General features: G+C 53.0%; 43 protein-coding genes and 1 tRNA gene (2 of these 44 cut by a window edge). 25 read left to right on the top strand and 19 right to left on the bottom strand.

Features of this window, described 5'->3' with window-relative positions; genetic code table 11:
- Nucleotides 1–453, bottom strand: partial view of a tetratricopeptide repeat protein gene (locus QA596_08505; protein MDG5767500.1) — the 5' portion only. Its footprint begins 267 nt before the window's first position; 453 of the gene's 720 nt are visible here — the first part of the coding sequence; the start codon lies at nucleotides 451–453; its stop codon lies off the left edge, out of view.
- Between the two features lie 142 nt (nucleotides 454–595).
- Nucleotides 596–1,354: a YebC/PmpR family DNA-binding transcriptional regulator gene (locus tag QA596_08500; protein MDG5767499.1), complete on the bottom strand. Its 759-nt coding sequence runs from the start codon at nucleotides 1,352–1,354 to the stop codon at nucleotides 596–598.
- Between the two features lie 558 nt (nucleotides 1,355–1,912).
- On the opposite strand from QA596_08500, the gene QA596_08495 reads away from it, so the two are divergent.
- From QA596_08495 to bshA, 4 genes are all read left to right on the top strand, one after another.
- Complete coding sequence (locus QA596_08495) at nucleotides 1,913–3,262, top strand: PmoA family protein (protein ID MDG5767498.1); 1,350 nt, start codon at nucleotides 1,913–1,915, stop codon at nucleotides 3,260–3,262.
- A 129-nt stretch (nucleotides 3,263–3,391) separates the two neighbouring features.
- Nucleotides 3,392–4,816 carry a Gfo/Idh/MocA family oxidoreductase gene (locus QA596_08490; GenBank protein ID MDG5767497.1) on the top strand — a complete coding sequence of 475 codons (1,425 nt, stop codon included), beginning with the start codon at nucleotides 3,392–3,394 and terminating at the stop codon, nucleotides 4,814–4,816.
- A 104-nt stretch (nucleotides 4,817–4,920) separates the two neighbouring features.
- A complete protein-coding gene (locus tag QA596_08485) occupies nucleotides 4,921–6,318 on the top strand; it encodes a putative oxidoreductase C-terminal domain-containing protein (protein ID MDG5767496.1) in 1,398 nt (465 codons plus the stop codon).
- Nucleotides 6,319–6,381: 63 nt separating this feature from the next.
- A complete protein-coding gene (gene bshA, locus QA596_08480; protein ID MDG5767495.1) occupies nucleotides 6,382–7,581 on the top strand; it encodes an N-acetyl-alpha-D-glucosaminyl L-malate synthase BshA in 1,200 nt (399 codons plus the stop codon).
- A 125-nt stretch (nucleotides 7,582–7,706) separates the two neighbouring features.
- Here bshA and sucC read toward each other — a convergent pair whose 3' ends face one another.
- Nucleotides 7,707–8,915, bottom strand: coding sequence for an ADP-forming succinate--CoA ligase subunit beta (gene sucC, locus QA596_08475; GenBank protein ID MDG5767494.1), 1,209 nt, complete (start codon nucleotides 8,913–8,915; stop codon nucleotides 7,707–7,709).
- Between the two features lie 291 nt (nucleotides 8,916–9,206).
- Between sucC and QA596_08470 the strand changes: the two genes are divergently transcribed.
- The 3 genes from QA596_08470 (at nucleotide 9,207) to QA596_08460 (ending at nucleotide 12,884) form a co-directional block, all read left to right on the top strand.
- On the top strand, nucleotides 9,207–11,093 hold the full coding sequence (locus QA596_08470) for a PAS domain S-box protein (protein ID MDG5767493.1): 1,887 nt from the start codon (nucleotides 9,207–9,209) through the stop codon (nucleotides 11,091–11,093).
- Nucleotides 11,094–11,338: 245 nt separating this feature from the next.
- Nucleotides 11,339–11,773, top strand: a complete 435-nt coding sequence (locus QA596_08465; GenBank protein ID MDG5767492.1) for a response regulator — start codon at nucleotides 11,339–11,341, stop codon at nucleotides 11,771–11,773.
- A 64-nt stretch (nucleotides 11,774–11,837) separates the two neighbouring features.
- Complete coding sequence (locus tag QA596_08460; GenBank protein ID MDG5767491.1) at nucleotides 11,838–12,884, top strand: histidine kinase dimerization/phosphoacceptor domain -containing protein; 1,047 nt, start codon at nucleotides 11,838–11,840, stop codon at nucleotides 12,882–12,884.
- Between the two features lie 122 nt (nucleotides 12,885–13,006).
- Here QA596_08460 and QA596_08455 read toward each other — a convergent pair whose 3' ends face one another.
- Nucleotides 13,007–13,735 carry an HAD family hydrolase gene (locus QA596_08455; protein MDG5767490.1) on the bottom strand — a complete coding sequence of 243 codons (729 nt, stop codon included), beginning with the start codon at nucleotides 13,733–13,735 and terminating at the stop codon, nucleotides 13,007–13,009.
- A 377-nt stretch (nucleotides 13,736–14,112) separates the two neighbouring features.
- Between QA596_08455 and pyrR the strand changes: the two genes are divergently transcribed.
- From pyrR to QA596_08440, 3 genes are all read left to right on the top strand, one after another.
- Nucleotides 14,113–14,673, top strand: coding sequence for a bifunctional pyr operon transcriptional regulator/uracil phosphoribosyltransferase PyrR (gene pyrR, locus QA596_08450; protein ID MDG5767489.1), 561 nt, complete (start codon nucleotides 14,113–14,115; stop codon nucleotides 14,671–14,673).
- Complete coding sequence (locus tag QA596_08445) at nucleotides 14,670–15,617, top strand: aspartate carbamoyltransferase catalytic subunit (GenBank protein MDG5767488.1); 948 nt, start codon at nucleotides 14,670–14,672, stop codon at nucleotides 15,615–15,617. Before pyrR ends, QA596_08445 begins: the two co-directional genes overlap by 4 nt.
- 184 nt (nucleotides 15,618–15,801) lie before the next feature.
- Complete coding sequence (locus QA596_08440) at nucleotides 15,802–17,889, top strand: hypothetical protein (GenBank protein ID MDG5767487.1); 2,088 nt, start codon at nucleotides 15,802–15,804, stop codon at nucleotides 17,887–17,889.
- A 3-nt stretch (nucleotides 17,890–17,892) separates the two neighbouring features.
- Here QA596_08440 and QA596_08435 read toward each other — a convergent pair whose 3' ends face one another.
- Genes QA596_08435 through QA596_08425 form a run of 3 tightly spaced genes read right to left on the bottom strand, consistent with a single transcriptional unit; the run spans nucleotide 17,893 to nucleotide 21,490 of the window.
- Nucleotides 17,893–19,119 (bottom strand): glycosyltransferase family 4 protein, encoded by a 1,227-nt coding sequence (locus QA596_08435; GenBank protein ID MDG5767486.1) that lies wholly within the window; start codon nucleotides 19,117–19,119, stop codon nucleotides 17,893–17,895.
- A gap of 28 nt (nucleotides 19,120–19,147) precedes the next feature.
- The gene (locus tag QA596_08430) at nucleotides 19,148–20,293 is read right to left on the bottom strand and encodes a hypothetical protein (protein MDG5767485.1); all 1,146 of its coding nucleotides are present in this window, start codon (nucleotides 20,291–20,293) and stop codon (nucleotides 19,148–19,150) included.
- 36 nt (nucleotides 20,294–20,329) lie between these two features.
- On the bottom strand, nucleotides 20,330–21,490 hold the full coding sequence (locus tag QA596_08425; GenBank protein MDG5767484.1) for a glycosyltransferase: 1,161 nt from the start codon (nucleotides 21,488–21,490) through the stop codon (nucleotides 20,330–20,332).
- 420 nt (nucleotides 21,491–21,910) lie between these two features.
- Between QA596_08425 and QA596_08420 the strand changes: the two genes are divergently transcribed.
- Nucleotides 21,911–22,900, top strand: coding sequence for an NAD-dependent epimerase/dehydratase family protein (locus tag QA596_08420; protein MDG5767483.1), 990 nt, complete (start codon nucleotides 21,911–21,913; stop codon nucleotides 22,898–22,900).
- A 204-nt stretch (nucleotides 22,901–23,104) separates the two neighbouring features.
- Complete coding sequence (locus QA596_08415) at nucleotides 23,105–23,869, top strand: FkbM family methyltransferase (protein MDG5767482.1); 765 nt, start codon at nucleotides 23,105–23,107, stop codon at nucleotides 23,867–23,869.
- A 68-nt stretch (nucleotides 23,870–23,937) separates the two neighbouring features.
- Here the strand turns inward: QA596_08415 and QA596_08410 are convergent, their stop codons facing one another.
- The 5 genes from QA596_08410 to QA596_08390 all read right to left on the bottom strand — a co-directional run bounded on the left by QA596_08410 (nucleotide 23,938) and on the right by QA596_08390 (nucleotide 30,741).
- Nucleotides 23,938–25,236, bottom strand: a complete 1,299-nt coding sequence (locus tag QA596_08410) for an oligosaccharide flippase family protein (protein MDG5767481.1) — start codon at nucleotides 25,234–25,236, stop codon at nucleotides 23,938–23,940.
- Between the two features lie 12 nt (nucleotides 25,237–25,248).
- A complete protein-coding gene (locus tag QA596_08405) occupies nucleotides 25,249–26,721 on the bottom strand; it encodes an O-antigen ligase family protein (protein ID MDG5767480.1) in 1,473 nt (490 codons plus the stop codon).
- Between the two features lie 12 nt (nucleotides 26,722–26,733).
- Nucleotides 26,734–27,984 (bottom strand): GNVR domain-containing protein, encoded by a 1,251-nt coding sequence (locus tag QA596_08400; protein ID MDG5767479.1) that lies wholly within the window; start codon nucleotides 27,982–27,984, stop codon nucleotides 26,734–26,736.
- Nucleotides 27,985–28,016: 32 nt separating this feature from the next.
- A complete protein-coding gene (locus tag QA596_08395; GenBank protein MDG5767478.1) occupies nucleotides 28,017–29,765 on the bottom strand; it encodes an SLBB domain-containing protein in 1,749 nt (582 codons plus the stop codon).
- 79 nt (nucleotides 29,766–29,844) lie between these two features.
- Complete coding sequence (locus QA596_08390; GenBank protein MDG5767477.1) at nucleotides 29,845–30,741, bottom strand: DMT family transporter; 897 nt, start codon at nucleotides 30,739–30,741, stop codon at nucleotides 29,845–29,847.
- Between the two features lie 349 nt (nucleotides 30,742–31,090).
- Between QA596_08390 and QA596_08385 the strand changes: the two genes are divergently transcribed.
- The 3 genes from QA596_08385 to QA596_08375 all read left to right on the top strand — a co-directional run bounded on the left by QA596_08385 (nucleotide 31,091) and on the right by QA596_08375 (nucleotide 34,207).
- Nucleotides 31,091–31,498 (top strand): DUF4293 family protein, encoded by a 408-nt coding sequence (locus QA596_08385; GenBank protein MDG5767476.1) that lies wholly within the window; start codon nucleotides 31,091–31,093, stop codon nucleotides 31,496–31,498.
- A gap of 8 nt (nucleotides 31,499–31,506) precedes the next feature.
- Complete coding sequence (locus QA596_08380) at nucleotides 31,507–32,424, top strand: DMT family transporter (GenBank protein ID MDG5767475.1); 918 nt, start codon at nucleotides 31,507–31,509, stop codon at nucleotides 32,422–32,424.
- Between the two features lie 250 nt (nucleotides 32,425–32,674).
- Nucleotides 32,675–34,207 (top strand): transporter substrate-binding domain-containing protein, encoded by a 1,533-nt coding sequence (locus QA596_08375; protein ID MDG5767474.1) that lies wholly within the window; start codon nucleotides 32,675–32,677, stop codon nucleotides 34,205–34,207.
- On the opposite strand, the gene QA596_08370 is transcribed toward QA596_08375, so the two are convergent.
- From QA596_08370 to QA596_08360, 3 genes are read right to left on the bottom strand one after another with little or no spacing between them, the layout of a single operon-like run.
- Nucleotides 34,194–35,906: a PP2C family protein-serine/threonine phosphatase gene (locus tag QA596_08370; GenBank protein MDG5767473.1), complete on the bottom strand. Its 1,713-nt coding sequence runs from the start codon at nucleotides 35,904–35,906 to the stop codon at nucleotides 34,194–34,196. The two genes, QA596_08375 and QA596_08370, sit on opposite strands and share 14 nt — an antisense overlap.
- A gap of 7 nt (nucleotides 35,907–35,913) precedes the next feature.
- Nucleotides 35,914–36,333, bottom strand: coding sequence for an ATP-binding protein (locus QA596_08365; protein ID MDG5767472.1), 420 nt, complete (start codon nucleotides 36,331–36,333; stop codon nucleotides 35,914–35,916).
- A gap of 18 nt (nucleotides 36,334–36,351) precedes the next feature.
- Nucleotides 36,352–36,708, bottom strand: a complete 357-nt coding sequence (locus QA596_08360) for an STAS domain-containing protein (protein ID MDG5767471.1) — start codon at nucleotides 36,706–36,708, stop codon at nucleotides 36,352–36,354.
- Between the two features lie 454 nt (nucleotides 36,709–37,162).
- Between QA596_08360 and QA596_08355 the strand changes: the two genes are divergently transcribed.
- On the top strand, nucleotides 37,163–38,557 hold the full coding sequence (locus QA596_08355) for an erythromycin esterase family protein (protein ID MDG5767470.1): 1,395 nt from the start codon (nucleotides 37,163–37,165) through the stop codon (nucleotides 38,555–38,557).
- Nucleotides 38,558–38,590: 33 nt separating this feature from the next.
- Here QA596_08355 and QA596_08350 read toward each other — a convergent pair whose 3' ends face one another.
- A complete protein-coding gene (locus tag QA596_08350; GenBank protein ID MDG5767469.1) occupies nucleotides 38,591–39,220 on the bottom strand; it encodes a type 1 glutamine amidotransferase in 630 nt (209 codons plus the stop codon).
- 358 nt (nucleotides 39,221–39,578) lie between these two features.
- Here QA596_08350 and QA596_08345 point away from each other — a divergent pair, with 358 nt between their 5' ends.
- The 6 genes from QA596_08345 to QA596_08320 all read left to right on the top strand — a co-directional run bounded on the left by QA596_08345 (nucleotide 39,579) and on the right by QA596_08320 (nucleotide 51,683).
- The gene (locus QA596_08345) at nucleotides 39,579–42,572 is read left to right on the top strand and encodes a PAS domain S-box protein (protein ID MDG5767468.1); all 2,994 of its coding nucleotides are present in this window, start codon (nucleotides 39,579–39,581) and stop codon (nucleotides 42,570–42,572) included.
- Nucleotides 42,573–42,969: 397 nt separating this feature from the next.
- Nucleotides 42,970–45,420, top strand: a complete 2,451-nt coding sequence (locus tag QA596_08340) for a T9SS type A sorting domain-containing protein (protein MDG5767467.1) — start codon at nucleotides 42,970–42,972, stop codon at nucleotides 45,418–45,420.
- A gap of 63 nt (nucleotides 45,421–45,483) precedes the next feature.
- Nucleotides 45,484–46,242, top strand: a complete 759-nt coding sequence (locus QA596_08335; protein ID MDG5767466.1) for a class I SAM-dependent methyltransferase — start codon at nucleotides 45,484–45,486, stop codon at nucleotides 46,240–46,242.
- 414 nt (nucleotides 46,243–46,656) lie between these two features.
- Nucleotides 46,657–48,117, top strand: a complete 1,461-nt coding sequence (locus QA596_08330; GenBank protein MDG5767465.1) for an alpha/beta fold hydrolase — start codon at nucleotides 46,657–46,659, stop codon at nucleotides 48,115–48,117.
- A gap of 45 nt (nucleotides 48,118–48,162) precedes the next feature.
- Nucleotides 48,163–49,233, top strand: a complete 1,071-nt coding sequence (locus tag QA596_08325; GenBank protein ID MDG5767464.1) for a serine hydrolase — start codon at nucleotides 48,163–48,165, stop codon at nucleotides 49,231–49,233.
- Nucleotides 49,234–49,493: 260 nt separating this feature from the next.
- On the top strand, nucleotides 49,494–51,683 hold the full coding sequence (locus QA596_08320) for an FISUMP domain-containing protein (protein ID MDG5767463.1): 2,190 nt from the start codon (nucleotides 49,494–49,496) through the stop codon (nucleotides 51,681–51,683).
- Nucleotides 51,684–51,701: 18 nt separating this feature from the next.
- On the opposite strand, the gene QA596_08315 is transcribed toward QA596_08320, so the two are convergent.
- A tRNA-Arg gene (locus tag QA596_08315) sits at nucleotides 51,702–51,774 on the bottom strand.
- 378 nt (nucleotides 51,775–52,152) lie between these two features.
- On the opposite strand from QA596_08315, the gene QA596_08310 reads away from it, so the two are divergent.
- Together QA596_08310 and QA596_08305 are read left to right on the top strand one after the other, a co-directional pair.
- Entirely contained in the window at nucleotides 52,153–52,512 is a 360-nt protein-coding gene (locus tag QA596_08310) for a hypothetical protein (protein ID MDG5767462.1), read from the top strand.
- Between the two features lie 125 nt (nucleotides 52,513–52,637).
- Entirely contained in the window at nucleotides 52,638–53,012 is a 375-nt protein-coding gene (locus tag QA596_08305; protein MDG5767461.1) for a hypothetical protein, read from the top strand.
- A gap of 121 nt (nucleotides 53,013–53,133) precedes the next feature.
- On the opposite strand, the gene QA596_08300 is transcribed toward QA596_08305, so the two are convergent.
- Nucleotides 53,134–54,153: an alpha/beta hydrolase gene (locus QA596_08300; GenBank protein MDG5767460.1), complete on the bottom strand. Its 1,020-nt coding sequence runs from the start codon at nucleotides 54,151–54,153 to the stop codon at nucleotides 53,134–53,136.
- Between the two features lie 248 nt (nucleotides 54,154–54,401).
- On the opposite strand from QA596_08300, the gene QA596_08295 reads away from it, so the two are divergent.
- A complete protein-coding gene (locus tag QA596_08295; GenBank protein ID MDG5767459.1) occupies nucleotides 54,402–56,777 on the top strand; it encodes a two-component regulator propeller domain-containing protein in 2,376 nt (791 codons plus the stop codon).
- A gap of 73 nt (nucleotides 56,778–56,850) precedes the next feature.
- Here QA596_08295 and QA596_08290 read toward each other — a convergent pair whose 3' ends face one another.
- Nucleotides 56,851–57,671, bottom strand: the 3' portion of a protein-coding gene (locus QA596_08290; GenBank protein MDG5767458.1) for an OmpA family protein. The gene runs 85 nt beyond the window's last position; only the last 821 of its 906 coding nucleotides appear in the window; its start codon lies off the right edge, out of view; the stop codon is at nucleotides 56,851–56,853.

The raw sequence follows: 57,671 nt of genomic DNA, 5'->3' as shown, positions 1-57,671 counted from the left end.
CTGCTGCTCCTCCTCATCCTGCCGGTCGTCGTCATCCTGATCGGGCGGGGTCTCCTGCTGGCGGCGGCGCAGGAGTTCATAATTGTACTTGGCGTCTTCATCGGAAGGATCCAGATCCAGCGCCCTTCGGAACCGGTTCATCGCCTCTTCGGTGTTACCGGCCTGTTCGTGCAGGTATCCCAGATTGTATTCTGCCGGTGCCCGCTCCTCACTGCTGTCGGCGCTGTTTCGGTATTGCTCAAAGACATCCATGGCCGCCTCTGTTTTCCCCTGCCGGGCCAGAGCACTGCCCAGGTTGAATAGCAACCGGGCATCGCCGGGCTGATCCTCAAGCAGCTCCCTGTAGATTGCTTCGGCCTGCTCGTAATGGCCCGCTTCGTAGGCGCGATTTGCCTCCAGGGCGCGGTTGCTGTCGGCCGATCCGGTCACAATCATGGCAAGCAGCACAGCCATGCCGCCTCGCAGTATAGCACGCGACAGGCGGCCGCCTGAAACTGCCGGATATGAACTTTGGGATGCCATCATAGTCAGAATGGGGTGCCGGTTGCACCCGTGTTACAGGATCCGTGCTGTCACCGGGATGAGGGAGAAACGGTCAGAGCTGCTCGGCAACGGCCAGGGTTTCATCATCCATTTTCATGTTGTTAAACACGTTGCTGACGTCGTCGTTGTCTTCCAGAAAACTCATCAATTTGAAATTGGTGAGGGCGGTCGATTCATCCAGTTTTACCTCGGTTTTCGGAATCCATTGGAGATCGGCGTTATTGATGGTATAGCCGGCCTGTTCGAGATGGGTGCGCACTGCGGCGAGATCTTCGCGGAGGGTCGACACTTCCAGCATTTCCGGATTTTCATCGTTGATATCCTCGGCGCCGCCTTCGATGGCTTCCAGCATCAGCTCTTCCTTGTCCACGCCGTCGGCAGGAACGGTGATGATCCCTTTCTGGTCGAACAGATAGGAGACAGATCCGCTGTTTCCAAGATTTCCACCAAAACGGGTGAACGCGTGGCGCACTTCGCCGACCGTACGTGTCGCGTTATCGGTGGTGGCCTCTACAAAATAGGCGACCCCGCCGGGTCCGTACCCCTCGTAAACCACTTCTTCATACGCCTGGCCGCTGCTCAGTTCGCCGGTTCCTTTCTTAATTGCCCGTTCGATGTTGTCTTTGGGCATGTTGTTGGATTTGGCATTGGATATGGCGAGACTCAGGCGGGGGTTACCTGCCGGGTCACCGCCACCGTCACGTGCGGCGATGGTAAGCTCCCGGATGATCCGGCTGAAAATTTTCGAGCGGGCGGCGTCGGCACCGGCTTTCTTGTGCTTGATGTTTGCCCATTTGGAATGTCCTGCCATAATTGAAATGCTGTCTGGTTCAAGGAAATATGTTGCCGGCCGATTGAAGTATCAAGCGGGCGGTGTACGGCACAATATACGATGATCACCCCCATCTCTTCCATTCGGTTCGGATAAAAGTGGAGGAATGCGGCGGATTTCTCCCGGATTTGAAACCGTGTCCGGCCGCATCGTAGAGACCATGTATGAGCGGTATGACAGAAAGCCCGTCAACAGCAGACCGGCTTTCTGTCGCCATTCGAAAAAAAGGCTTTTTTAAATTAATTTCTATTTTATGTTGAAACGTGCGGAATGCCTGGTTGTGTATGGCAGTGTCACGACATGGATGAAGGATGACGGACGACGAGGCCGGACAGGATTTGCAGTGAATGAGGAATCCGGCAGAGTTTGCAATTGATGATCCCGCCGGAACACAGTATTTGTTATCCGGAGTGTGGAGAGGCAACAGGATCTCGGCCTCTTAACAGATGATAACCGCGGTATCCTGATTCCGGACGCAATCACCCTCAGGTATCCGCCCATATAGTTCTCTCCTGTAACAAAAAATATATCTGGCTGATGAAAAGATTCTTTATAAACGGGTTTGGCTGCTTTTTTCCCACACTGATTTTGGTTTTACTTTTGATGCCATCGGGCCACTTGTATGCCCGCACTTCCGCATCCGGGACAGACGGTGGAAGTGATGCCGTAATTCTGGCGGAAATCTCGGTAGCCGCCGGAGAGGCGACCTATTACAATACGCCGGTTACGGCCGTACTTGAGGGAGTATCGCTGAAACTGGCCGATGGCAGGCTTCAGTTGATCGAGGTTACGGGAGGAGAACCGGTCCCGGTTGCCAGTCAGCTTTTTCCCGGAACACCGGACCGGCTGGCGTGGATACTGGAGGGTGAAACCGGTCCCGCTGAAGAACGAGTGTTTCAGCTCTGGTCGGTGAGTGCTGATCGGCCGGAACATGGCCGCGAGCATCCTGCCACGGTGGAGGATGACGGCGAGAATTTGATTGTCAGTATCGGCGGAAAGCCGGTACTGAGCTACCGGCACGCGCATATGGGCACTCCCGATGGAGTGGATGAGATCTTTGGCCGGAGCGGCTACATTCACCCGGTCTGGTCGCCGGGAGGGCAGGTGCTGAGCCGCATTCAGCCGCCGGACCACTATCACCATTACGGAATCTGGAACCCATGGACAAGCACGGAATTTCGGGGGCGCGGGGTCGATTTCTGGAACCTCGGACAGGGTCAGGGTGCCGTTACGTCCCGGCAGGTGCCCGAGCGTCTGAACGGTGCCGTGGCCGCGGGTTTTCGTGCTTTGCACGACCACATCGTGTTTGAGGAGTCCGGGCGCGAAACCGTAGCCTTGAGTGAGCAGTGGGTGGTTACGGCATGGAAAGCCGATTCGGAAAACGAATGGTGGCTCGTCGATTTTGTCTCCATACTTAATCCGGCAACGGAGGATCCGCTCACCATCAGGGAGTACCGGTACCAGGGCTTCAGCCTGCGGGCAACCGAGGCGTGGCATGACGACAATACCACCCTGCTCACTTCCGGGGGATACGACAAAAGCAACGCCAATGCCACCCGGGCCCGCTGGATCGATGTGAATGGAGCTACGGAAGCAGATCAGGGAACCTCCGGCATTCTGTTCATGACTCATCCGGGCAACTTCAACTACCCCGAACAGCTCCGCATCTGGCCGGTCGGCGCCAACCAGGGCGAGGAGAACGTGTTTATCAATTTCAATCCGGCCCAGGATCGCGACTGGGTCCTTGAGCCCGGCAACAGCTATTCTCTCAGGTACCGCATGCTGATCTATGACGGAAGTATCGATGAGGCAACAGCAGACCGGCATTGGCGCAGTTTCGCCCATCCTCCCGAAGTACGAGTGCGAACCGCATCCGCCGATGAGTAATAAATAACCCGAACTGAAAGTGCATATCCTAAGTGCAGGCTCTGTCCAATCTGACGAACGCTTTTATAAAAAACAGAACCCTGCATCTCGCGCAGCAAATCCATCCGCAAACTACACAGCCATAAAATTATGAAGAAAAAGAACGGAATGACCCGGCGTGAATATCTGAAAACCTCACTCATCGGTTCGGCCGGTGTGTTTATGGCCCCGGCGATTGTGCCGTCCACGGTTTTCGGAAAAACGGCACCAAGCAATAACATCCAAGTGGGGCAAATCGGGTTTGGAAGAATCTCCCGGGTTCATAATCTGCCCAGCACCATGAGGCTGCCGGGAGTCCGTGTTGTCGCGGTCTGCGATGTCGATACCCGGCGCATGGAGGATGGCAAGCGATTCATCGAAAACTGGTATGCCGAAAACAAGGGCAGCGAAGAGTACATCGATGTAAAAATGTATCAGTACTACCGCGAGATGCTGGAGCAGTCCGACATTGACGCGGTCATCATCAGCACCCCCGATCACGCCCATTTTCTGCCCTGTATCGAGGCCTCGGTCGCCGGAAAGGATATTTTCATGGAAAAGCCGATGTCGCTGACCGTCGAGGAAGGGCGGCTGATGAGCGATATTCTGCACCGTAACGGCACCGTGTTTCAGCTGGGAAGCCAGCAGCGAAGCCGTGATCCGTGGCCGCATTTCAAGCGGGCTTGCGAGCTGGTGAGAAACGGCAGAATCGGAGCCTTGAAAACCGTTGAGGTCGGTCTGCCGGGTGATCCTCCCGGAGGCAATCCTGCTCCCATGCCGGTGCCCGCAACCCTGGACTACGACGCCTGGCTGGGAACCACCCCCAAAGTGCCCTATACCGTTGACCGGGTTCATCCGCAGGAAGGATACGGCCGGCCGGGCTGGCTGCGAAACGAGCAGTTTTCGGCGGGGATGATCACCGGTTGGGGGACACATCACGTGGACACCGCGCACTGGGGGATGGGTACGGAGCATACCGGTCCGCTCGAAGTGGAGGCGGAAGCCGCGTTTCCGGACGATGATCCCGGCTATGAAGGATTGTGGAATGTGCACGGCGAGTTCAGGGTGGAAGCGAAATATGCCGGCGGAACAACCATGATCATTTCCGGGGATTATGACAATGGCGTGCGTTTTGTTGGGGAGGACGGCTGGATTTTTGTTACGCGCGGCAGCGGGGTCACGGATGATGAGCCGGGTTTGAATGACGAGGACTCGCCGCTAAGAGCCAGCGACACCGCAATTTTGCGCTCCGAAATCGGTCCCGGAGACATCCGCCTGTATGAATCCGAAGAACAGCACGCCAACTGGATCCGTTGTATCCGCACGCGGGAACAGACCGTGGCGCCTCCGGAAGTGGCCCATCGCTCCTGTACCGCCTGCCTGATTTCCCATATCGCCATGAAGCTCCCCCGGAAACTGCGGTGGGATCCTCTCAATGAGCGGTTCAGGAATGATGATGAGGCCAACGCCATGCTGTCCAGGCCGCAACGATATCCCTACAAATTGTCGCAGGTGCCGGGCTTGCTGAAAAAGTGATGTACCGCAAGAACCGCAATGCGACTTCGTCCCGGTCAACGGGTGAACCCCGCCGGCAGATCCCAGTGCCGGATTCAATTGTTACCTAAAGAATATCCATCGCAATGAAACTATTATATAGCCTGATTCCCCTTGTCCTGTTAACGGTATTTGCCTGTGAAGCTGACCGTGACGCCGCCCCCGACCGGCAGTCGGAAGCGCCTGGCATGCAGGAAAACGTAGCATTCATGAACCTTAATCCCGGCCATTTCCATGCCGGGCTGATTCATTTGAACCACTATCCGCAAGTAGATTCGACGGTATATGTATACGCCCCGGAAGGAGAGGAGCTCAACTCCTATCTGAACATGATCCGGCAGTTCAACCAGCGTGATGAGAACCCCACCCGATGGGAGGCCGAAGTCTATACCGGGGAGGATTATCTGCAGAGGATGCTGGAAGAACAGCCGGGAAATGTCATGGTCGTTGCCGGGAATAACGCGCGCAAAATCGAGTATGTGAGTCGTGCCGTGGACAACGGCATTCATGTACTGTCGGACAAGCCGATGATTATCGCCCCGGATCAGTTTCCGCTGCTGCAGAATGCGCTGGAGTCGGCCGACCGGCAGGGAATCGTGCTCAATGACATGATGACCGAGCGCCATGAAATTACCAATATTCTGATGAGAGAGCTTTCGCAGATTCCGGAACTGTTCGGTGAACAGCGGCAGGGCAGCCCGGAAGAGCCGGCCATTAAAAAAGAAAGCGTTCATTTTTTCTACAAGACGGTCGCCGGCGAGACCCTCATCCGGCCGGCCTGGTTTTTTGATGTAAAACAGCAGGGAGAGGCGATTGTGGATGTATCCACCCACCTGGTCGATCAGGTGTTGTGGAAGGCATTTCCGGACGATGCGGTTGACTTCCGGAATCCGGACGACGGGGTGGATGTCGTCCATGCCGAAATCTGGCATACCGATTTGAGCGATGACCAGTTTACGCTTATCACCGGAACGGAGGCGTTTCCGGCGTACCTGATGGATGATGTTGAGGACAATATTCTCAAGGTGGCCTCCAACGGATCTTTTGTATTTGAGGTGCGGGGTGTGTACGCGAAAGTATCCGCCCAGTGGGGTTTTACCAATCCGGATGGCGGCGACACCCATTACTCCGTGATGCGCGGCACCCGGGCCGATCTTGTTATTCGCCAGGATCTGGAACAGGATTTTGTCGCCACGCTGTATGTGGTTCCGGCCGATGAAGCGGACGAAGATTTCGAGAGGGTGTTACAAGAGGCGCTTGGTAGCCTCGGTGATACCTATGAGGGGCTCTCGGCCCGTCATACGGAATTCGGCTGGGAGATCTCCATCCCTGAAGCGTATGTGGAAACCCATGAAGAGCATTTTACAAGGGTAACCCAGCGCTTTTTGGAAGCTCTGGAAATCGGCCGGATTCCCGAATGGGAGCGCGTAAACCTGGAAACCAAATACTTTCTCACGACCCGCGCCTACGAGAAGAGCAGATAAAACGATCCGGGCGGGAAGCATGTTACAAGAGGTGACCGCCAGCCGGATTCCGGCAGGCCGCGGATGTCTCTTTTTGCGTATCTTAAGGCAAAAATCACTACTTCTCGTATTTCCTATTCCATGAATATCGGTATCGTACTATATCCCACCTACGGCGGCAGCGGTGTAGTGGCCACAGAGCTGGGCAAAGGGCTGGCATCACGCGGCCACAACGTCCATTTTATCAGTTACGCCCGCCCGATGAGGCTCGACGAGTTTCATGAAAACATAACGTTTCATGAGGTCACCTTTTCGGCCTATCCGCTGTTTGAGTATCCTCCCTATGACCTTGCGCTGGCAAGCCATCTGGTGGATATTATCACCTATCAGAAGCTGGATCTGCTGCATGTACATTACGCGATTCCGCATGCCACTTCGGCCTATCTGGCGAAACAGATCCTGGGTGAAGCCGGTCAGAAAATTCCGGTGGTGACCACCCTGCACGGTACCGACATTACCATTGTGGGCAGCGACCCGAGCTACACGCCGGTCGTGACCTTCTCCATCAACAAAAGCGACGGGGTAACGGCCGTATCCGATTATCTGAGAGATGAAACCTACAAGCGGTTTGAAATTGAAAAGAAGATCGAAGTCATCCCCAATTTCATCGATCTGGATCGGTTCAGGAAATCGGAACAAAGCCATTTCAAGAAAGCACTGTGTCCGAACGGCGAGAAAGTGCTGGTGCATGTGAGCAATTTTCGGGAAGTGAAGCGGGTCAGCGATACGGTGGAGATTTTTTACCATGTGTTGGAACAGGGAGTGAAGGCGCACCTGCTGCTGGTGGGAGACGGACCTGACCGCCAGAAGGTGGAGACGCGCTGCCGGGAGCTGAAAATCTGCGACAAGGTTCGATTCCTCGGGAAGCAGGAGAAAATTGAGGACATCCTCTCCATTGCCGACCTGTTTCTTATTCCTTCCGGATCGGAGACGTTCGGCCTGGCCGCGCTGGAGGCGATGAGCTGCAGCGTACCGGTGATCAGCTCCAATATCGGAGGGCTGCCGGAACTGAATCTCCATGGGGAGACCGGCTATCTCTGCGACCTTGGTGACACCGAGTCGATGGGCAAGTATGCCGTCTCTATCCTGAGTGATGAAGAGCTCCAGAGCAAATTGTCAGAGAATGCCCGAAAAAGGGCCGAAGTGTTTGAGCAGTCTCTGGTGATCAACCACTACGAGACGTTTTACAAGGAGGTTATGCAGGAGATGGAGGTTCGGGCCTGAAGCAACACGGGCCCTGGAAGCAGTACGAGCTTTGGAAGCAGTACGGAACTCAATCAACACCAATCTCAAGAGGCACGAGTCTCAAAAAAAGCAATTCAGGCAACACGGGCCCGGACGCGTGTGATTTATGCTCCGATGGTTCGGGTCACCTCTTCGGCGGCCTCTTTCAGCAATACCGCGGAGATCACATTCAGTCCGCTTTCGTCGATCAGTGCTTTTCCCTCTTCGGCATTGGTACCCTGAAGGCGAACGATCAACGGGATTGTTTCCAGTTTCCGTGAGATCTCGGGATCTTTGGCCGCTTCGATGATGCCGTTGGCCACACGGTCGCAGCGAACGATACCACCAAAAATATTGATCAGAATCGCCTCCACATTGGGATCTTTGAGAATGATTCGGAAACCGTTGCGAACGGTATCCACATTGGCGCCACCGCCGACGTCGAGGAAATTGGCAGGTTCGCCGCCCGCCAGTTTGATCATATCCATGGTGGCCATGGCGAGTCCGGCCCCGTTCACCATGCATCCGACGTTACCGTCCAGTTTGATGTAGTTGAGGCTGGATGCGGCGGCTTCCAGTTCCAGCGGATCTTCCTCCGATTCGTCGCGCAGCTGAGCGATTTCAGGTTGGCGATAGAGCGCGTTGTCGTCGAAATTGATTTTGGCGTCAAGCGCCACTATGTCGTTGTCGTCGGTGAGTGCCAGCGGGTTGATCTCAATGATGGATGCGTCGGTGGCTTCAAACGCCTTGTAGAGTGCCCCGATAAACTTCACGGCCTTTTTAAACGGTTCTCCGCTCAATCCCAGCGCGAAAGCCAGTCGGCGCGCCTGGTTCGGTTGCAGAGGCAGGCCGGGCTCCACCCATTCCTTGACGATTTTATCCGGTGTTTCGGCGGCAACCTTTTCGATTTCGACTCCCCCTTCCGTTGAGACCATAATCACATTCTGGTTGCGGGTGCGGTCCAGCGTAACACCGACATAATACTCCTTCCGGATGTCCACGCCATCGGTGATATAGAGCCGTTCCACCTTTTTCCCGGCCTCGCCGGTCTGCACGGTAACCAGTGTATCGCCCAGCAGCGATGAAGCCGCATTCTCAACCTCCTCTATCGTCCTGGCCAGAATCACTCCCTTGGCGCCGGAGGATTTCGTCCGCCCCTTCCCGCGGCCACCGGCATGAATCTGCGCCTTGACGATAAAAAGAGTTGCGCCCTTTGCCTTTAGCGTTTCGGCCGCTTCCACAGCTTCATCAATAGTGAATGCGGAAATTCCGTCCGGGACGGCAACCTGATAGGATTTCAGAAGCTCTTTGGCCTGGTATTCGTGGATATTCATGGAGACATTGATTTAGGGGGAAACGTATATAAAACTGATGATGCGGGCTCTAAATTACAAAGATTAGGCACCGATGTCAGAATAATCTGTTTGCTGACAAATCAAGTTGCTACTGATCATTCATTTATGTTCTTTGTACTTACAATAGGTTTAACAGGGTTCGGCGTTCATGCTATTGCGAAAAAACTGCGTTGGCAGAGAGCAGCGTTCGCGGTGCAGCACCCGGTTATCTTGCAATAATTACAATATCTGTGTTCTGCTTGTGCAGGCCGAGCGGGAAACCGGCCATGCATGAAATCATTGAGTTGGGTTATGGATGAGTTGCGCAAATACCACCTGTTTCGTCTCAATCCTCTGAATATTACCCTGATTTATCTGGTGCTGGGGTTTTTGTGGATCGCTTTTTCCGACCGGGTACTGGAGCAGATGGTGGATGACCCGGCGACCCTGACCCGGTTGCAGACCGGCAAGGGATGGTTCTACGTAACCGTAACGGCCGTTCTGCTTTATTTCCTGGTCAATCGCTACAAATTCGGGATTACCCATCTGCGCTCGGCTTATGCGCGCACATTCCGGCAATACAGGGAACTGCTTGAGAATGGAAACCAGATTGTTGTAAGGGTGGATAAGGATACCCAACTGCACTATGTCAACCCGAAGCTGGTAATGGAAATGGGGTACCGGCCCGGGGACGTTCAGACGCTGGATGATATTGAGGCCCTCATTCATGAGAACGATCGACAGCGCTTCGGGGAGATAAGAAAATTTATTGCATCACCGGATGAAAATAGACGCAAGTGGCAGCTGCGCATCCGGCATAGAGAGGAAAAATGGCGATGGTTTTTGATCATTGCCGCCGATGGCAGGGCGCTGGCCAATGTGGAGAGCTGCCTGCTATTCATTCGGGATATCCATGACGAGAACATATTGTATGAACAGCTCAGAGAGGCCAACGAACGTTTTGAACATCTCTTTCAGGAGGCCCCGGTTGGTTATCACTCGCTGGATAACAAGATGATGTTCATTGATGTCAATTCTGCGGAACTGGAAATCCTGGGCTGCAGGCGCGAGGAGGTGATTGGAGTCAAATCTCTGGCCGACTTTCTGGAAGGTGATGATCTCGAAGCGTTTGAAAATCACAAAAAGGAGATTGTTGAAAAGGGGGCCGTTAGAAACCGGTACTATGACATCAGGAGAAAAGACGGAACCGTTCGGTCGGTGATTCTCAACGCGAAAGGTTTTTTTGACGAAAGCGACCGGCTGGTCTACACCATCGGAAATATTCTGGATCTAACCGAAAAGCTCAAGGCCGAAAAGGAGCTTCACGAAGCGTATGATGAGCTTCGCAGCTTGAACGCCACACTGGAGGACAAAGTCAGGGAACGGACCCGCGAACTTGAGGCCGCCAACAAAGAGCTGGAGGCATTCGCCTATTCTGTGTCGCACGACCTCAGAGCGCCCCTGCGCGGTATTGACGGGTTCAGCAAGGCGTTATTAGACCAATACAGTGATACCCTTGATCAAAAAGGGCGGGGATACCTGAAGCGGGTCAGGTCGGCCTCCCGTAAGATGGGGGAACTGATCGATGACCTGCTTGCATTGTCACGGATCTCCAGAACCCCGTTGAACACCGAAGTCGTCGATCTCGCCGAGCTGATCACAGAAATATTTGAAGCGCTTCGGAAGAATAATCCGGAGGCGGATGCCGAGCTTATTCTAAGGTCTCAGGAACAGCAGAATGACAGCGCCAGCGCACACAGTATGGTCGGTGACTCGTCGGATAGCTCGGGCAATGGCAGGCTACACGCGATGGAGGTAGCGGGAGACCGCCGGCTCCTGGAAATCGTTTTTCAGAATTTGATTGATAATGCGTGGAAGTTTTCATCCCGTCGGGAGAAAATCGTCATTGAGGCGGGAGTTGACCGGATAGACGGAGATAAGGTGTTCTATGTCAGGGATCACGGGGCCGGTTTCAACATGAAATATTACGAAAAACTCTTTGATGTATTCCAGAGACTGCATACGCAGCAGGAGTTTCCAGGTACAGGCATCGGCCTGGCCACGGTTCAGCGAATCATCAACCGCCACAGCGGAAGGGTCTGGGCCGAATCGCAGCCGGATAACGGAGCGGTGTTCTATGTGTCGTTTCCGGACGCCAGAGAGGTTACGATGGATTAAAACCCCTTCTGCTGTAAAAAGCAGGGTTTGCGGTTACCAGTGAAATTCCGGGGAATAAAAAACCGACGCTGTGTTCGTGCCAGCGACCGGCCCTGAGTTGGAAAGAACCGGCAGTCGATAAAAACCCTGATTCAAAATTATGGCCTTGTTTTTTTATGAAAATATTCTAATAATCAAAACAGGGTAAGGGTTGTATTTTAATCATCTTTGATCAAGAGCAAATTTCAGCCTGTCAGGCAATCATCATGGAAGTTGATAACCGACATATACTTCTGGTAGAAGACAATCCCGATGACATTGAGCTTACGCTTATGGCATTGGAGCAGAGTAATATCCTGAACGAAGTGGTGGTGGCCGAGGACGGCGAAAAGGCTCTGGAGCTTTTGCTTCCCGATAACGGAGGCGCACCCGACAACGAGCTGCCTGCCGTGGTTTTGCTTGATCTCAACATGCCCAAGGTAGGCGGACTGGAAGTGCTCCGCCGGGTGAGGAAGAACGAGCGCACGCGGAAGTTGCCGGTTGTAATTCTGACCTCCTCGAAAGAAGATCAGGATATCATCAGGGGATATGAACTCGGAGCAAACAGCTACATCCGTAAACCGGTTGATTTTGAGAACTTTGTTGAGGCCGTCAGGCAGCTGGGGTTGTATTGGCTTGTACTTAATGAACCTCCCTCATGATTCCCTGCCTTGCACACTTCAACGGGCCATCTCCATGGTACCCGGAACCCATTTGTGAAATAGTATGTCAGGAACCCAGCCGATAAAAGTCCTTCTGGTGGAGGACAACGAAGACGACGCCGCCCTGATCCGCCTGGAGCTGGAAAAAGCGGGGTATGATGTGCACATGGTGCGGGTGGAGACCTCCGATAGCCTTATTGAGGCGCTTGACCGGGAGCAATGGGATGTTTTGATCAGTGACTACAACCTGCCCGGATTCGACGGAATGACAGCGCTTGAGTTGGTCAGAAGCCGGGATAACGACATCCCTTTTATACTGGTTTCAGGTACGGTCGGAGAGGAGTTTGCCGTGGAAGCGGTGATTGCCGGGGCGAACGACTACGTGATGAAAGACAATCTCAAACGTGTCCCGGTGGCCGTGCGACGGGAAGTCAGAAACAAGCGCCTGCGTGACCAGAAACGCGAAGCGGACGATAAAGTCCGGGAATCTCTCCGGGAAAAAGATGTGATGCTCAAGGAGATTCATCACCGGGTGAAGAACAACCTGGCGGTCATTTCGGCCCTGCTGACGATGCAGTCCGACTATGTCGAGGATGAGCGATCGCAGGAGCTGTTCATGGACAGTGTCGGCCGGATCAAGTCGATGGCGCTGATCCATGAAAAGCTGTATCAATCGGAGTTGCTGGCCAAAATCGAGATGAAAGACTATCTGCGTGAACTGGCCGATACGATTGAGCGCACCTACCAGAGTGGAAACGCTGATATTCGACTGGAACTATCGACCGATGATACAACCATGGATATCACAAAAGCCATCCCCTGCGGCCTGATCGTCAATGAGCTGCTTTCCAACGCGTTCAAACACGCGTTCACCGGAAGGGAAAAAGGCAGGATTCAGCTGAAGCTGAAAAAAAAGGCCGGCCGGGATCACTGCTGTGAATTGCAGGTGAGTGATGATGGCATTGGAGTTCCGCAAGAGGCGATTACCGGCAATGGATCATCGCTCGGTTATACCATTATCCAGGGGCTGGCAAATCAGATATCTGCGGATCTGAAGGTGGAAAACCATGGAGGCACGACCGTTACCCTCTGTTTCGACTCCTGCCCCTAGCATTATTTCCGTGAGCGGGGATTCGCACTTCCAGGAGGAAGCTGCAAAGCAGCATGAGGGCTTCTTGTGATGCCCATCTGATGCCGATGGACCCGTCTGGAGTCGCTGACCAGCACTTCCACTCAAATCTCGGAGAGGACAATATCGGAAACCAGATTCCATTTGTCGCAATGGAAATCGGCGGTTGTATTCTCGCTATCGGGCGTTGAAAAACCGGTATACAGAATCGATTTCATGCCCATCGCTTTTGCCCCTTCAATATCGGTTCGTTGCATGTCGCCTATGTGCCAGGAGGATGCCGGCCGGGATGACGTCGCTTCCAGAACATGACTATAGGCCGTCGGATGCGGTTTGCTGACACCCAGCTCATCACTAAAAGCGAAGGCACTGAAATAGCGTATCAGGTCCAGTTTTTCGAGATACCGCCTGAGAACCGATCCGGGAGAAAACCTGGTATCCGAAATGATAGCCAGGTGGTAGTAGCTGCTGATTTCAGCCAGCGCCTTGTCGACTCCCTCCGCTGGCTTCGGCGGACCGGCAAAGAAGGACTCCATAAAAGCTTCCACCAGTTCGCTCTGTTCAGCGGGTGTGGCCGGAACCTTTAGAGCTTCCAGCATGTGCCGGACCAGCTCCGCCGTGGTAAGCGTTCGCTGCCGGTCGATCCATTCCGCATCGAAACGGCGGGTGACGGCTTCGTTCGCCTGCTGTATGGCCGCATCGGACGGTACCATCCCATGCCGGTTTGATATGTCACGAACCGCATCCAGACGCATCTTCTGCCGTTGCTCACCGTTGCTGCCGGCATCCACGAGTGTGTTCCAAAAATCGATGCTTACCATTCGGTTGTTCATGTTGTAATAAGGTCTGTGGGTTTGGTTACGGATTTGGGTTATCCTGGATCCGAAATGTCACAACGGGTCTAGGCCCCGGTTCAGGAGAAGAAATTCCATCACGCGGGAGTATATCCGCCGAGACATCCTTCATCCATATCATTGCGGCGGAGTGCTGTTTTTTTCACCCGAACACGAACAAAGAAAAAGGATCTATCATTCGCTCCGGAAATCCTGATTTAATTCCGGGATCAGGGAACCGTTTGTCAATGTGCCCGGTGAGTGGTAATTTACCCGGCAGTGCAGCAACCGTTGCCCGAAGCCAAACCCGAACGGTAATCCGGCGGCAGTGCAGGAGGTCGGCGGCAGACCCCGGGCAAAAATTTGCAAAACAGCCAATGAGCGACTTGAAGTCACAGATCCTGCTTACGGGTGAAGATCTCGACCGCACCTACATGCGGTTGGCTCATCAGTTTGTCGAGCCCTTTGACAAGCTGGACACGCTGGCTATCATCGGGATGCAGACCCGCGGCGTGGATATCGCCCGGCGTATCAACAGCTACATCGCCTCTTTTTTTTCAGTGGACATCCCTATGGGGGTGCTGGACACCACCTTTTATCGCGATGATTTCCGTACCAGGATGCGGATGCCGACCGTTCAGATCACTGATATTCCGTTCGATCTGTTCGGTAAGGATCTGGTACTTGTGGATGATGTGCTTTATACCGGACGGACCGTTCGCTCGGCCATGGACGCGCTGATGAGCTTCGGCCGCCCGGCCAGTGTCCGCTTCTGCTGCATGGTAGACCGCGGGCATCGTGAGCTGCCGGTTGCCGCCGATTACGTCGGATTGTACGTGCCGACACACCTGAATGAGGAAATACGGGTAGAAACCATGGAACAGGACGGCAGAAACGCTGTTCTTGTCGTAAAAAAAGAGAAGGAGCTGCGAACGTGACCATCCCTGAAGAAGGATCATATCATTTTCCGCATCGCCATTTGCTTGGCCTGAAAGACTATTCCGCGGAAGATATTCTTCATGTTCTTGACCAGGCCGAATCGTTTCTGGAAATCCTCAACCGCCCCATCCCGAAAGTACCGACCCTTCGAGACAAAACCATCGTCAATCTGTTTTACGAAAACAGTACCCGGACCCGCATCTCCTTCGAGATGGCCCAGAAACGGATGGGTGCCGATGTGGTCAATTTTTCCAGCAGCTCCTCGAGTGTCCAGAAAGGAGAGACGCTGAAGGATACCATCCGAAACATCGAGTCGATGAAAATCGATATGGTCGTGGTACGGCACCCGAGTCCGGGTGCGGCCCATTTCATCGCCCGGTGTGTGGACGCGGCGATTTTGAATGCCGGTGACGGTGCGCATGAACATCCTACCCAGGCGCTGCTCGATATGTTTTCGATCCGGCAGAGGACCGGCAAGCTGAAGGGGCTGAAGATTGTCATTATCGGAGACATTACCCACAGCCGGGTGGTGCGATCGAATATCATCGGCCTGACCCGCCTGGGAGCGGAAGTGACTCTCTGCGGACCACGAACCATGATGCCGCTGTTTGTTGAGGAGCTGGGGGTCACCGTATCACACGACCTGGAAGCCTGCCTTGAATGGTGTGATGTGGCGATGGCGCTGCGCATCCAGCTGGAACGCCAGGAGGGGGGCCTGTTCCCCTCCCAGCGTGAGTATCATGAACAGTTCGGCATCAAAAAACGCCATCTCAAAGAGTTCCCGCAGTTCACAATAATGCATCCGGGTCCGATTAACCGCGGGGTAGAACTGGAAAGCGAGGTGGCCGACCACCCTCGGTCCATTATCCTGAATCAGGTGACCAACGGCCTGGCGGTTCGCATGGCGGCGCTCTATCTGCTTTCGGGCGGGAAACGGGGGTGATGCCTTGCTATGTGTTGTTGCCGGATAGCTGCCAAATGTGATGTTGTCGCTGCAGGATATCACCGCTGCCGATACCTTATCATTGTTGTAAAAAGATGAGAGCCTCCGGCTGACACTCCGGGACACGACCAAATCCTGTCATGTGAGTTAACTCCGGCCATATGAATCTTAATGGATAAAACATATGAAGACCGTCCTCGCATTTCTTCCGATACTGTTGACTGTTCACCTGGACAGCCATGCCCGACAAATTGTGATCCCGGATAATGTAATTGGCAAATGGGATAACGTCGGGGCAAAATCATTGACCCCTGACCGGTTTGACTCGACATTTACGATTGACTGCGGACCCGGATTCGATCGGGATCATCGGGAGGTCATCCAGCAGGCCATTGATGACGCTGGTGAAGCTTCCGGCACAAACAGGGTCCATCTGATTGGGGAATGCGCCGTTTACGGCAACCTTCAGCTGGTGGGCGGCCGCCATGACCATGTGTATGTGACGGGTGACGGGCCCGGCGGTACGCATTACCGGTTGAGTGAGGGGCCGGCAACCGTAGTAAGGTTCATGAATATCAAAACCGACACGGTGGAATACCGGGTGGATGAACTTCACTACAATTTTTCAGCCGGTTTTGTCCTCTACGGTCCGCAAAGGGAGAGGAGCCTGGGGGTCATTGAGCGTTTTGATCCCGGGAGCAATGAAATCACCTTATCACAGGCGGCGGCGGTTTCGAAAGGTGATCTGCTTGTGCTGCGTGCCACAAGCGTATCCGGACCCGACGGCTCCATCTTCGACCACCTGGGGCAGATGAACATCGTCCGTGAAGCAGGTGACAGCACCATCGTCCTGGAAAACGACTTTCGCCTGACATGGGACCATCACCGGGCGCAGGACAATGGCAACGATATTCAGGTCTACCGGGTGCCGGCACCGTTGCGCAATGCCGGTATATCCAATTTGGGCATTATCAACGATCTGGAGGGGTTCGAGGACCGGCCGTCCTTGTGTGATACGCGGGTGTACCCGGATGCGGCCGAATGTCCGCAGCATGTGAGCCATATCACCCTGTTCATGACTAAAAACATCCACATCCACAATATATACAGCTACAAACCCCTGAGCCGGCATGTGTACATGATGCGCACCATGCACAGCACTATCGAGGGGAGCTTTTTCAATGATGCCTACTACACAGCGGGATACGGAGGTGCGTACGGCTATGGAGTGGACATGCGGCACTACTGTACGCTGAATCTGATTGAGAACAACATCTTTCGCCATCAGCGCACTTCCATGAACCTGGGGACAGGCTCGCATAAAAACGTTTTCGCTTACAACTACTCAAGGGAGGCTTTTGCGCTGACCGGAAATATCAATCGTTCCGACCTGCGCTTCAGGAATCTCTCCGACAGCGGCAATCTGTTTGAGGGAAACCGGGTCGACCGTATCAGGATCGATGCTTTCCACATAAGGGGGGGATTGGACTCGTTCAGCTACCGGAACACTGTGCTTCGCAACCATTCGCGCTACAGTTTTCTGGAAGTTCAAGAAGGCAGAGAGATCAATTTGATTGGAAACGAAGCGAGATTACGCAACACCGATCCGGAGATGCTGGCCATGGAGGTGTACGGGTTTGATGAGGAAGACAATCCGATCTCCCACAATGCACTTGAGTCACCGGATTTACCCCGGTTGCATCTCCAAATGTTGTCGCTTTATCGCTCCGGCAAACCGGAGTATTTCACCCGGCCCGTTGCTGCGGCCACGTCAGACACAGCCTTTGCGGCAATCGATTCGAACACTTCGGATCTTTCACACAACGGGGAGCATTCCGGCACCACTGAAAATCAGCATCCTCAGGATGATCCGGATGATGGTGTTGTGGAATATTCGTGGCCTCCGTTTGGTCCCTCCGCCGACCTGAATCCGGATGCCGAAGCGGAATTGTCTGCCGGTAGCCTCCCTGCCAGGGAGGTATACTGCCGGGCCTACGAGGAGTTCATCAATCCGGGCTACCGGTGCGGGGAGCGGAGGGTCAATGCCTATGCTTTCATTGAAAACGATACACTGCATATGCCGAGGAGCTTTGAAGATGCGGTAGTGTACATCGCGGATGGCGTGGTGGTTACCTTTGAGGGGCCGGTTACCTTCCGGAACAGCCGGGTGATACTGGGGATGGAGGCGGACATCAATTACGCTGAGGGTAGCGAAGTCAGCCTAATGAATACCACTATCAGCGGGAGCGAATCACCTCCCGATTTTCAGTGAAACTCAAGAAGTTCGTGTTGGTTGGGCTACTTTGTCCAGCACATCCAGCATTTCGGATGCCAGCTTTTTGCGATCGAAGGCCCGGGCCAGTTTTTTGCCGCCTTCGCCCAGGCGATGCTGCAGCTCTGGGTCACCGGCCAGTTGTTTCACCCTGGCGATGAAATCCTCGGTGTTCTCCGGCTCGAAATAGAGACCGGACCCGTGCTCTTCCACAATCGAGCGAGCCTGTCCGTCCACTCCGAGCAACATCGGTTTGCCCATGGCTCCAGCCTCGAAGATTTTTGAGGGAATCACCGTTTTGAATGTTTCCGTTTTTATGAGGGGCGCCAGTGAGGCATCAACGAGGGCCAGATAGCGCGGCATGTCATTTTTTGGCACCGGATCCAGAAAAGTGACGTTATCCAGTCCGAAATCTTCGGCAAGCTGCATGGTGTGCTTTTTCATGGCACCATCCCCGATGAAGATGAAATGGATGCTGGTGTCCTGCAGCTGCACAATAGAACGGATCACAAAATCAAGGGCGTGTGCCATGCCATGTGTTCCGATATAGCCAATCACGAACTTTCCACCCAGGCCCATTGAATCCCTGAGGTCGCCGGAGTCCGTTCCGGGGTCGAACAGTTCCAGGTTTGCTCCATTTGGAATCACTGAAATTTTCTCCTCCGGAATGCCTCGCCCGACAAGATTATCACCAAATGCATAGGTATTGGGTATGATGTGATGAGCTTTTCTGTAGAGGAAGAGTTCGATTTTTTCCAGAAAACGGTAGAGGAAACCGTCGTGAATGGCACCGACACTTTTTATCGATTCCGGCCAAAGGTCACGAAGCTCGAAAACCCAGGGTTTCCGTTTGATCAGGGAGAGGGCAAACCCAGTCCATGTGGTAAAAAACTGGGGTGATGTGGCAATTATGACATCCGGCTTTTGAGTCAGGCCGGCAAAGAATGCACTCATGGCGAAACTCATGTAGTCAACGGTGCGGCGTACAAAACCCTCGTTAGGCGTGATGTACGACCAGACCCTGATGACGTCAATCCCTTCAATACGTTCTTTCCTGATGCGCTGATTTTTGTACCCTTCATACACCTTTCCTTGCGGAAAATTCGGAAAGCAGGTAATGACGGTCACATTGGCGCCCATTCGCACCCATTCCCTGCAATGCTCATAGGTCCGGGTAGCCGGGGCATTCACCTCCGGCGGAAAATTATCTGTTATAAACAAGATCCTCAAAATCCCTTACTCCGATTCGGATTTGTAATCAGGTGGCGAAAGTGTTGTCCTGATTAAGGTGATCGTTTCCGGCATCCGAAAAGTGGATGATCTCTTCAATTTCGGCGTCCTGGGAATCCCAGCTGAACAATCCCGAGATCGATTCGGTGTTGCGCCTGAAATCTTCATAATGGGTGTTCATTTTCCGGATGCCATGAATAATTTCGGTGCTGTCTTCACCGAAACCGGATAGCTTGACACCACAATGGTATTTGTCAATGACTCGTGCCAGGGGTGGGTTGCCGCCAACCAGAACAGGGATGCCAAGTTTCAGGCTGTGATACAGCCGGTTGGGGGCGCACAGGTAATTATTCATATTTTTGTTGGTGTAAAAAACGAATGAATATCGGGCTTTGGACAGATAGTAGTCGAGATACATGCTCGGCTTTTTTCCAAGTACCAGAATATGGTTGTCAAAGTCCCGTATCGCTTTTCTGGCCCTCCTGTACTCTTCGTTTTTATCGCCTGGAACAATCAGGCACTGCTTTTCTTCCACGCAGGCTTTTGCAAGCGCCATGAAATTTCTCATGGGGTGTGTTGCACTTTGGCAATAGGCAAAGGGGCGGCCATCCACAAATTGTTCAAACTCAGCGTCCCGGAACGAGGTATCCGGCTTTTGCTCATCACGCATCGGGAAATTTTCCAGCACCCGGAAGTTCGGGATAAGGCCGTTGCGAACCATGTAACTTCCCCTTTCCTCATTGGCTGTGATGACGACATCGGCCAGATCGGCGGAGCGCCGAAAGTACTTTTTGAGGTAAGGCCTGTTGAAGAAAGCGGGGGGCGGGAGTTCGTGCAGGTCCCAAATGATCCGGGCTCCCGACCTCTTTTTCAGAAAAGGAATCAGAAAAACCATGATGGGGTCATGCAGCCAGATTCTGTCATAGTCCCTGAAGGGAAACTGGAAAATCAGACGAAGGAAAAGCTCCGCAATTTTCATCAGCTTGACCGGAACCCACTCCCGGTTTGGAATAAAAAACCGCGGATTGACGATCGTTGCATGTCCGACCGGATTCTTCGACCGGGTTTCCTCGGATGCAAAAATGGCAATGTCCGAAATCGACAGGTTGCCCAGGCTGGCTACCTCTTTCCTGATTCGCTCGTCGAAATCAAGTGAAGAGGTAAATATGATCATCAGGAGCTTCATGGGATTCTCAACTTGCCGGGGCTGTCATACCCCGCTGTGGATGGTGCTTTCATACATGCGTCCGATATCGTGGATGATTTTCTCCGAGTCAAATTTCTTTTTGATGCTGGAGCGGATGGTTTCCTGCTGCAAGCCGGTTCTTCCGGCTAAAATTTGGCGGACAGCATCGGCAATCTGGCCGGGGGAGTCGACATCCACCAGAAGGCCGTTATCTTTCGTGAGGATATCCTCGGGCCCCCCGCTTTTTGTGGCAATGACCGGTTTGCCGCATGCGATTGCCTCGGCAGCCGCTATGCCGAAGCCCTCCCTCCGGCTGGGCATGACTAGCAGATCGCATGCCTTGAAATAATCCGGAATGGTATCGTGGCTTGCCGGCGGATGCAAGAGGATGTGGTCAGATCGGCTAATTCGGGAGATGATGCTCCGGGAATAGGGGCTGTCCGGCACATTGCCGATGATATGAAGCAACAGGTTCTCCATTTGAAGCATTTCCATGGCGTCCAGGAGCACATCTACTCCTTTTTCGTGGCTGATATTTGCCACACAAAGGAGATGCTTTTTCGTCGGATCCCAGTTCATGCTGCGCATGGCCGATTCCCGTGACTCAGCAGGGGCAAACATGCCGAAGTCGATCGGGTTGTAGGTGACCATGAGCCGTTCTTCCAGTTCCGGTAAGGCATGCTGTATGTCCTTTTTGAGTCTGGTGCCGACGGTCAGAATCTTGTCCGCTGCAAAAAGTGATCTTTCAAGCAGTTCTCTGAGTTTCGGCCTGTTTCGGGTATTGTACCAGTCGCTGCCGTGAATCGAGAGAACCACGGGCACGTCAAGCGATTTCCTGATGGCCGGGATTGCAAGTCCGTCAGGGTAGAGCCAGTGAACATGAACCAGGTCGGGTTTTTGATGTTTCAAATAAGCCGTAACCGCGTGCGAGATGGTGCGCGTGACCAGATGCGGAAAACGGCCGCCGGGAAACGACAGGTAACGCAAGCGAACGGCTTCACCTTCCGTGATGAAGGGGCTGTGGGTATAGGACCATTTTTTCGTAAACGGGATGGCTCTTACCGTAGGTACCACCATTTCCGAATCAAATAGTTTACTCAATCCGAGGAAATAGGACCGAATAAACGTTCCGCTGGCAGGATGGCTGCGGTTGGGATAAAGATGGGAAATGACGGCAATTTTCATCTGTTAATAATATCCGATATCACTTCGTGATCTTCGATTTTTTATATTAGATAGAATAACATGACCGTTTCTTAGTCGTGCGCTTGTGTGTCCTGGCACCAGCCCGGTCATGATCATTTCATGTTAAAGATAAGAGCTGGCATGCTGGCTTGATCAGCAGGATCAAAATTTACTGAATAATAGCGAGAACAGTGAATGAATCTGCAGCTGGTCTGAAGCCGGAAGTTTCTTTTCGGTATATCAGGCAGGTCATTACGGGAGCAGGTCGTTGGAAAGTCTGAAACCATTACTGGATATCCAGCGGACCAAAATAAAAAGTCTCGTGTTTCAATGTTAAAAGACGTAATTTTACACGTGTCCGAAATGTAAATAATTTGCTTTGCATATCAGCATAGTCATCATTTCCCGGTATTATTACACATGATTTCGCTTATTGGAGGCGCCGGATTTATTGGAACGCGGTTGGCTCATCGATTGCGGCACTCGGAAAAGGCGTTTGACATCCTTGATATTGCGACGAGTCCGGATTTCCCGAAGGAAACCACCCGGGTGGATATCCGCTCAATGGATGCGCTCAGAAAAGCTGTGCCTGAAGGGTCGCTGTTGATCAATCTGGCAGCTGTCCACAGGGACGATGTCCGTCCCATATCCCTCTACGATGAAGTCAATGTGGAAGGGAGCCGGAATATCTGCCAGGTGGCGAGGGAAAAAAAGTGTGAGACCATCGTCTTCACCAGTTCTGTCGCGGTGTACGGATTTGCCCCTCCAGGGACCAGGGAAGATGGTGAAATTCGCTACTTCAATGACTATGGGCGCACCAAATGGCTGGCTGAGAAAGTCTACCGCGAATGGCAGCAAGAAGATCCGGAAAACCGCACTCTTGTAATTGTCCGTCCAACGGTAGTTTTTGGGGAACAGAACCGGGGAAATGTCTACAACCTTCTCCATCAGATCGCATCCGGAAAGTTTATGATGGTAGGCAGCGGCAGGAACATCAAATCCATGGCCTATGTCGAAAATGTGGCGGCATTTCTTGAATTTGCATCAACACATTTCAAGCCGGGGATTCACACCTATAATTACATTGACAAGCCGGACTTCGACATGAATTCGCTTGTTTCCAGCGTCAGGGGAATCCTTGGTATGAGCAAGGGGGAAGGTATCCACTTGCCCTATGCTCTAGGCTGGCTCGCCGGTTTTTTCTTCGACGTGCTTTCCCGTGTTACAGGAAAGCCATATACCGTAAGCTCCATTCGAATCAAGAAATTTTGCGCAACCACCCGGTTTGATTCCTCCGTTTCCGAAACGGGGTTTGTTCCGGAAGTACCCATGGAGAAGGGATTGGAAAAGACTGTGCGTTACGAGTTCATCGAGGATAACACAGACAAGCCCATTTTTCATACCGAATGATGGAAGGCTTAAAAGCAGCCTCGTTAGGCCAACGATATCAAGCCATATCGTTTGTGCAGCAGATTGTATCCATGTTAATGTGACCGTTTTAGCATCATGAAGTCAGACATTGTGGCAAATTTCAGGAAGAGATGGATCGGTCTGCTTGGCCGGGCTTTGCGGGCGACACCCAATTTCCGGGGTAAATCCCGATTATCCGGATTTTTGCTGAGGAAAACCGCGGTGAAGCACGATCTGGAATATATCGTGCCGCTTCGCAGGAGCAATCAGGTCATCGTCTGCCGGCTCAGAGACTGGATCCCCTGGAATATTTTCATACACGGCTGCTACATTACGGAGTCCGGGTACGAGTCGTTCATGCTCGAAAAAGCATCCGGCTCGGAAGTCATTATGGATGTCGGAGCCAATATCGGCTATTATTCGGTCCGGTTTTCCGCATTGACTGACGGGAATGTCTACTCTTTTGAACCCATGAGCTACCAGTATTCGGTGCTGAAAAGAAATCTGGAGCTTAACAGAATTGATAACGTCATCCCGGTGAAACGGATCGCCTCGAATACCGGCGGCGAAAAACGGATTTATTACTCCGGCTCGGATAATACAGGCGCCTCTTCAATGGTCAAGGAATCCGGGGAGTACGAGGATATTCAGGCTATTACTATTGATGGTTTTTGTGATGAGCAGAAAATCACACGGATCGACCTGATGAAAATCGATGTCGAAGGACATGAGATGGATGTGTTGCGGGGCATGTCCGGTTGCCTGCGGCGACAGAGTGTGCGCCATCTGTTTGTTGAGATCAGCGGAGAAAATCTGAAAAAGTCAGGGAGTTCCGTGCAGGAGCTGTGCACATTTCTGAAAGCGTCGGGCTACCATCCCCATTCGATCAAAACGGGAAAAATCGGGGAATACCGGATTGGGGACGACGAGTCACTGGTATATTTTACCGTGCCGGCCGCCGGCCGATGAAGTAGCCGGAAGAGCGGGTGAAGTAGCGCAACAGCTGCAATGCAATGGAGAGCTGAAGGCCTGTGCTGTCAATCATCCGCGGTTACGCTGTCCGTATCGCACAGGGAAAGATACCAGTAAATATGATATAGCAGTACGACTACTCCCGTTGCCGAATAGAGGGCCAGCGACACCAGGAACATGTCGAGCCATATCCCTGAAAATATGGCAAGAACACGCAGCAGAAGTGAAAAAAGGAAGAGGATGAATGCCTGTTTCTGGCGCTCGTACAACAGCGGTATGTAGCTGAGCGGTTGTGTGATAAACGTCAGGTAGACATAGGGAATGAGAATACGGACATAATCACCTGTTACTGCCCATTCGGAACCAAGGATATAGCCGAAGACGGCGGGACCGGCAAGAAAGAGCAATCCGAAGGGAATGATGCCGATTGCTGCAAATAACAGCAGCATTTTAACCACATACGACCGGACATCGGCTTGTTCGTGTTTTTTGTCGGCAAGCCTTTTTCCGAATACCTGCCCGACTGCGGCGGAAACAATTTGGACGGGAGCATAACTGGCGCGGAAGGCCATTGCGTAAAAACCGGCAATCGCATCCGAAAAGAAGGTGATAAACAGGATAACCGGAAGATTGCTCGAGATACTGTTTACGAGGGCGTGTGGGGCGTTGTACTTTGGATAGCTTATGAATTCGGCGGCCGCCTTTTTCAATTCCTCCGGCTTGACCCGTTCCAAAAAGCGGGGCACCTTTCGCTGCAAAGCGGTAATCAGCCATCCGGCAGAAATGATTACACCGACTGCCTTTCCGATGATGAGTCCACCGACGCCCCAGCCGGAGATCCCGCCGAGGGTCTGTACGGCGGCCGTTGTGCCGGTCTGAGTGACCTTTCCGGCGGCTATGGAGTGGTACTGCTTATTCCGGTTAAGGGCAAAGCTGAAAGCCATGAACAATCCCTGGGCCGTTACGGTAACCGGAAGAAGCCAAAGCCAGGGTTCCAGCAGCGGCGCGTTAACGGCCCTGGCCACCTGGCCTCCAAAAAAAAGCACAACCAGGGCCAGTACAATTCCTGAAAGGACAGAGAGAGCTCCTGAGAGGTACAGCAGGTTGGTCCCGGTGCGGTCGGATTCGGGCATGATGATGCCGAACTCATATCTGCCGCCCGCAATCACGGAAAAAATTGTGAACAGGGAGACGAACGCGGCCAGAATTCCAATTTCACCGGGAGCATACAGGCGGGTGAGCACCGGGATGATCAGCACCGGGATGATTTGTGCGATACCGGTACCGGTCATCATGACGGCTGAGTTCCTGATGAATTCGGAACTCCGAATGCGATTCAGAGTGGAAGTCAGCCTGGGAAACATGAGGGTGCGGAATTATTTCAGTGGTGGTCCGGTGCCGGCAGTTCCGCTTCCGAAAGCCGGGAGGTTCTGCCGGGATTCCTTTCCATGGTAGTGCAGATAATAACTATAAGCGACTATAAGTCCGATAATTGCCCAGAGGTTGGTACTTACGAGCGCACCACCGTAAAACTGAAAGAAGACAATATAGCCGGTCAGCGAGGCTATGAGTGAGGTGGCGATAATTTTCTCAGGTTCTGTCCCGGATTTTCTAATATTTTCAGAAGCCATTCGAAAGATTCTGTAAACCAGGAAAAGGATCAGTCCAAAGCCGACGATGCCCAGTTCCGCCAGAATCTCGTAGGTGATGTTGTGAGGTTCGACTACATCAATGGACTCTTGTGTGGTGAAATAGTCGGTAAATCGTTCGGGAAAGCCCCGAAAGCCAACGCCCATAAACCAGGAGTCGAAAAACATGCGGATGGCGGCAATACCGAGCAGCACCCTGATGCGTGAAGAGTCATCTTCGGAACCGGCAAATATGTCGAATATCCGGTTTATGACGGTGAACGCCATGTTCCGCAGTTCAGGAATGGACATAACCACGACTACCACAAGGGCCACCAAAAAACCCATCAGCTTGTATTGCCGGTAGTAAACGACAAGCACGAGCAGCAGGAATGCTGTGGCAATCCAGGCGCTGCGGGAAAAGGTGGATGCAAGTCCGGCGGCAAGAAGCAGGCCTGTAATCAGAGCAACGAACCGCCATCGCAACGAGATCTGGGAAAAGAAAGCCGATACAATAAAGGATATTGGAAGGAAGAAAAGACTGGCAAAAACATTAGGGTCCTCAATGGTGATAGCCCCCCTGCCGAAAATACGGGTTCCGCCGGCCTGGAGGTTCATCGCTGCAATAACGGGGTTCAGCAATGCGCTGTGAAAGGAGAGCAATCCCAATATAACGGTGATTACAGTCAGTAGAACAAAGGTGGCGTAAAAATGTTTTTGTTTCTGAATGACGTTGATAATCAGATAGGCAAAAAGAACCAGGAACAGGATACGAGAAAAATTGATCAGGGCACTTTCGCGATTCGGACTGTATATGATGGAAAAACTGATAAGTGTAAATATCAGCAAGAGCTCCAGTTCAAAGCCCATTATCCGGAATCGATGCTTTTCGTGAAGCAGATAATGAAACAGGTATATTGCAAGGCCGAGGAAGAGTAGTATCTGAAAGAGTGTGAGAGGTACCACTCCATCCGGAATAACTTTTATGATGCTGCCCAGGTAAATTGCACCCAGCATGGGTACAAGGATCAAAACAGGTTTGACAATTGATTGTAGCAGGTACCATGCGATCAACGGCAGTACGAGGATCAGCGGAACGGCGTATATGAATCCCAGAAATCTTGCTACAAAAAACGAGGCAAGGTATATGACGATCCCCGCTGCGATCAGCCATGCTTCGGCCGGAATCTTTTCCAGCTTTTTGGTCAGGGCAGGAAACACCGGGTCGGGAATTTAGGAGTCGTTATCAGAAGAAGCTGCGTTGTTGGGCCGGGAACCTTTTCGGAACCGCATATGTCCGGCAAGTTCCTGCAGCTTTCGGTAGTTCTCCGTGTTGTACTGGCGGCCGTTCTCAATCATATTCCTGAAAAAGACAATGGTCAATGCCAGAAAGATGCTGAAAAACATGCCGCCCAGGACGATATATGCCCTCTTCGGACTGTCTTTGTAGGTGGGGATCACCGGGGGGTCAATAACCTGGATTCCCCGGCGCGAGGCCTGGGCTACCATTTTCTGGCTATCGTACTGCGGGTACAGCGCTTCAAGCAGTTTCGCCTGAATTTCCACTTCGCGGAAGAGCCTCAGGTAGTTCAGGCCCAGATCAGGCAAATCGAGCAGGGGATAGTTACCGGGCACCTCCGCAGCAAGCTGGTCGCTCTGGCGAATCAAACGCTCAAACTGGCGGTCGAACTCTTCCTTGGTCCGAATCAGGTTTCGCAGCTCCGGATTATCGTCACTGACGGTCTCCCGGAGTACCGAAATCTGCATTTCGGTCTGGATGCTTCCGGCTTTCAGTTCACCGATTTGCTCAATAATCTGTTTTGCCTGCTCTTCAACTTCCAGAATGCCGTATTTTTGTTGAAATGCCCGCAAGGTGTCTTCTGCCTCTTCCAGTTCACTCAGATTGCGCAGGTACCGCTCCTCCAGAATGGCCAGGTGCTCCCGTGCATTTTCTGAATTCACTTCCTGAATTTTCCGGTTCAGTTGTTCCAAAATGAAACGGTTTACCCTGTAACTGAGCGTCGGCTCCTCACTGCTGAAGGAAAGGCCGATCGAAAAAATGGGATTAAATCCGAATCCTCCCTCCCGGTTTTCATTTACCTGGATATCCTGATCAATTTTCAGGAGCAGTTCTTCCATGAGAGTGGAACCGTAAATCTCCTGGAAGTTGAATTCTTGGATGACCTGTTCCCGCAGCTCGCGGCTGTTAAGGATGTTGAGGATTACCTCCGAATTAACCTGGGGGAAATCCATGGGAAGCTGCATGGAGCTGCCCAGCAATCCGCCGATACCGCCGGGCAGTGACCGCTGCTGTGTGGCGGGGATAAAAACGCTGCTGGACTTGTAAGTATGGGGCCAAACGAGGCTGATGATCAGTGCCAGAAGAGTGATCGAAAACACCAGTTTAATAATGAAAAACTTGTGCCTGGCAAGGACGATCAGGACATCCAGCAGGTTGGTCTCTTTATGTGTTTCTTGGCTCATGTTCAGTGGTAAATGGAGTTGCCCTTGTAACGTCAGTTTCTGCTGATAGCGACGTATGCGGTGATAATACTGGTGATGGTTGTGAGGCCTGTCATGATCAGCTGAATGTTGCTGTTGCGCTGCGACCGTTTTTGAAGGTCGTAATTTCTGGCGGCCTGGAGCTCGTCGAACGGAACACGGTCAACGAATACCAGGTCGCCCGGCTGGATTACCGTGTTTTCCGGGCGGAACCAGGAATTGCTGCCCGACTTGATGACGAATACCCGCTCTTCGTCTGCGGAAAGGGCGAAGTTTCCGGCATTTTGTATGTAATCACGGTGACTCAAAGCGGCATCGAAATTGTAGTATCCCGGATCGTTCACCTGGCCGAAGACGAATACCGTACCTTCGTTTTTTGGGATGTGCAGCCGGTCGCCGTCATACAAAATGACCGATTTCAGCTGCTCGTCATCCATAAAATCCACATATACCCGGTTGCTGATAAGCTGGGATTCCAGTTCCAGGTAATCAAATCCCTGCTGAAACTGATCGGAGGTTCTGACCAGGGATGCAGGATCGAAGGCCGGTCTCAGGCCGTATTCCGTTTTTCCGGGCTGGAGCCGGAGCAGGAAGGCGGCCTGGGGGAGTGCCTGGTCGGTGAAGCCGCCGGTCAGTTGCAACAGCTCATAGAGAGTGGTTTTTCCGTCTTCAATGGGAAAGCGGCCGGTTATCTTCAATTCACCGTATACTTGCACATTCTGGGTGCCGCGTTTTTGCTCGTCAAACGGAACCACGATCCGGTCGTTGGCCCGCAGGGAGAACCCGGCTATGTCGGAGGAGTCTCTGAGGACCACTTCGGTCAGCCCTGATTCGCCCAGCCTGGCAACCCGAATATGAGACTCCGCCGCATCGAAGGTCACGCCGCCGGCCATCCGGATCAGACGGTCAATCGAATCGTCCTCCCGGTACTCCAGTTCCAGCGCCCGGTTTACGGCACCGGATACGGAAACCCTGGGAGAATATTCATAAAAACGGTTGATGATGATGACATCCCCTTCTTCTATAATGGGATTGGCCGACTTGTCGCCGGTTCGCAGATACCGGATCAAATCACCGTCAATGACACTTCCGTCCTCCCGGTTGATGGTGATGTTTCGAAGCGCATACCGGTTTTGCTCAATGAATTCAACCGGATATTTATTGGCGAGAAAAAATTGTGGATTTTCCAGATTTTCTTCTGTTGGCGGAGGAAAGAAAGCATAGAAGATCGCCTGGTCGAGGCGTGTCTGGGCCAGCACCACATGAGGGCCGGAATAAGGTATACTGCCGACAAGATGAACTTTTATTGAACGGGGGTGCTCCAGGTAAATGCTGGCCCGGGTGTCGCGCAGCTTTTCGCTTAATTGCCGGTTGATGGCCTGCTCCGCCTCATCCAGCAGCATGCCCTGAACCTTGATGATGCCGACTTCGGGTATGATGATCGAACCCTGGCTGTTCACCCTGATGCCTCTCAGTGAAGCAGATACATTGCCTTCCAGCGAGATGCCGAGCAGGTCGCCCGTGCCCAGTGTATACGTTGCAATGTCGAGGTAGCCCTCATAGAATTTCTCGAGGGAGAGGTTCAGGCCCATCTCATCGATGAACAGTCCCTGCCGGACATTTTCACTTAACTGAACACCCATGGCAGTGCGCTGGGTCTGTCGGTTTTGTTGGGATTGCTGAGCATGCAGTGCCGATCCGATGAGGCTGAACATCAGCAGCAGTGCCATCGTCAGAGCGGTTCTGTGTTTTCTAATCATCATGACGGAACCAAAATATTAGAAGTGGAAACAAGAGTGGCATGATAACGCCTGGAATATCATTGGGGGCTCTGTGCCGTATTCAGCCCTTTTTGATGCGTGTGAGGACGATTCCTCCTATGGTTAACAAACATCCAAGATACTGCAAAAGGTGTAGCTTTTCACCAAGAAAAACGAGCCCGAACAGTACTCCGAGCACAGGCACCAGATTCTGGTAGGCTGCCGTTCGTATGGCCCCGACGTTCTTGATGCCGAAGTTCCAGATCAGGTAGGCCAGGCCGATGGCGAAGGTGCCGCTGTAGGCGGCTCCGGCATAGGAGACTCGTGATATGGACCGAAAATCCAGCTGCAGGAGCGATGGGATGGCAGTGACTATGAGGAGGGTGCCTCCGACGGTCATTACCGAGGTGGCCAGTGTTAATGGCGAGTACTTCTCCAGCATCGAACGCGCAAGCAGTGTGTAGGCGGCAAACACCATGGCTGCCGATACCATGATCAGGTCACCGGCAAAAGATTCGGATGCCAGGGTAATTCCATCCTCCCCTCCCCCCATGATAAGGGCTACCCCGGCAAAGGCGGCCGTTACACCGATGAACTGGGTTCGGTACATTTTTTCCGGTGTGAACAGATGGGAGAAGATGGCGATCCAAACCGGTATCAGTCCCAGCATCACGGCAGCGTTGGAGGCGAATGTCCGGTCGATGCCGATAATGAACAGCATCTGGTACAGCAGGTTGCCGAGAATGCCCAGCAGAACGATCTTCCCGAAATCCTCTCGAGCGATGCGGATTTTGAGGCGGCGAAACCGCACGACAGTCCACATCAGCAAAATTGCCAGGAAGAAACGGAACGCGTTAAACGAAAGCGGATCGATTTCGTCCAGGCTGTACTTGACAACGGAAAAGTTCAGCGCCCACACGATAACGATGAAGGCCAGTGATATCTCCGCCAGGGTTCGCTGAGAAGGTGAAAAACTCATCTCCGGGTTTTGTGGAGGCGTGATCGGTTATAGTCCGGGGGAGCCGGTGTAGTTGCAAGCCTGCCGGGAAACGCAGTTGATGCATGGTAGCGCCGGCAAGCTAATGATATCGAAATTTTGTAATTTATTTGCTTCCGGCTTTGCCGAATTTTTCAATACCGCTCAGGCGACATTTTGTTCCGGCAAACGGATTTCATATCCGTGATGAGTAAGCATCCGGATCGATTAATGCCTTTGCCCCGAACAAAGCGGGAGTCGGAAGCATTCGCAGCGTTCACTGAAAATTATCAAGACACCCGCGGGCTGCATCACGGTTGACGTGGCCGTCGGGAAAAAATCAGATGTTATTGTGATACAGAGAATTCAAACCATTTTTCTGTTTTTGATACTGCCGGTTAACGCCGGTTTTGTTTTTACTCCCATGTTCCCCCATGCGCTGCAGGATCCAAGCGGCTGGCTGAGCAACGGTCTGATGGCCGCACTGTTTTTTTCGGTGGCGCTGAGCCTCTATTCCGTATTTCTGTTTCGTAACCGTCAAAACCAGATGAAATGGGTGAAGCGCGGGATGCTTTTTCAGGTGATAGCCATTGGGATGGCTGTCGGGGTCTTTTTTACAGTCGGCCGTATCGGAATGAATCTGATGGCGGAGGCTTTGTCGGTCGGTTTACTGGTGCTGGGCGTGGCGCTGCAGTATGTGGCGCTCCACTATATCGACCGCGATGAGAAGCTGGTGAAGTCAATGGATCGTATTCGCTGATTCGGCCCATGAGTGCACCGGAAGTCACCCGAGGCAGAACTCAGGCGCAGGTGCCGACCCGTATTTACGGCATGCTGGCTGCAGGCATGATCATGTTTGCATTTGCCCCCATCCTGGTCCGTTCTGCCGGGGATGCCGACCCGCTGGCTTTTGCCGCTGTCAGGACCGTTACCGCGGCACTGGTGCTCCTGCCATTCTGGTGGTTCCGCCCCTCCGTAGTCACCTCCTTTTTCAACTTCAGGGATAACCTGATTGCCGCCGGTGCCGGGGTGATGCTGGGCCTCCATTTCATTTTCTGGATTTTGGCCATTCAGAATACGACCATCGCCTCGGCTTCCGTGCTTGTGACCATCCATCCTGTTATTCTGATCCTCATAGAAGCAGGCTTTTTCAAACGCGTTTTTCCGCCGTTGGTCTGGATTGGTGTCCTTGTAGCTTTTTCGGGATCGGTGCTGCTGGGATACTCCGATGCCACATCGGTTACGGCTTTTGAACATGCGTTGCTCGGGGATTTCTATGCGGTTATCGCAGCCGTTCTGTTTGCGCTCTACTTCCTGGTCAGCCAAAAGCTTCGACAGAAATCCGACTGGATCAACTACGTGGTTCGTGTTTACGGTTTTACAGGGCTGACCTGCCTGCTTGCCGCCATAGTGGCCGGAAGCAGTTTCCCGATGAGCCCGGCCGTTTGGCTTGCCGGAATCGGGCTGGCTCTGGGTCCGCAGATTATCGGCCATGGCTCCATGAACTACGCCGTCAAATACGTTGCCCCGACCATGCTGTCCATGCTCATTCTCACCGAGCCTGTTTTTGCCACTGTCCTGGCCCTGATTCTTTTCTCAGAAATGCCGCCGCTGGCTACTTTTCCGGCCATGGCGATTATCATCGCGGGTATTACCATGGCATGGCTGACCAAAAAAGGTAAATAACATGCTCTTTGCAACATCTAAGGGCCTGCAAAGGCATGTTTTTTAAAATGCTGCAGGAATTTTGTATAAATCTGCTTATTTTATTTGGAACTATATCCTTACACAAACGAAAACCCACATTTGTTTGTTTTGAGCGTGTGCAAGCCGGTGTATGTACCATGTCAGGCTACCCGGTGATGTTGGCAATCAGACATATCTGAATTAATATGGTATAAACCGGTATCCAGAAGAGAGGCCGCCGGTGTTATCTATGTACAATTTATCGACATACAGGACCCATTTTCGCAATAAGGCCGGGATCGGCCTCATCGTATTGTTTTCCTATGGTGCCGGTGGCTGTTTTAAACCGGACAAGGATGCGTATGTGCAGGTAGAATACTCTGAACCGGTTGCGTTTGATTTTGAAGAGATCCGGGAACGGGGCACGATTCGGATGATCACCCGGTACAACTCCAGCTCCTACTTTCTGCACAGGGGCATTGACCGCGGCTTTGAGTACGAGCTTGTCTCGCGGTTTGCCGATGACCACAACCTGAAAGTCGAGGTGGTGCTCATCGGATCCGAAAACGATCCTATCGAAATGCTGAACAGGGGGGAAGGTGACCTCATCGCGGGAAATTATGCCATCACCCGCGACCGCATTGGCCATGTTGCTTTTTCCCGGCCGTACAACTTCGTAAATCAGGTGCTGGTGCAGCCCGACAGCCGTGCCCGCCTGGACAGTCTACCTCAGTTGAAGGATGTCACGGTAACCGTCCGTGCCAACAGTTCCTATCACTCAACCCTGCGCTCGCTGCAGGAACAGGGCTACGATATTCGCTATAAAGTCGTAGGCGAAGACTGGAACACCGAGGCTCTGATGCTGGAGGTCGCCGAGGGAACAATTGATGCGACCATTGCCGATGACAATCTATTTCAGATGGCATCCGGATACATTGACGGAATTACAACCGGCATGGTTCTTTCCGAAAGTGACACGGTCGCCTGGGCGGTACGGAAAAATGCTCCCGTACTAAAGGAGAAAATGGATGAGTTCATGACGGATCACTTCCGGATACGGGAGTCCGACGGCCGCATTCTGAGATCGGCATTTCTGAATATTCTGCGCCGCAGATACTTTGATGATGATCGGCAGATAAATCGTTTCAGGGACAGATCGTTCGACACGTTTCATTCCGGGTACATTTCTCCATACGACGATATGGTCAGGACCATTGCCGGAGAGGCCGGAGTGGATTGGAAACTGGTACTTGCCGTAATGGCGCAGGAGTCCCGTTTCGATCCCAATGCGCGAAGCTGGGCCGGCGCGGTCGGCCTTATGCAGATTATTCCGCGATTCTCCCTGGTCGAGGACGAGGCCCTGCTCTATGACCCGGAAATCAATATCCGGGAGGGTGTTCGGTATCTGCGGAAACACCTGGACCGCTATGCGCACCTGGATTCTCTGAATCAATATTCGCTTGCGCTGGCCAGCTATAATGTCGGGATGGGGCACATTGCCGATGCGCGTCATCTGGCGGCACAGCTCGGCAATGACCCGGACGAGTGGGACAATATCGCGGACGCCCTGCTCAGATTGATGAACCGCAAATACTACCAGCATGCCCGCTATGGCTTCAAACGGGGCATTGAAACGGTCAACTACGTTGAGGATATCATGGACCGTTACGGCCGTTTTCACGCCATTTACGAACTTGCAGCCAATTTTGAGAACAGGTACCTGCCATTCATGGCCGGAAGCGGTCCCGCCGGTAACCAGGGCGTGACCGTCAGTGCACCTTAATGACGATCAGGGTGAGATCATCAGTGAATTGATCGTCACAAAATGATCCGACATCGGCGGTAATGCCCTCAAGTATGTCACGGGCATCGGCTCCGCGCAACTCATCAAGCAAGGCGGTCAGGCGTTCCTCCCCATACTCTTCATCATCGGCATTCATCGCTTCGGTCACGCCATCCGTGTACATGACCAGGAGATCCCCTTTTTCAAGCGGCAGCGTGCCTTCCGAGTAGGGTGTTAGAGTAGGCATGGCGCCCAGCAGCACCCCGCCCTCCGTCAGCAGCCTGGGTTCTGTGTTTTCGCGAAGTAGAATGGGGGGGTTGTGACCGGCGTTCACATAGCGAAGGGTCCGGTTTTCGGGGGAGTACAAACCCCAGAAAAAACTGATGAATTTGTCGCTGGGTGTATTTTGATAGATCAGAGCGTTGATCTGCCCGGTGGCATCTACCAGGCTGATTTCGAACGGCTGGAGAATATGCAGTACAGACTGCAGGTTTGCCATGAGCAGGGATGCGGGAACACCTTTTCCTGTGACATCGGCAATTGCCATGGTCAGGTTTCCGCTTTCATGCCGGATCAGGTCAAAATAGTCGCCACCGACCTGATAGGATGGTACGTTCCGCCCCGCGATCTGCAGTCCGGGAACTTCCGGAATTGTTTCCGGAAGCAATTTCTGTTGAATGGAACGGGCAATTTGCAACTCCTCTTCCATCCGTTCTTTCTCTATCTGGTCTTCCAGCAGAAAAGTTTTCTGCACAGACATGAGCGCCAGGTTTCCCAGAGAAATCAGAAAATTGTAGTCGGTTTGCTCGAAATCCTTACCGTTCGCCCGTTTACCCAGGCCGAGAATTGCCGGTTCCCCGGCATCGCCATGCAGTTTCAGGATCAGTACCATCTCGGAAGAATCCAGGAACGGGATCTCCGACCGAAGGGAGTCATCCACCCGAATGATATCCTTCTCGATTCGGAACAGTTTATCAAGCTGGGTGTCATCCGGAGTGACCTGCAGCCCGTTCTCCGTTACAAGCACAGGTTCGTGATTTCGGCATACGACCAGGAAAAAGCGGCGGATGAACATCTGGCCGAGCAGGGTGTATTTAAACAGCCGGATGATCTCTTTTCGGTTTGTTGATACGTTAAATGCCTTGCTGAGGTCAAACAGGGTGTGAAGCTCCTGCACCTTGTAGTCCAGCTTCCGGTTGGTGGATTTGAGTTCCCCGACCAGTTCGGAATTCGAGATGGCGATACCTGACATGAAGACAAAACTCTCCAGTATGTCGGTCTCCTCCCTGGTATTTTCAAGATTTCCGGGTTTGGGCCCGAGCGCAAGATATCCGAGATGCCGATTACTGCTCTTAATCGGGATCATCAGGCGAATGCCGGACTCGGCGATCAGTGCAAGTTCGGGATGGGTACCGCAGTAAATGGCGTTGCTGGTTCGAAACGGTTTCTCCGGGATACTGAAGGTGTCAGGCAGCTGGATGCGTCCCTTCTTCTTTATCACCGAGTAGGAGCTGGAGCGGGGGTGATACCAGAAAATGGCGGCACGCTGCACCATCAGCTTCCCCATGGAGATAAGCAGCAGGTTGTTCAGCACAAAATCAACATCGTGCGATTCAATCAGCAGGCGGCTGGTATCGAGTAGGGTCTGCAGATCGAACCGGCTTTGATGCTCACTGTATTTTTGATTCGGATCCGGCACAGAGTGGTCAGAGTTTTTTTGTCATCCGGATTTCATTGCGGGATTTCCGCTTCCGGTACTCCACGTTATCCATCAATTTACGGATCAGCAGGATACCGTATCCACTCCTTTTTTTCTGTTCCAACTGATCTTGTGTGGTCGGGAGCCGGTAGGCTTTCGGATCGAACGGTTTGCCGTTGTCAAAAATGGAGATCAGAAATTCATTTTTGTGTTCGGCGATCCGGATGATAATCTCTTTGGTGGCGTCCCATTGGTAGGCGTGCTTGATGACATTGGTGCAGGCTTCATCGACGGCAAGCTGTATGTCGCTGATATCGTTCTCGCCAAAACCAAAGCTGCGGGCATGGTCGGCAACGAAATGCCTGATGCGCTCCAGCTCTTCGGTGGAGGCGCCGGTACGCAAGGTATGTTCCGTAATGGCAGTCACGGCTGCGGGGTAAATGGTTTATTGGGACCGGTTTTGAAAACGATCGATTGCATCGGCCTCGGTATCCAGAATGTCGTACAGCGTTGGAAAGCCGAGAAGGTCGAATACATTAAAAACTTTTGGTTTGAGCCGGGTGATTTTGATATCACCTCCTTGTGAACGGATATCCTCGATATAGGCCATGAAAACACCCAGGCCGGCACTGGATATGTACTCCAGCGAAGAACCGTTGACAATGATCTCTACAGATTTATCCTCGATCAGCTGTTGAAACTCTTTTTCCAGTACAGGAGCCGTATGAGCATCCAGTTCCCCGAAAATGTCAAGTATTACAATATTGGATTCGGACCTTCTTTTTATCTCGAATGTGCTCATAAAAAATACATTTGTGCTTTGTTGAGACCGTCAGAGTGATGAAGCATACACATTTAGGATAAGAAAACGACCCGGACCGATTCAATTCGGGTCTCGACTATACGAAATGTGTCTGAAAAAGATACACTATTTTTAACAAAACGGAGGAGAAGAGGTAACCGGCTGTGCAAGAACATGTTGCACATAAATTTGGACGGAAGGGAGGGCCAAAAAAATAGGGCGGCCCACGTATCAGGTGAACCGCCCTAAACTATTCATCAAGAGAGACGCTACTTGAGCGCAAGTGTAATATAAGAGATTTCAAAACGAATACAAATTTTTTATTAATTAAATTTTTACTCGCTTCTGCATCATGAATATCTTTGGAATCTTGTTTACAGGATGGCCATTTTATAATGGATTATTGTACTTGAACAGTGGGTTCACAAAAACGTTGATAAACCGGTCTGTGACGATGTCTCAAAATCTGATGTTTTCTCCCTCGCTCAACGGAAACAGGCTTTATGCATATGCAAGGTGCTTATTGCTGTTCTTTGCAGCGGCCCTTTTACTTCCCGGTGGCAGTTATGCCGGCACGGGGTATTCTGCTGCCTCATCACAGGATGAACGGGTGGTGGATCATATCCGGGGAACGGGGATCGCACTGTCCGGCAAGCAGGATCTTGGTCCACTGATTGAGCGGGCGGGGGAGCGCCGGCTGGTACTTCTTGGAGAAGCTTCGCACGGCACCTCCGAGTACTACTCCTGGAGGGCGGAAATATCCCGGCGGCTTATTGAGGATAAAGGTTTTGATTTTGTGATTGTGGAGGCCGACTGGCCCCTTGCCTTTCGAATCAACCGGCATGTCAAGCACATGGAGGATGATCCGCAGGAAAGCCGAGACGCCCTGTCCGTTTTTTCCAGATGGCCGCAGTGGATGTGGAATAATGAAGAGGTTCTGCATCTGGTCAACTGGATGCGCGATTACAACAGCCGGCAACCGGCCGGCGGTACTGCCGGATTTTACGGTCTCGATGTTTACGCATGGGAGCAGGGGATCAGCGATGTGATTGCTTTCCTTGAGCAGAACGACCCGCAACAGGTACGCCGGGTTCGCGGCCTGTATGGCTGCTTTGACCGTCATCGGGATCTTTCCGGATATTTACGCTCGGTGCAAGTTAGCGGGGAGCATTGCGGAGGTGACCTGGAGGAAGTGCATGAGCTGCTTTCCCGGAACCGGGACACGTACGCGGCCGATGACTCTCTGGGATTTCTGAAAGCGTACCAGAACTCCCGAATGGTGGTCTTTGCCGAGCGGCATATCCGGGGAAACCTGCAACAGGGTCCGCAGTCATGGAATCACCGGGTGGACCATTTTTATGACGCTGCTGAAAAGCTGCTCGAAGCGTATGGTGAGGAGGCGCGGGGTATTGTTTGGGCCCACAACACACATATCGGGGATGCCCGGGCTACCGATATGCGAAATGCCGGAATGCGCAATATTGGTCAGATTGCCCGCGAGACCCTGGGCGAAGAGCAGGTCTTCTCCGTAGGTTTCGGCACCTACCGGGGTGAGGTGTACGCAGCGCGGCAATGGGAAGGCCGCAGAGAGCGCATGCAGGTGCCCGAAGCCCGGGATGGCAGTTACGAATCTCTGATGTACCGTGCCGGTATTTCTCCGCTGCTGTTACTGTTTGATGATCCGGACGCGCACGGTCCCCTGCTGGAACAAAGGGGAAACCGTGCCATCGGAGTGGTCTATCAGCCGGAACAGGATGCGCGGCAGAATTACGTGGAGACCGTTATGCCGCTGCGATACGACGCGTTTCTGTTTTTTGATGAAACGCGGGCACTGACTCCGCTTGATTGACTCCCGCCGGATGAGGTGTGGGTCGTCCGGAGGTCAGTTCATCAGCGCTTCCGCGATCTGCCGGCTGAATGCGGGAAGGTCTTGCGGCAGCCGGGAGGTGATCAGGTTCCCATCCACCATAACCTCTACATCTTCGAAACTTGCACCTGCGCCGGTTATCTCATCTTCAATACCCTGGAAGCCGGTAAGAGTACGGCCTCCAACCACGCCTGCAGTGATTAAAACCTGTGGGCCATGGCAGATGGCCGCCATTGGCCGGTTCATTTCGTAGAAGTCTCTCACGAAGGAGACGACATTATCATGCTGGCGAAGGTTGTCCGGCGAGCCGCCACCGGGAATCACAAGGGCGTCAAAATTTCCGGGAACAACATCGTCAACCGACAGCGGTACCAGGACGGTCACATCGCTGTTATAGGCGGTAAACTCCCCGGTTTCGGCCCCGATAACCGTAACGTTCGCACCATGGTTGATGAGATAGGCCATTGGAAAGAGGGTTTCTCCGTCATGGAATCCCTCACCTACCAGAAATGCGACATTTTTCCCACGTAATTCACCTGTTTCGGTGATTTCAGCGGTTTCGGTTGTATGGGGCTCACAGCCAACAGTGAGCACAATAATTGCCATCAATACCAAAAAGGGTCCTGTCTGCTTCAATATCTGCATAATTTCCTCCTGTTTGCCAATAATGTTAAGAGTGGTGGCGATAAGGGGCGCCTCAAGCCGGGGTGATACGGTAATGATATATCCGGACCTTGTATGTTTCGGCACCCCAATGATTTTGATAACGTATTCGGTTGTAAAATATGATTCGGATCCGCCATTATCCAACTGGTGGCGTTGCATGCCCCGTCTGCCGGGTACGGGGGTCGCGAGTGGCCGTCGGCCGGGCCCACAAATACCGACCCGGGGATGAGCAAAGTCATGTGGAAAAACAGTCGCTGGAACGTGTTTATGAAAACAGCCGGACAGCCGATAACTAAGATGACAGAAAACGTTATCTATCACAGTAAAATCATTCAATTTGAAACCGGCCCGGGAAATAGCCTATTACAGGCGCCTGATTATCTCCGGACTCGCACTGGCTGTCATAACCATTGCGGGTTTTGTGATCGGTATGGATTTGCAGAAATCCTGCCGGACGCTGCTGGTTATGAATACCAATATCAGCCGGATTCAAACCGATGCCTCCTTTCACCTGATGAACTATGCGCGGACCGGTGACGTCCGCGATCTGCAGAAATTCCGGAGTACCGCTTCGCCGCTGATCGATCTTGCAAGGGCCATGAACGAAGTGGAAAGCGAAGAGTCAAATAACGAATCGATCACCAACGCTTTTGTGCAGGTAGGTCTTACCAACGGCCAGGCAACCCGAATCAATCGCTTGAGCAACTACTCCAGGGTAATCCCCTTCCCCGACAGGGATATCACGTCATGGGACTATGCCATGACCTATCACTATCGATTGTTCGATCTTTCGCGCAGGCTGCTGCGTGATCACGTCCATGGGAACATGACCGGGCTGCACGCAACGGGATACATGCGTGAACTCCAGGAGCTCAACCAGCAGATTATGCTTGAAAATGAGATCATGGAAGCCGGACTTGTCCGCTATATTGAGCGTATAGGCCGGGTTACCAGCATACTCATCGGCATTACCCTGCTGGTTGGTTTCGGGTTTATCGGGTATGTCGCATTCCATGTGGAAAAGTGCTGGATCCGCCATGAGCGATTTCTGTACAAATCCCGAGACCGCTACCGGGATATGTTTGAACAGGCGGGAATTGGAATACTGCAGTTGACAACCGAGGGCCAGATCCTTCGGGCCAATGAATCGATTGTACATATTCTGGGGTACGATTCGTCCGACGAACTGAAAGAGGAGATTACAAATTTCTTTCGCAAGTTTGTTGATCCGGAGCGCAAGGAAGAGTTTAAAACCCTGCTCGAAGAAAATGAGTCGGTGAGCAATTTCATGTTTCGGGTGAGCCAGAAAAGCGAGAAACAAATTTGGATACTTTGCAACGCCCGTTCGGTAAAGGATGAATCCGGCACGGTTCTCTATTATGAAGCCAGCATGCAGGACTACACGCTTTACCGACAGACCAACCAGGAGTTGCACTATCTGACCGGCATCCTGCGAGGCATGGCGGCATCGATCTATCAGTTGCTGCGCACGCCGGATTTCAACGATGCCATCAAGAAAATGATGAAGACCATCGGTCAGGCCGGCGCCTTCGACCGCGTTCATATTTACCGAAGCTATGGCGGTGGGGAAAGCCGGACTTTCGACCTGAAGTATGAGTGGGTCAAGTATGATACCCTGCATATCCTGAATACAAAGGCGACCCGCAACATGAACTGGGATGAGTGGATGCCGGAAACAGTGCAGGAACTGGAGGGGGGCAGAGTGCTGGATATTATGCCCGCCGATCACGAAGGAGCGATGCAAAAATGGATGAAGCAGAATAAAAGCCGGGTTCTGCTTGCCGCACCCATAATTGTGGACAAGCGTCTGTGGGGGGTACTTTGCTTTGATAATTGTTCCAATGCTGATCCCTGGCCTGACGAATCGAAACAGGTGATCCGAAGCCTGTCGGGGGCGCTCGGCTACTATATACAGAAAGTACGCATGCAGGAATCGCTGGTTGAGAGCAAGAACCTGCACCAGGCGCTGCTGGCAAACATTCGTGAAGTGGTGTTTCAGGCCGATCAGCAGGGGAACCTTTGCTATGTGAGTCCGGCCTGGGATCAGATTACCCATTGCGACAGTTCGGACTGTATCGGGAAAAGTATCTACGAATTCATGCATCCTGATGACAGGGAGAAGGCCCGGGAAGATTTTGAACAATTGCTGGAGTCGGGCCAGAAGAATTTCCGCAGGGAGTATCGTTTGAAATGTAGAGGCGGCCAGGATCGCTGGCTGGAGTGGAATGTCATGTTGCTGGATCAAAGCCGTGAGGGAACGCCGCAGTTTTACGGTACCATGTACGACCTGACGGAGCGAAAGGCATCCGAGGAAGCGATGCTGCAAAATAATCAGCGGTTGGAGGCATTGATTGAAAGCTCACCCATGATGATGTCGGTAGTGGGAACCGACGGATATGTGACATTGTGGAACCGTTCGGCGGAAACCACATACGGCTGGAAACGTGATGAAGTCCTGGGCCAACCGGCTCCGGATGTTCCGGATGACCAGCAGGATGACTATATGGAGATGCTGGACAGGGTGCTTTCAGGAGAGGTGGTTCGCGGCCTGGAACTGGAGCGCCGGCGGCGGGATGGGTCACGTCTGTATGTTCAGATGTTCGCCTCCCCTCTGTACGGCAGCAACGGAAAGGTGGATCAGGTGATTACTTTTGCCCAGGATGTCAGCGAGGCGAAGATATCAAGGGAAGCAATTCGCAAGTCGCTTAAGGAAAAAAATGTTCTTCTGTCGGAAATCCATCATCGGGTGAAAAACAACATGGCGGTGATCTCCGGACTTCTTTCCCTTAAAGCGCAGGAACAGAAGGATCCGGCCATCGCAGAGCTGCTGCGGGAAAACGAGAACCGGATCCGGTCCATGTCCATGATCCACGAAAAGCTCTATCAGACCGACACGTACGCCGAAATCGAATTCGGGGGATATCTGCGAGACCTGGCCGAACATATCAACAACCAGTACGAAGACCTGGATGTGTCAACCGAAATCGAAGCCGAGGATGTGTATCTTGAAATAAGTCAGGCTGTGCCATGCGGACTCCTGGCCAATGAAATTGTTACCAACTGCTATAAGCACGCGTTTCCCGAGAACAGAGCCGGGAAAGTTAAAATCACATTGGCCGACAAGGCAGGGAAATGCGAACTGATCATCAGGGATGATGGCGTCGGCCTGCCTGAAGAACTGCTCGCCGGCAGACCTGACCAAAGCTTCGGGTTGAATCTGATACGTGGGCTGAGCAAACAGGTGAAGGGGGAGCTGGAGATGAGAAATGAAAACGGATTGTTTGTGAAGGTGGTGTTCCCGCTGGTGTAGGGGTTCGGGCTCGTTCCTGATGCCATGAATCGTCATCCCCAATTGGTCTCTGCCACCCCGCTCTACCTCGCATTCTGTAATCAGGTATGAACCAAGCTGCCCGGATATGTCCGGCCGGAAACGTTTGACCTGAATGGCAGGACGATGGTTCTGTCGGCCTGCGGCTTGTTCGGTGCCGGGATTCATGCGGTGCGATTCGGTACTCCTGAGTTGTCGTCAGGAGTCTATGTCACTCGCCTGCAGATGAATGGACGGACGGCTCCGCGTGCAGTGATACTGATCAGGTTTATTATCAGGGTGCATATCCCGATAGTTATTTCCTATATTGCTCTGACACTTTCAAAGGCGGCGGCATGAAAACCGCTGTCAAAGCCATCCTGAAACAATTATTTCGAGTATGAAGAGACCAAATTTTCTGTGTGCAGCATTCCTGTATCTTGTATTGTTCGTTATTGCTTCCGGAGCCTATGCCATGAGTGCCGGGGAGCTGCCTGCCGAAGAAGCTAGTGGCAGCGCGTTTTCAACTGCCGGAATACCCGTTGGAGAGTCATTGCCCCTGGTCTATGATGAGGAAAACACCTGTGTGGATTGCCCCATGCCCGCCTTCCCGCCCCGAAACGACCTGCCCTCCGTCAGTTCGCTGCCCGATCCGTTTGCCTGGTTCGACGGCAGAGGCCGGATCGCCCATTTTTCCGACTGGCGATACCGTCGCGCGGAGGTTGGGGGAATGATTCATCACTATCAGGTCGGGGAACGTCCACCGCTGCCGGATGACCTCCAGGCCAGTTATTCCCCCGATGACAATGTACTGACCGTCGAGGTGACGGTTGGAGGGAACACTCTGGTGCTTACTTCGAATATCGTTCTGCCCGAAGGAGATACGGATGGTCCGGTTCCGGCCGTCATCGGAATGGGCGGTCCGTCGGGGAGTCTGCCCTCCGACATCTTTACCAGCCGGGATATTATGCAGATACCCTTTAATTTCGGGCAGGTCATGAGCCACACTCAAACCAGGGGTAATGAACCTATAAATGTCCTGTTCCCGGAACATACCCACATCGGAGCGTACAGTGCCTGGCCCTGGGGGGTCAGCCGACTGATCGACGGATTGGAGTTGATTGCCGATGAAATCAACCTGGATATGGAGCGCCTGGCGGTCACCGGCTGCTCGTTCGCCGGGAAAATGGCTCTGTATGCCGGAGCGTTTGATGAGCGAATTGCGCTTACCATTTCACAGGAGTCAGGGGGTGGCGGATATACCGCCTGGCGGGTGAACGAGACGCTGCCCGGTGTAGAGAGGCTCAATAATACGAATGCGTCATGGTTTGCCTCGAGATTCCAGAATAATTTTTCAAACGCGGTGAACAGGCTGCCCTTTGACCATCATGAGCTGATGGCGATGGTAGCGCCCAGAGCCTTGCTGGTAACCGGTAACCCCGGTTACGAATGGATGGCTGATGAATCGGGGTATGTAGCAAGCCGGGGAGCCGAGGAGGTATATAACGCGCTTTGTATCCCCGAACGATTCGGCTATGCCATTGTGGGGGGACATTCCCATTGCCAGGTTCCCGAAAATGTCCGTCTGGAGATGGAAGCCTTTGTGGATCGTTTTCTGCTCGGCGATGAATCTTCCGATACCCGGATCCGAAGCACAGTATATGAAACCGACCTTTCTCCGTGGATTACCTGGGAGACTCCGGAACTTTCGGATGGCTCTTCATTTATGGAGACTGCGCCGCTGCAACGCCCGGCGGAAGGCGAAGCGGGATTGGATACCGAAGTCATATTCGAATGGGAGGAAGTTGAGAATGCAGCTGTATACCGAGTACAGCTGGCCGAAGACGCCTCGTTCCGAAATGTGCTGAAGGAGGATTCCACGTCCGGAACATCGGTTACATTTGACGGACTGGGACAGGGCGTGTTTTATCACTGGCGGGTACGGGTCAGAAACCAGGAAGGTGAGGTGGGTCCATGGGGCAGCAGCCGCATGTTCAGTACCGATATCCCCATGCCCGAAGCTCCCCAAAGCGGAACAGCGCTTCCGCATGCCACCCGTGCAGATTTCCTCCGGTTTGCCTGGAATCCTGCACCCTATGCCAGTTCCTACGATGTGCAATTTGCAACGGATCCGGATTTTGAGCAGGGTGTCACGTCCGCATCAACCACCGATACTTCACGGGTTTTTTACAGCACCAGAGAGGGGGTAGCCTACTACTTTCGCGTCCGTTCAAATAATTTGTCGGGAACGAGTCCATGGAGCGAAACAATGTCTTTCACCCTGGTTTTGGGTCCGTCGGATCTTGAGCTTCATACCTCCCGCACCAACGAGATCACCCTCACCTGGAACGACAACTCCAGCATCGCAGAGGGATTTATCATCGAACGCGCATCAGAAGCTGAGTCGGTTTTTTCCGTTATCGGTACCGAGCCGATCGAGTCCGGGTACCGCTATGTTGACGACGGATTGGAGAGTCTCACTGCCTACACCTACCGGGTCAAAGCCTATGCGGGATCGGCCGAGTCCATTTACAGCAACGAGGCGACGATAACGGCCGTATCCGCCGGTGAGGAACCGGGGACTCCCAGAGAGTTTTCCCTGAGCCAGAATTATCCCAACCCGTTTAATCCGTCGACCAGTATTTCATTTGGTATTCCGCACGAATCCCATGTCGAGCTGAATGTTTACAACCTTCTGGGCCAGAGGGTTGAGTCGTTGGTATCAGACCGCATGCAGCCCGGGTTTCATACGGTCGTATTCGATGCCCGTGCGCTTTCAAGCGGGGTGTATTTCTACACGTTGCGTGCCGGAGCTTTCGCCGAAACCAGAACGCTCAGCCTGATAAAATAGAGCGGGGGAGAAGTCTCAATCGCAAGACTTTTGCAATGGCCGTCCATCAATAAGAGAATAAACATGAATGATCCGCAATTTGAATCATTGTTTTTCGAGCTGTATGAGAGCTTGCCAAGGCAGGGACCGGGCAATCGTGCCAGTGCCGAAAAAGCGCTTGAGATGTGTGCGGGACTTCCTGAGGCACCGAAAGTCCTGGACATGGGCTGCGGCACGGGTGCACAGACCTGTTATCTTGCCGAAATGACGGGCGGCACTATTCTGGCAATGGATAACCATACGCCTTTCATCGAGCAATTGAATGCCGTAATTGCCAAAAAAGGATTCTCCGGGAGGGTGAAGGCACAGATCGGGGATATGGCCCGGCCGGAGCTGCCACCGGAACATTTCGACCTCATCTGGTCGGAGGGGGCGTTGTACAGCGTCGGACTTGATACTTCGCTGCCGGTTTGCCACAAGCTGCTGCGTCCGGGCGGCCGGCTTGTTTTTACCGAGGCCATATGGCGAAAAGATGATCCCCCCGCGGAACTTAAAGCGGGTTTTGAAGCGGATTACCCGACTATGGGCCGGCTGGAAGAGGCCATCCGGAGAGTGACAGAATGCGGTTTCGAACTCATCGGGCACTTTATGTTGCCGGATGAAGCCTGGTGGGATGACTTCTACACACCTATGAAGGCCCGAATCCAGGAACTCAGGACGAAATATGCCGGTGAGCCCGCCATCCTGTCGATTGTGGACGAAATGGCCCGGGAGCCGGAGCTTCACAAGCGGTACTCGGATTACTACGCGTACGAGTATATCGTTGCCCGAAAACCTCAGTAGTGAACCCCACCCTGTGCGGTATGCCTCACTTTTGTGTGGCAGAAAACGAAGCGACTACGCATTACAGGTTGCAGCCTGACATCTGTTGCGGAAAGCTGCCCGGAGTCAGTTTCGCTATCCGACTCTCCGTAACCAGGTCCATTTTTGTCCGACTGCTTATAAGCCCATCCATGCGTACGGCCGCTCGGTTCTCATTTATCGGAAACTAATCCGGATCCTGCACGTATGATGTGGAATTGCATGAGCCCGAAAAGGTGCCGGAACATTCCGGAATGTGCCGGCGGTATGGCCCTGATAGCGGCGAACAAGGGTGAAGGCATCATGCTGCAATATTGAAAGTCCGTTTAAAAAGCAGAGTCGGCGATGATGCTGTCCGGCTTATTCAAGTATTTGTAACCCGAAGAGAGGTATGGCATGACATCCAACATTGTACGTTATTCTTTTCTATTACTGATGATGCTCACTTTTTGTCTGCCGGCGTGGTCTTCATCGACGGAAGCGAATCACCACCCTGCGGAGCTCCGCAACAGCATTCAAGAGCTTCCGGATGACAGTAGTGTTCAGGAGTTGCGGAAGCGAGCCTGGATGGGCACGCAGTTTGAAAGCGATCCGCCGGAACAGGACGAAGCCCCGGATGGCACCGGGGTCGCGATTACGGGACTGATGGTAGTTGAAGTCATCGGTGGCACCGGAGAGCGGATCGGCTTGAAGCCGGGCGACCGCCTGGTGTCGGTCAATGCCACACCAACAGCTGATATGTCCGCTTTGCAAGCCATTTTGTCACAAAGTCGTGAAGGAGATCCCGTTAAGGCGGTTATAGTCAGAGATGGCGAAGAGCTTGTACTCGAAGATGCGTTCGCGTCGCGCGGCTACGAGACCCACCCCGGTTCGGAAGTAATCTATACCTCGGCTCCGTTTCGGGACGGACTGCTGCGGGTGATTATCAACAAGCCCCCCGGCGAAACACCGATGCCGGCCATGCTTTTTATTCCGGGATATACCTGCACATCCATCGAGTACTGGCAGGACAATCACCCCTATAAACGCATTCTGGACGCCTATGTCGAGGCCGGTTATGTGACACTTCGCATCGAAAAGAGCGGGCTGGGCGACAGTTGGAACACTCCGGAATGCGAGTCGACCGACCTGCTGGATGAAGTTGAGAACTTTGAGCAGGGATTGAAAAAACTAAAAACCCTGCCTTATGTGGACCCGTCACGTATCATCATCTACGGACACTCAATGGGCGGTGTGATTGCCCCGGCACTGAGTGCGCGTTACGATGTGGCCGGCGTGATCGTTTACGGGACATCGGCACTGTCCTGGTTCGAATACATGACCGGCCTGGCCAGGGTCCAGAATCAGTTGGCCGGAATGGATCCCATCACGCACGAGCAGTCTGTTGTCGATCGCTATGAGCTGAACTACCGGTTCTTCATCAAGGGAGAGGCATTGGAAGAGCTGGCAGCGGATCCCCGCCTGGACAGCCTGTTGCAGTCAACCATGGGGTACGACGGCGGTGGACGCATATACGGCCGGAATGCCGAATACTGGCGCCAGATACAAGACGAGCCGCATCTGGAAAACTGGAGGAATACCACCGCGCAGGTACTGGTTCAGTTCGGAGAATCCGACTTCCAGGCCTATTCACTTTCGGCGCACGAACAGATAGTCCGAACCGTCAATTATTTTCACCCCGGCAACGCCACGCTTATGGTTTATCCGCTCACGGATCACTATTTTGCAAAATCGGGTACCATGCAGGAAGCCTATGACAAACTGGTGGGCGGCCATGTGCTGCAGCTTTTTGATGAATACAACCCGGAAGTCGGAAAATCAATCATCCGGTGGAGCAACGAAGTTATTGGGAAATAATAAACTGGAGATCCGGAGTAACAGGCACAACAGCAACGGGAGATTATGGAGACCGGGATGATACAGTCGCGGATCGAGGAGCGGTTCCGCAAACAGGTGAAAGCCGACAAAAAGGTAAAAAACGCCTATTTACTGGTGCATTCCGACAGGCACGGGATTCATATGAATCTCGCCGAGGGGCACACTGACGGGGTGGAGGCGCATCCGGATCAACCTCACTACATGGCGAGTGCCGGAAAACTGTTCACGGCTACGGTTGTGGCCATCCTTCACGAACAGGGTGTGCTCTCGTTCGACGATCCCATTGCGCGTCATTTGAATAACGAGTTGATGGACGGGTTGCACATCTATCGCGGAAAGGATTATTCTGACGCGATTACCATCCGGCACCTGCTGCAGCAATCATCCGGCCTGGCAGATGTGTTCTGGCCGCTGCTCAAGCAGATCATGCAGGAACCGCGCCGCCTGTCGCCGAGGGAAGCCATCCTCTGGGGGAAAGAGCATTTGCGCCCCAAAGCCCGGCCCGGTACCAAACATGTTTATACCGATACCAACTATTATCTGCTGGGCCTGATTGTCGAACAGGTTACCGGGAGGCCATTTCACGAGGCGCTGCACCGTTATATTTTCGATCCGCTTCAGATGAAACATGCGTACATGCAAGGGTACTCCGAACCGGCGGAACCCTCCGCTTACCCGAGGGCGCGATACTATGTAAACGGACTGGATCCATCCACCCTTGAAGGGTTTTATCAGATCGACTACGCCGGCGGTGGTGTGGTGGCCACTTCGGAAGAGTACCTGGCCTTCATCCGGGCACTTATCGGTAGCCGGCTGGTCAGGAAAGAGACCCTGGACCGTATGCGCAGCGATAATCTCCCCATGGGTTTTCCGCAGTTCAATATCCGGTACGGCTATTCGATCTGGACCTTTACGAGCATCCCCTTATTGATGCCGGAAGCCTACAGCTGCTGGGGATGTGTCGGGGTAACCGGTTCCTATCTTATGCATCATCCCGCCACCGGGGCCTTCGTCGTACTGGGATTCAACGACGTATCGTACCGGAGCAAAGCCTTCCGGTTCATGCTCTCCAATGTGATTAAACCGCTGTTATAGTATTGATTTCCTTTTTGGAGTGGAGCATTATAGGTTTCATGCCGCTTTTGCAGGATTGCCGCGCCCTTGCATATCATGCATCCAGGCTGATTAACCCGCTATTTCCGCTGTAAATCCGGGTTTACAGGTACAAAGAAGGGCTCGATGGTAACTGATTGTTATTACATACCTTACACGTCTGCCAGGTTGATTTTCAAGAAATTATTTCAGGGATTTATTATTCTGCAGCAGGTAATATTTACAAATGTGGGGGGAGAGCTATGAGATACGTATTTCCGACGGTTTCGATACAGACGGTTATTTTGATTCTTCTGGCCTTTTTGTTCCGAAGCACTTCAGAACGGTACGAGGTTACCGGTGTTTTGGCGGATCAGGATCAGGTCCCTGTTTCCGGTGTGCCGGTCATGCTGTTCAATGAAAATAATGAGCATATCGCTTCGGATGAAACCGACAGCCAGGGGCGTTTTACGCTGGTTTACCAACCGGTTTCCACTTCTTCCGGTTCCGCAGACGGTTCGGAGATGCCTTCGGAGTTTGCGCTGGGGGCATCATACCCCAATCCGTTTAATCCCCGTACTACGGTTCCATTCCATGCCCCTGAAAACACGCAGGCAGAAATTGCCCTGTATAATATCCTCGGGCAGCAGGTTTTGCGCAGCCGTGCCGATGTGAGTGCCGGCAACCACGAGATACAGATCAATCTGGGCGGTGGTCTCGCGCAGGGGCAGTATATCCTGCGGGTGCGCGGGAACGGGTATTCGGTGACACAGAAAATGACGTTTATCAGCGCAGGTGTTGGAGGCGGTACCCCCGAGATCCGCGTCCGGCAGGGTGGCCGTCTCTCATCCCGAATTTCCGGTGACATGAACCAGGTGGAAATGGATATTCAGTACCGGATTGTGGTGGAGCAGACCGACCGATTCCAGGGAATGGCGTTTGCCGTCACCGCCTTCGAGGATGTGGATTTGGGATCCGTTATTATTGTCGCCAGGGAGGATAACGGCCTCTGGCCCAGGGATGCCGTCACGAAAGTGATGCCCGTGACCAATCCCGTTACGGGTCGTGTGTGGATGGACCGCAACCTGGGTGCGAGCCGTGCGGCGACATCAAGTTCCGATGAGGAGGCGTTCGGAGATTTCTACCAGTGGGGGCGTGCGGCGGACGGACACCAGAAGCGCGATTCGTATTCTGTGGATGAGCTGAGCAGTTCCGACCAGCCCGGCCATGGCGATTTTATTGATATCATGGACAGCCCCTGGGATTGGCGGGTTCCGCAGAATGATTTTCTTTGGCAGGGCGTGAACGGAACCAACAACCCATGTCCGCCGGGATACAGGATTCCGACAGAGGAGGAGTGGGATGAAGAGCGGCAAAGCTGGAGCACTCATAATGCGGACGGTGCCTTTGAGTCTCCGCTTAAGCTGCCTCAGGCAAATGGCCGCGGTTTCATGGGTGCGTGGGGTAACTACTGGTCAAGCTCCGTAGTCGGGATCTTTTCACGCCGGCAGGAATTCAACGATGTACGCGCCTATATGAGTGATTTTAACCGGGGAGGCGGAATTTCGGTACGGTGCATCAAAGATTCCGAAGTTGTTAATCCGGATGAAAACGCGCTCTATCTCTACATTTCGCCGGACGGCGGCGGCATGGTGGTTGGTGCCGGTGATTATACCGAAGGAACGGTTGTGGATATTGACGCTATCGACAGAGATGGCTACACCTTCCTGAACTGGACGGGTGACATCGCCTATGTGGACAACCCCGGTTCGGCAAGTACCACGGTGAACATGCCCGGGTATGATATTAGTATAACCGCCAACTTTGGGGAAGATGCCTATGTTGACTGGCCGAGAGACACCGAAACCGAGGTGGTCGAAATTACCAGTCCGGCTACAGGCCAGGTGTGGATGGACCGCAACCTGGGTGCGAGCCGTGCGGCGACATCGAGCACAGATTCGCTGGCGTATGGTAACCTCTACCAGTGGGGACGTGCGGCGGACGGACACGAAAAGCGGACGTCGTCCTCGGTCAGAAGATTAAGCGATTACGACGATCCGGGTCACGACAGTTTCATTTTGAGTGATGCCGGAGCCAACTGGGACTGGCGCTCGCCCCCGAATGATAATCTCTGGCAAGGTTTGGATGGCACGGGCAACCCGTGTCCGCCCGGTTTCCGGATACCGACCAGAGAAGAGTGGGAAGCCGAACTCGAAAGCTGGAGCAGCGAAGACGATGAGGGAGCAATGAATTCGCCACTCAAGCTGCCGATGCCGGGATTTCGCGGCGGTGGACACGGCATGCTCTCCAGTGTCGGTACCTTCGCCGGTTATTGGGCTAGTACCGTATCCGGTACGAGTGCAACCCAGCTGAGGTTCAACGAACACAATGCCAGTCTTTTTGACGAGGGAAGCCGGGCAGGCGGCAATCCCGTGCGGTGTATCAAGGATTAGCCGGTTTAAAAGGCGGTGTGACCCCACCAGGACTCGAACCTGGATCTAAAGCTTAGGAGGCTATCGTTCTATCCGGTTGAACTATGGGGTCTTGCAAGTGATCCCGCCGGGAAATGCGAAAGCCCAAAATTAGCGCTTGACCGGGCAAAAAACAATTGCGGAGTGATTATAAAAGCATTTGGCAAATGAATTAACAGGATAAAACAGGTACCCCTTCAGTTCATCAAACCCGGATATTCAGAGTGTGCGGCACACGACCAAGCTTTCTTGCTCGCTCTGAGGATTCTCATCCCCAAAGGCAGGCCGGCCAACCATGACCGGGTTTCCCTCCCCATTCCCCATCGCCATGTTTATATTAAAGAGACTTAATTAGTTAACAAGATCTAATTACCCCCCTTCCGGGAAACCGGTATATTTCATTCAGGCAAAAATTATGTAACGTTACACAGCAAATGTTACCACAACCGTAATGGAAAATAATACTATTCAAAAAACAGGCATCTGGCTATTTGCGTTGCTTGTACTGTCCATCGGCATATTTCATTTTGCTGATGCAACCCGCCTGTCGGAGATGATGCCCGCGTTTATTCCGGGAAGTATTTTCTGGATGTACGGTATCGGTTTGGCCATGGTTATAGCTTCCGTTGCCATTTTGATCAACGCGAAAGCGAAACTGGCCTGTCACCTGATCGCCGTCATGCTGGTACTTCTTGTTGCTGTTGTTCATCTGCCGGATGCCATTGGCAAGATGTCCCTCGCTCCCGGCCTGCTGAAGGACACCGCTCTGGCTTCCGCCCTTCTTCTGTTTTCGACCGCGTTCAAGAATTAGGAACTGTCCCGCCGAGTCTTTGCCGAATCTGCTTGCTTCGATCTGTTTTTTTTAGTAATTCAGATAGGTGGAGCATCATAAAAGCATTATTAATCATAAACTAGTAACTCCAACAGGAGGTTGTTATGGATAAGGAAATGCTTGTTAAAGTGGGGAAGTACCTGTTTGCACTACCGTTTTTCGTTTTTGGAATCTTTCATTTCTTGCAGGGTCAGGGTATGGCGGGGATGGTTCCGGCATTCATCCCGGGAGGAATTTTCTGGGTATATCTGACGGGCCTTGCACTGCTTGCGGCATCCATTAGCGTAATCATTGACAAAAAAGTGAAGCTAGCAATGCAGCTCCTGGCATTGATGCTGATCATCTTTGTGCTCACCATCCATCTGCCGGCGACGATCAACGATATGGGCGCGGCACCCAATCTGCTTAAGGACATCGCCCTTGCAGGCGGTGCACTGATAGTGGCCTCTCTGGATGAATCGGAGGAGCCGGCATCCTGAGGTGCCTCCAAAACAGTGTTGAGTTTAAAATAGCAGAACCGGAACTTCGTGTCCTGTTTTCCAGGGCCGCTCTTTCCATGAGCGGCCTTTTTTTTGCCGCCAGAAAGCACCATTCCAATAACTACGGCATTTGGTCATCCGCCCGGTGCCCGATGTATTGTTTTAAAAAACCAACAACGGAATCGGTTACCGCGCCATAGGAATCGGTGCGGTATTTGGAGCTGAGTACATGGGAATCCGCATCCGGAAACGCGACAAAACGGCGGTGTTCAGGCGGGGTTCCAAGCTTTTCCTCGATACCCCGGATTGCGCTCACCGATACCACATCATCTTGATGGTCCTCATCCCGGTAGTAGTAGCCTGCAAATACCGGCTGAGTGATGTGCCCATAAACATCTTCCGTCAGTAGCGAATTGCGCATGGTCTTAAGTGCCATCAGGGCCTCTTTCCGATAGCGAGTGTACCAGTACATTTCATGTTCGTCACTTTCGGGAACCGACTCGATATAAGAACCGCCAAGAATCAACTTCATGATGCGCTGTCCCCAGGGTTTGTCGAAAAGGAAGGAGGACCATCCCGCGAATTCAATGAGCGGGGAGAGCAATACCAGCGCGTCTGCCGATTCGGGGTGGCGGGACGCCAGGTGCAGCGCGATCATGCCTCCCATCGAGGTGCCGATTACAGCCACTTCCTCCCCCAGCAGATTAGCGACGGCAAGCGCATGAACGGCATCTGCCAGCAGAGAGTCGGGCTGCATGTCGGCAAGGGGAGCGTCGGTATCCATTCCGTGTCCGTGCAGCCGGGCGACATAAAGGTGGCAGCCAAGCGCCTCCGCCGTTTGTTCATGGAGCGGATAGCCCTCCATATAGCTTGCGGTAAACCCATGGATGTAGAGGACTGCGCATTGCGCCGTCTGTCCCCGCAAGGGTTCGTACCATACCACCCGCGCCTCATTGCCGGGCCTCAACCGGCCGGCCCTTTCCTCCCTCCTCTGAATTTCCCGATCCACCTGATCAACCTGGAAGGTGAGCTCGGGTAGCTCTTCAGGAACCGAAACATCGGGGGGAGTGAGTCCTGGCCGAAACAGCCAGAACAGAAAAAGTAGAAAAAGGGCAAGAAGTGTATAAAGAACCCGTGCCATGATTTTCTGTAGACTCGGTAGCGATGGTTTGAATGGATGGCCGCAAATTACACTATTTCCAAGATACAGAGTAGCCTTTTGTGGTGCCGGTACGTTGCCAGTTCCGGCGACACAACAGGCTGCGGACAGCGCCTTGCCACTAAAACCGGGCTGTGGATTCCCCGGGCCGGGCACCATCCCTCCCCGCAATGATTTTTCAGATCATCCCGTTATATTAGGAATCGTTTTCTCCTCCAAAAAGCATCTCCATGAAATACTTTCGACTTGCCACTCTGCTGTTAGCCGCAATGCTGCCCGCCACTGTGATGACGCTTCTTGTACAGGTGTCAACGGCGCCCGCCCAACCCATCGGCACATGGCAGTCGTTCAGCTCCCAGTCCACGGTTCTTGATGTCAGAGTAGAGGAAGACGGCCGGTTCTGGGCGGTCAGCGAAGGGGGGATATTCTGGGTGGAAGGCGATGATATCGCGGGATCGCTGGCTCCCACCGAGGGGATGCATCGGATCAATCCCGCCACTATCCACTTCGACTCCGAAAACCGCCTTGTGTGGCTCGGGTACAACGACGGCATGTTTGAGTCATACGACAGGCAAAGCGAGCGTTTTTTTCAGTACACGGATATTTTTAGGGCTTCCCGGTTTAGTCCGCGCGGGATCAATCGAATACGAACATTCGGGGAGGAGGTGGTCATCGCAACCGATTTCGGTATTGTTGTATTCGAACCGCGGCGCGAAATTACACTGGACACCTATTCCAATTTGGGGGATTTTTCATCCGGCACCAGGGTGAATGATGTCATGGTACATCAGCAGGTGTTTTTCGCGGCTACTCCCGAAGGGGTTGCTGTAGCCAATGCCGCTTCCGGCGATCTGGTGGTACCCGACTACTGGACTTCGTACGGCACGGAGGCCGGCTTTGGTGGCAACGTTACCGCGCTGGCCCACTACAGGGGGGATGTGCTGGCTCTTATGGGGGATGTAATCATGCGGTTTGATGGAACTGACTGGTCGCCGGCACCTTTTTTTGAAGACGCACGGATTCGCCATATTTCCACCTCCACCGACGGTAACTATCTGGTTGCCTGGAACGAACAGCAGGTTATGGTCCGCTATCCGGATCAATCCGAATCGTTTTTTTCGGTGGATGAAGCAGGACAGCCTGTCAATACCGTGGCGGTGGATGACGCCCGGAGCCGACTGCTTGTCGGGACAACCAACATGGGAGTTTTGGCACTGGATCTGTACGACGGAACCCATGTCGCCGGCTTTCTTCCGGAAGGGCCTTACATGAACAGTTTTTCCGACGTTATCGTAAGCAACGGTATTTTGGCTTCTGGATCCAACAATTTGTGGGGGTCGAGGGGTGCCGGTACGACACAGACCGGGTACTATCTGTTTCGGGACGGGGAATGGTTCAGCTTTAACAACCTGACTCATCCGGTGTTGCAGCAAAGGAATTTTAACAGCGTGTACACAACAGCGGCATCCGGCGATTATTTTTTCTTCGGTTCATGGGGAAGAGGAGTCGCCCAGCATAACAGAGAGACGGATGAAATCACGATCTGGGACAGCTGGAATTCCCCTCTTGAAGGTATTAGCCCCGGCTCCGCGTTTATAGTCGCCAGCGGCCTGGACACCGATCGCAACGGTCATCTATGGATGGCAAACTGGGAGAATACGGTTACCTCGCTGTTCCGCTTTAAGCCGGAAAACGAAGAGTGGACGGCTTTTCCCAGATTTCAGTCTTTGTCAGGAACAGAATTTTACGACAGGGTGACGGCGGACTCCTACGGCCAGCTTTGGTTGACGGTTAAAAATGACCGCCGTGCCGGCCGTGGCCTGGTGGTCAAGCGGGTGGAGGATAACAGGATCAGCGACGGCGTACTTCTTACCGACAATCCCGGCAGCGGCAACCTGCCTCACATGGAGGTGAATACGGTGGTGCAGGACCGGCGCGGGGAGATTTGGGTCGGTACCCAGCGCGGACTCGCCCGCTTTCCTTTTCCTCAGCGTATTATCGACGGAAGTGCCAATGACCGGCAGGCCACCCTGATTCTGAATGCCGACGAAACGGCAGATTCACCGTTTTTACTGCGTACAACCCCGGTTACCAGTATCGTAGTAAATTCTGCCAACCAGAAATGGATCGGCACGGACGGCGAGGGCCTCTGGCTCATTGAAGAAGACGGCGGCCGGCACCGACCGGTAAGAAACTTCACGACCGAGAACAGTCCGCTGATCTCCAATACGATCCAGTCGCTAGCCTACGACTCGGAAACGGGCAGGATCTTTATTGCCACGGATCTGGGACTGGTCAGCTATGTGGATGTGGTCCGGGGCAGTGTTGCGGAAATGAAAGACCTGTTCGTCTATCCGAATCCGTTCTCTTATGAGCGTGAAGATATGGAACGAGTGGTGATCGACCGCCTTTCGGAACGTACCACTATTCGGATACTGACCGTAGACGGCCGCCTGGTTCGACGTATGGAGTCGCAAGGCGGCCGTGTGGAGTGGGATGTCCGCGATTATAACGGCGACCGTGTGGCCACCGGAGTCTACATCATCGTTTCGGTCGATGATCAAAACGATCAGCGTGGCGTTGGCAAGCTGGTGGTCATTCGCTGACAATCAGGTGTCAACTGATGTCAGCGCCAATGAGCCTTGCCTGTGCTTTCAAGCCGGAGCACAAAGTTCCGGCTTATCTGCGAGCTTCCGGGCGTTGCGGAAACGGATGCAGCGGTATGGTCTCGGCGCGACGGTCTTCCCGGCAACCCGGCCCGTCAAGCCCCTGTTCCAGACATGCAGAAACCGAAACCTTGCCAAGTCCGCGCGAATCGATACGATCTTCGGAGATGCCGTTTTCCGTGTAGAACGTAACCACGGCATTGGCTCTCCTCTGGCTCAGGCGCAGGTTGTACTGATCCCCGCCCACCTGATCGGTATACGCGTCCACTCTGACCCGGTAATTCGGATTATCCTGCAGGAGTGTGACATTTTCACTAAGCCTGCGTGCAGCCCGATCGTCGATATTCGAACGATCAAAGGCGAAATGGATGGCATGAAGCTCTTCGATGTAGGGCGGATCGGTGGGATCGAGCGGATCGGTGCCCATGGCAATCTCCTGCCCGTCGGTAAAGCCGTCACCATCGGTGTCCGGATTGTTGGGATCGGTACCGTAGACATAAATTTCATCGTAGTCGCTCAGGCCGTCACCATCGCTGTCGGGATTCAGGGGATCGGTGCGGTAGCGCAGCACTTCATCTCCGTCGGAAAGGCCGTCGCCGTCGGTATCCGGGTTCAGCGGATCGGTTCCGTAAACCAGCACCTCGTCTCCATCGGACAAACCGTCGCCATCAGTATCGGCAACCAGAGGGTCGGTGTTGTATTCGTACAGCTCCTGACCGTCAGTCAGGCCGTCGCCATCGGTGTCCGGGTTTTGAGGGTCCGTGCCAATAGCCCGCTCCACATGATCGGGCACACCATCGCCGTCGGTATCGACGACTTCGGTATCCGTAATCT

It is taken from the genome of Balneolales bacterium ANBcel1, from assembly GCA_029688905.1.
Lineage (GTDB): Bacteria > Bacteroidota > Rhodothermia > Balneolales > Natronogracilivirgulaceae > SLLW01.
The sequence above is the reverse complement of the archived record's forward strand: the minus strand, read 5'-3'. Positions and strand labels throughout refer to the sequence as shown.

Coding starts and splice junctions, on each gene's coding strand:
- QA596_08500 (MDG5767499.1), bottom strand. CDS start 1,354: ATGGCAGGACATTCCAAATGGGCAAACATCAAGCACAAGAAAGCCGGT.
- QA596_08495 (MDG5767498.1), top strand. CDS start 1,913: ATGAAAAGATTCTTTATAAACGGGTTTGGCTGCTTTTTTCCCACACTG.
- QA596_08490 (MDG5767497.1), top strand. CDS start 3,392: ATGAAGAAAAAGAACGGAATGACCCGGCGTGAATATCTGAAAACCTCA.
- QA596_08485 (MDG5767496.1), top strand. CDS start 4,921: ATGAAACTATTATATAGCCTGATTCCCCTTGTCCTGTTAACGGTATTT.
- bshA (MDG5767495.1), top strand. CDS start 6,382: ATGTCTCTTTTTGCGTATCTTAAGGCAAAAATCACTACTTCTCGTATT.
- sucC (MDG5767494.1), bottom strand. CDS start 8,915: ATGAATATCCACGAATACCAGGCCAAAGAGCTTCTGAAATCCTATCAG.
- QA596_08470 (MDG5767493.1), top strand. CDS start 9,207: ATGAAATCATTGAGTTGGGTTATGGATGAGTTGCGCAAATACCACCTG.
- QA596_08465 (MDG5767492.1), top strand. CDS start 11,339: ATGGAAGTTGATAACCGACATATACTTCTGGTAGAAGACAATCCCGAT.
- QA596_08460 (MDG5767491.1), top strand. CDS start 11,838: ATGTCAGGAACCCAGCCGATAAAAGTCCTTCTGGTGGAGGACAACGAA.
- QA596_08455 (MDG5767490.1), bottom strand. CDS start 13,735: ATGAACAACCGAATGGTAAGCATCGATTTTTGGAACACACTCGTGGAT.
- pyrR (MDG5767489.1), top strand. CDS start 14,113: ATGAGCGACTTGAAGTCACAGATCCTGCTTACGGGTGAAGATCTCGAC.
- QA596_08440 (MDG5767487.1), top strand. CDS start 15,802: ATGAAGACCGTCCTCGCATTTCTTCCGATACTGTTGACTGTTCACCTG.
- QA596_08430 (MDG5767485.1), bottom strand. CDS start 20,293: ATGATCATATTTACCTCTTCACTTGATTTCGACGAGCGAATCAGGAAA.
- QA596_08425 (MDG5767484.1), bottom strand. CDS start 21,490: ATGAAAATTGCCGTCATTTCCCATCTTTATCCCAACCGCAGCCATCCT.
- QA596_08420 (MDG5767483.1), top strand. CDS start 21,911: ATGATTTCGCTTATTGGAGGCGCCGGATTTATTGGAACGCGGTTGGCT.
- QA596_08410 (MDG5767481.1), bottom strand. CDS start 25,236: ATGTTTCCCAGGCTGACTTCCACTCTGAATCGCATTCGGAGTTCCGAA.
- QA596_08400 (MDG5767479.1), bottom strand. CDS start 27,984: ATGAGCCAAGAAACACATAAAGAGACCAACCTGCTGGATGTCCTGATC.
- QA596_08395 (MDG5767478.1), bottom strand. CDS start 29,765: ATGATGATTAGAAAACACAGAACCGCTCTGACGATGGCACTGCTGCTG.
- QA596_08390 (MDG5767477.1), bottom strand. CDS start 30,741: ATGAGTTTTTCACCTTCTCAGCGAACCCTGGCGGAGATATCACTGGCC.
- QA596_08380 (MDG5767475.1), top strand. CDS start 31,507: ATGAGTGCACCGGAAGTCACCCGAGGCAGAACTCAGGCGCAGGTGCCG.
- QA596_08375 (MDG5767474.1), top strand. CDS start 32,675: ATGTACAATTTATCGACATACAGGACCCATTTTCGCAATAAGGCCGGG.
- QA596_08360 (MDG5767471.1), bottom strand. CDS start 36,708: ATGAGCACATTCGAGATAAAAAGAAGGTCCGAATCCAATATTGTAATA.
- QA596_08355 (MDG5767470.1), top strand. CDS start 37,163: ATGTCTCAAAATCTGATGTTTTCTCCCTCGCTCAACGGAAACAGGCTT.
- QA596_08350 (MDG5767469.1), bottom strand. CDS start 39,220: ATGCAGATATTGAAGCAGACAGGACCCTTTTTGGTATTGATGGCAATT.
- QA596_08340 (MDG5767467.1), top strand. CDS start 42,970: ATGAAGAGACCAAATTTTCTGTGTGCAGCATTCCTGTATCTTGTATTG.
- QA596_08335 (MDG5767466.1), top strand. CDS start 45,484: ATGAATGATCCGCAATTTGAATCATTGTTTTTCGAGCTGTATGAGAGC.
- QA596_08330 (MDG5767465.1), top strand. CDS start 46,657: ATGACATCCAACATTGTACGTTATTCTTTTCTATTACTGATGATGCTC.
- QA596_08325 (MDG5767464.1), top strand. CDS start 48,163: ATGGAGACCGGGATGATACAGTCGCGGATCGAGGAGCGGTTCCGCAAA.
- QA596_08320 (MDG5767463.1), top strand. CDS start 49,494: ATGAGATACGTATTTCCGACGGTTTCGATACAGACGGTTATTTTGATT.
- QA596_08310 (MDG5767462.1), top strand. CDS start 52,153: ATGGAAAATAATACTATTCAAAAAACAGGCATCTGGCTATTTGCGTTG.
- QA596_08305 (MDG5767461.1), top strand. CDS start 52,638: ATGGATAAGGAAATGCTTGTTAAAGTGGGGAAGTACCTGTTTGCACTA.
- QA596_08300 (MDG5767460.1), bottom strand. CDS start 54,153: ATGGCACGGGTTCTTTATACACTTCTTGCCCTTTTTCTACTTTTTCTG.
- QA596_08295 (MDG5767459.1), top strand. CDS start 54,402: ATGAAATACTTTCGACTTGCCACTCTGCTGTTAGCCGCAATGCTGCCC.